General features: G+C 34.4%; 45 protein-coding genes and 1 tRNA gene (2 of these 46 cut by a window edge). 26 read left to right on the top strand and 20 right to left on the bottom strand.

Features of this window, described 5'->3' with window-relative positions; translation table 11 throughout:
* The 4 genes from purB to BMX64_RS04770 all read left to right on the top strand — a co-directional run.
* Positions 1-536, top strand: partial view of an adenylosuccinate lyase gene (purB, locus tag BMX64_RS04785; protein WP_091166696.1) — the 3' end only. 811 nt of this gene lie to the left of the window's left edge; the window shows 536 of its 1,347 coding nt (coding positions 812-1,347); its start codon lies off the left edge, out of view; the stop codon is at positions 534-536.
* Positions 537-722: 186 nt separating this feature from the next.
* Complete coding sequence (locus BMX64_RS04780; RefSeq protein ID WP_091166695.1) at positions 723-2,963, top strand: cation:proton antiporter; 2,241 nt, start codon at positions 723-725, stop codon at positions 2,961-2,963.
* Positions 2,964-3,256: 293 nt separating this feature from the next.
* Positions 3,257-3,862 (top strand): NAD(P)H-dependent oxidoreductase, encoded by a 606-nt coding sequence (locus BMX64_RS04775; RefSeq protein ID WP_091166693.1) that lies wholly within the window; start codon positions 3,257-3,259, stop codon positions 3,860-3,862.
* Between the two features lies 1 nt (position 3,863).
* Complete coding sequence (locus tag BMX64_RS04770; protein ID WP_091166692.1) at positions 3,864-5,753, top strand: monovalent cation:proton antiporter-2 (CPA2) family protein; 1,890 nt, start codon at positions 3,864-3,866, stop codon at positions 5,751-5,753.
* An 83-nt stretch (positions 5,754-5,836) separates the two neighbouring features.
* Here the strand turns inward: BMX64_RS04770 and guaB are convergent, their stop codons facing one another.
* Positions 5,837-7,309: an IMP dehydrogenase gene (gene guaB, locus BMX64_RS04765; protein ID WP_091166690.1), complete on the bottom strand. Its 1,473-nt coding sequence runs from the start codon at positions 7,307-7,309 to the stop codon at positions 5,837-5,839.
* A 164-nt stretch (positions 7,310-7,473) separates the two neighbouring features.
* On the opposite strand from guaB, the gene BMX64_RS04760 reads away from it, so the two are divergent.
* Entirely contained in the window at positions 7,474-9,999 is a 2,526-nt protein-coding gene (locus tag BMX64_RS04760) for a cation-translocating P-type ATPase (RefSeq protein WP_091166688.1), read from the top strand.
* 8 nt (positions 10,000-10,007) lie between these two features.
* On the opposite strand, the gene BMX64_RS04755 is transcribed toward BMX64_RS04760, so the two are convergent.
* The 5 genes from BMX64_RS04755 to rocD form a co-directional block, all read right to left on the bottom strand.
* Positions 10,008-11,402, bottom strand: a complete 1,395-nt coding sequence (locus BMX64_RS04755; RefSeq protein ID WP_091166686.1) for a DUF5723 family protein — start codon at positions 11,400-11,402, stop codon at positions 10,008-10,010.
* Positions 11,399-11,950, bottom strand: a complete 552-nt coding sequence (locus BMX64_RS04750) for a hypothetical protein (RefSeq protein WP_091166685.1) — start codon at positions 11,948-11,950, stop codon at positions 11,399-11,401. The genes BMX64_RS04755 and BMX64_RS04750 overlap by 4 nt, the downstream gene beginning before the upstream one ends.
* 109 nt (positions 11,951-12,059) lie before the next feature.
* Positions 12,060-12,923, bottom strand: coding sequence for a hydroxymethylglutaryl-CoA lyase (locus BMX64_RS04745; RefSeq protein WP_091166683.1), 864 nt, complete (start codon positions 12,921-12,923; stop codon positions 12,060-12,062).
* A 359-nt stretch (positions 12,924-13,282) separates the two neighbouring features.
* Positions 13,283-14,248 carry an arginase gene (locus tag BMX64_RS04740; RefSeq protein WP_244273229.1) on the bottom strand — a complete coding sequence of 322 codons (966 nt, stop codon included), beginning with the start codon at positions 14,246-14,248 and terminating at the stop codon, positions 13,283-13,285.
* Between the two features lie 8 nt (positions 14,249-14,256).
* Positions 14,257-15,540, bottom strand: coding sequence for an ornithine--oxo-acid transaminase (rocD, locus tag BMX64_RS04735; RefSeq protein WP_091166678.1), 1,284 nt, complete (start codon positions 15,538-15,540; stop codon positions 14,257-14,259).
* A 230-nt stretch (positions 15,541-15,770) separates the two neighbouring features.
* Here rocD and BMX64_RS04730 point away from each other — a divergent pair, with 230 nt between their 5' ends.
* From BMX64_RS04730 to BMX64_RS04710, 5 genes are all read left to right on the top strand, one after another.
* Positions 15,771-16,223: an Lrp/AsnC family transcriptional regulator gene (locus BMX64_RS04730; protein ID WP_091166676.1), complete on the top strand. Its 453-nt coding sequence runs from the start codon at positions 15,771-15,773 to the stop codon at positions 16,221-16,223.
* Positions 16,224-16,240: 17 nt separating this feature from the next.
* Positions 16,241-18,442 (top strand): penicillin acylase family protein, encoded by a 2,202-nt coding sequence (locus BMX64_RS04725; protein ID WP_244273227.1) that lies wholly within the window; start codon positions 16,241-16,243, stop codon positions 18,440-18,442.
* Positions 18,443-18,554: 112 nt separating this feature from the next.
* Positions 18,555-19,325, top strand: a complete 771-nt coding sequence (locus tag BMX64_RS04720; RefSeq protein WP_091166672.1) for a dienelactone hydrolase family protein — start codon at positions 18,555-18,557, stop codon at positions 19,323-19,325.
* A 103-nt stretch (positions 19,326-19,428) separates the two neighbouring features.
* Positions 19,429-20,496: a DUF3667 domain-containing protein gene (locus BMX64_RS04715; RefSeq protein ID WP_091166670.1), complete on the top strand. Its 1,068-nt coding sequence runs from the start codon at positions 19,429-19,431 to the stop codon at positions 20,494-20,496.
* 3 nt (positions 20,497-20,499) lie between these two features.
* Positions 20,500-21,513, top strand: a complete 1,014-nt coding sequence (locus BMX64_RS04710) for a M28 family metallopeptidase (protein ID WP_091166668.1) — start codon at positions 20,500-20,502, stop codon at positions 21,511-21,513.
* A 195-nt stretch (positions 21,514-21,708) separates the two neighbouring features.
* Here BMX64_RS04710 and BMX64_RS04705 read toward each other — a convergent pair whose 3' ends face one another.
* From BMX64_RS04705 to BMX64_RS04685, 5 genes are all read right to left on the bottom strand, one after another.
* On the bottom strand, positions 21,709-22,905 hold the full coding sequence (locus tag BMX64_RS04705; RefSeq protein ID WP_091166666.1) for a PAS domain-containing sensor histidine kinase: 1,197 nt from the start codon (positions 22,903-22,905) through the stop codon (positions 21,709-21,711).
* 279 nt (positions 22,906-23,184) lie between these two features.
* Positions 23,185-23,260 (bottom strand) — tRNA-His (locus BMX64_RS04700).
* 74 nt (positions 23,261-23,334) lie between these two features.
* Positions 23,335-24,051, bottom strand: a complete 717-nt coding sequence (gene bshB1 / locus BMX64_RS04695) for a bacillithiol biosynthesis deacetylase BshB1 (protein ID WP_091166664.1) — start codon at positions 24,049-24,051, stop codon at positions 23,335-23,337.
* 48 nt (positions 24,052-24,099) lie between these two features.
* Positions 24,100-25,170 (bottom strand): isochorismate synthase, encoded by a 1,071-nt coding sequence (locus tag BMX64_RS04690; RefSeq protein WP_091166662.1) that lies wholly within the window; start codon positions 25,168-25,170, stop codon positions 24,100-24,102.
* A gap of 132 nt (positions 25,171-25,302) precedes the next feature.
* Entirely contained in the window at positions 25,303-25,740 is a 438-nt protein-coding gene (locus BMX64_RS04685) for a PaaI family thioesterase (protein ID WP_091166660.1), read from the bottom strand.
* A gap of 115 nt (positions 25,741-25,855) precedes the next feature.
* Here BMX64_RS04685 and BMX64_RS04680 point away from each other — a divergent pair, with 115 nt between their 5' ends.
* The 9 genes from BMX64_RS04680 (at position 25,856) to BMX64_RS04640 (ending at position 43,850) form a co-directional block, all read left to right on the top strand.
* Positions 25,856-27,382 (top strand): hypothetical protein, encoded by a 1,527-nt coding sequence (locus BMX64_RS04680; RefSeq protein WP_091166658.1) that lies wholly within the window; start codon positions 25,856-25,858, stop codon positions 27,380-27,382.
* A gap of 158 nt (positions 27,383-27,540) precedes the next feature.
* Positions 27,541-29,391, top strand: a complete 1,851-nt coding sequence (locus tag BMX64_RS04675; RefSeq protein ID WP_091166657.1) for an endonuclease — start codon at positions 27,541-27,543, stop codon at positions 29,389-29,391.
* A gap of 315 nt (positions 29,392-29,706) precedes the next feature.
* A complete protein-coding gene (locus tag BMX64_RS04670; RefSeq protein ID WP_091166655.1) occupies positions 29,707-31,539 on the top strand; it encodes an endonuclease in 1,833 nt (610 codons plus the stop codon).
* Positions 31,540-31,631: 92 nt separating this feature from the next.
* On the top strand, positions 31,632-35,285 hold the full coding sequence (purL, locus tag BMX64_RS04665; protein WP_091166654.1) for a phosphoribosylformylglycinamidine synthase: 3,654 nt from the start codon (positions 31,632-31,634) through the stop codon (positions 35,283-35,285).
* Positions 35,286-35,490: 205 nt separating this feature from the next.
* Positions 35,491-37,263, top strand: a complete 1,773-nt coding sequence (locus BMX64_RS04660; RefSeq protein ID WP_091166652.1) for an AMP-dependent synthetase/ligase — start codon at positions 35,491-35,493, stop codon at positions 37,261-37,263.
* Positions 37,264-37,861: 598 nt separating this feature from the next.
* Entirely contained in the window at positions 37,862-38,329 is a 468-nt protein-coding gene (locus tag BMX64_RS04655) for a MarR family winged helix-turn-helix transcriptional regulator (RefSeq protein WP_091166651.1), read from the top strand.
* Complete coding sequence (locus BMX64_RS04650; RefSeq protein ID WP_091166649.1) at positions 38,313-40,703, top strand: 3-hydroxyacyl-CoA dehydrogenase/enoyl-CoA hydratase family protein; 2,391 nt, start codon at positions 38,313-38,315, stop codon at positions 40,701-40,703. Before BMX64_RS04655 ends, BMX64_RS04650 begins: the two co-directional genes overlap by 17 nt.
* Before the next feature lie 93 nt (positions 40,704-40,796).
* Entirely contained in the window at positions 40,797-41,978 is a 1,182-nt protein-coding gene (locus BMX64_RS04645; RefSeq protein WP_091166647.1) for an acetyl-CoA C-acyltransferase, read from the top strand.
* A 66-nt stretch (positions 41,979-42,044) separates the two neighbouring features.
* Positions 42,045-43,850, top strand: coding sequence for an acyl-CoA dehydrogenase family protein (locus BMX64_RS04640; RefSeq protein WP_091166645.1), 1,806 nt, complete (start codon positions 42,045-42,047; stop codon positions 43,848-43,850).
* A gap of 92 nt (positions 43,851-43,942) precedes the next feature.
* Here BMX64_RS04640 and BMX64_RS04635 read toward each other — a convergent pair whose 3' ends face one another.
* Together BMX64_RS04635 and BMX64_RS04630 are read right to left on the bottom strand one after the other, a co-directional pair.
* A complete protein-coding gene (locus BMX64_RS04635; protein WP_091166643.1) occupies positions 43,943-44,371 on the bottom strand; it encodes an META domain-containing protein in 429 nt (142 codons plus the stop codon).
* A 143-nt stretch (positions 44,372-44,514) separates the two neighbouring features.
* Positions 44,515-45,432, bottom strand: coding sequence for a YihY/virulence factor BrkB family protein (locus tag BMX64_RS04630; protein ID WP_091166641.1), 918 nt, complete (start codon positions 45,430-45,432; stop codon positions 44,515-44,517).
* A 288-nt stretch (positions 45,433-45,720) separates the two neighbouring features.
* On the opposite strand from BMX64_RS04630, the gene BMX64_RS04625 reads away from it, so the two are divergent.
* Positions 45,721-46,497 (top strand): superoxide dismutase, encoded by a 777-nt coding sequence (locus BMX64_RS04625; protein WP_091166639.1) that lies wholly within the window; start codon positions 45,721-45,723, stop codon positions 46,495-46,497.
* A gap of 277 nt (positions 46,498-46,774) precedes the next feature.
* Positions 46,775-47,974, top strand: a complete 1,200-nt coding sequence (locus BMX64_RS04620; protein WP_091166637.1) for an LETM1-related biofilm-associated protein — start codon at positions 46,775-46,777, stop codon at positions 47,972-47,974.
* Between the two features lie 30 nt (positions 47,975-48,004).
* Here the strand turns inward: BMX64_RS04620 and can are convergent, their stop codons facing one another.
* The 4 genes from can to BMX64_RS04600 all read right to left on the bottom strand — a co-directional run bounded on the left by can (position 48,005) and on the right by BMX64_RS04600 (position 51,372).
* Entirely contained in the window at positions 48,005-48,640 is a 636-nt protein-coding gene (can, locus tag BMX64_RS04615; protein WP_091166635.1) for a carbonate dehydratase, read from the bottom strand.
* Positions 48,641-48,727: 87 nt separating this feature from the next.
* The gene (locus BMX64_RS04610; RefSeq protein ID WP_091166632.1) at positions 48,728-50,398 is read right to left on the bottom strand and encodes a SulP family inorganic anion transporter; all 1,671 of its coding nucleotides are present in this window, start codon (positions 50,396-50,398) and stop codon (positions 48,728-48,730) included.
* 88 nt (positions 50,399-50,486) lie between these two features.
* On the bottom strand, positions 50,487-50,768 hold the full coding sequence (locus tag BMX64_RS04605; protein ID WP_091166629.1) for a hypothetical protein: 282 nt from the start codon (positions 50,766-50,768) through the stop codon (positions 50,487-50,489).
* A gap of 124 nt (positions 50,769-50,892) precedes the next feature.
* Positions 50,893-51,372, bottom strand: coding sequence for a Dps family protein (locus BMX64_RS04600; RefSeq protein ID WP_091166627.1), 480 nt, complete (start codon positions 51,370-51,372; stop codon positions 50,893-50,895).
* Positions 51,373-51,468: 96 nt separating this feature from the next.
* Between BMX64_RS04600 and BMX64_RS04595 the strand changes: the two genes are divergently transcribed.
* Positions 51,469-52,410, top strand: coding sequence for a LysR substrate-binding domain-containing protein (locus BMX64_RS04595; RefSeq protein ID WP_091166625.1), 942 nt, complete (start codon positions 51,469-51,471; stop codon positions 52,408-52,410).
* 32 nt (positions 52,411-52,442) lie between these two features.
* Here the strand turns inward: BMX64_RS04595 and BMX64_RS04590 are convergent, their stop codons facing one another.
* Together BMX64_RS04590 and mnmD are read right to left on the bottom strand one after the other, a co-directional pair.
* Complete coding sequence (locus tag BMX64_RS04590) at positions 52,443-52,640, bottom strand: hypothetical protein (RefSeq protein WP_091168980.1); 198 nt, start codon at positions 52,638-52,640, stop codon at positions 52,443-52,445.
* A 137-nt stretch (positions 52,641-52,777) separates the two neighbouring features.
* Positions 52,778-53,440, bottom strand: a complete 663-nt coding sequence (gene mnmD / locus BMX64_RS04585) for a tRNA (5-methylaminomethyl-2-thiouridine)(34)-methyltransferase MnmC2 (protein WP_091166623.1) — start codon at positions 53,438-53,440, stop codon at positions 52,778-52,780.
* A gap of 300 nt (positions 53,441-53,740) precedes the next feature.
* On the opposite strand from mnmD, the gene BMX64_RS04580 reads away from it, so the two are divergent.
* Positions 53,741-54,808, top strand: coding sequence for a branched-chain amino acid aminotransferase (locus BMX64_RS04580; protein ID WP_091166621.1), 1,068 nt, complete (start codon positions 53,741-53,743; stop codon positions 54,806-54,808).
* 92 nt (positions 54,809-54,900) lie between these two features.
* Here BMX64_RS04580 and BMX64_RS04575 read toward each other — a convergent pair whose 3' ends face one another.
* Entirely contained in the window at positions 54,901-55,290 is a 390-nt protein-coding gene (locus BMX64_RS04575; RefSeq protein ID WP_091166619.1) for a pyrophosphohydrolase domain-containing protein, read from the bottom strand.
* A 617-nt stretch (positions 55,291-55,907) separates the two neighbouring features.
* On the opposite strand from BMX64_RS04575, the gene BMX64_RS04565 reads away from it, so the two are divergent.
* The 3 genes from BMX64_RS04565 to BMX64_RS04555 form a co-directional block, all read left to right on the top strand.
* Entirely contained in the window at positions 55,908-57,029 is a 1,122-nt protein-coding gene (locus BMX64_RS04565) for an SRPBCC family protein (RefSeq protein ID WP_091166615.1), read from the top strand.
* Between the two features lie 62 nt (positions 57,030-57,091).
* On the top strand, positions 57,092-57,634 hold the full coding sequence (locus tag BMX64_RS04560) for an RNA polymerase sigma factor (protein ID WP_091166613.1): 543 nt from the start codon (positions 57,092-57,094) through the stop codon (positions 57,632-57,634).
* A gap of 32 nt (positions 57,635-57,666) precedes the next feature.
* On the top strand, positions 57,667-57,671 hold the 5' end (the start) of the coding sequence (locus BMX64_RS04555; RefSeq protein ID WP_091166611.1) for a hypothetical protein. It continues 409 nt past the right edge of the window; 5 of the gene's 414 nt are visible here — the first part of the coding sequence; the start codon lies at positions 57,667-57,669; the stop codon falls past the right edge of the window.

Below are 57,671 nucleotides of genomic sequence, written 5' to 3'. Positions count from 1 at the left end.
TAGACCGAGATATTTGGACGTACGTTTCAATGGAATATTTCAAACAAAAAATCAAGGCAGGAGAAATAGGTTCTTCGGCGATGCCACATAAAGTAAACCCAATTGATTTTGAAAATTCCGAAGGAAATTTAGGAATTGCCAATGCGATTTTTGAACATTTATCGGCTAAATTACCATTGTCAAGATTACAGCGTGATTTAACGGACAGTACTGTTTTGAGAAATATTGGTGTACCAATGGGACACACCTTAATCGCTTTTGAAGCTACTTTAAAAGGATTGAACAAATTGTTATTGAACGAACCAAAATTCCACGAAGATTTAGAGAAAAACTGGGCTGTTGTTGCCGAAGCGATTCAAACCATTTTACGTCGTGAAGGATATCCTAATCCGTATGAAGCGTTGAAAGGATTAACCAGAACCAATGAAGCAATTGATAAAAAAGCAATTCACGGTTTTATAACAACCTTAGAAGTTTCGGATGAAATTAAAGCAGAGTTGATGCAAATCACTCCAAGTAATTTCTTAGGAATATAAGTTTTAACAAATTAATCGATTTTATAAATTCCCGTTAAAAAAGAACATTAAATTCTTTTCAACGGGATTTTTGTTGCTAAAAAAATCATAAAAAGCTGTATTTAGCATTGATTATACTTTCAGAATTAAAGTTTTTTTATATCTTACCAAAATACACAAAAACCTCAAAAAAACAAGTAAACGCCTATGGATGCCGCAGAAACAGTAGCAAATGCATCACAACACTTACAACCCCTAATTAGTGATTTAGGATTAATCCTGATGACAGCTGCAGTAGCAGTTTTATTATTTAAAAAAATCAAACAACCTCTAGTTCTCGGTTATTTGATTGCCGGATTTTTGGCCGGAAATCATTTTGATTTTTTTCCATCAATAAAAGATATAAAAAGTGTAGAAGTCTGGGCAGAAATTGGAGTAATCTTTTTATTGTTCAGTTTAGGGCTGGAATTCAGTTTTAAGAAACTGATGAAAGTGGGCGGAACAGCATCAATTACCGCCGTAACCCAAATCCTTTCGATGATTGTAATCGGGTATTTGGTAGGCCAATGGATTGGCTGGAAACCAATGGACAGTATGTTTCTTGGAGTGATTCTTTCTATTTCATCGACTACTATTATCCTGAAAACCTTTGACGAACTGGGCGTAAAAACCCAAAAATTTGCGGGAATCGTTATCGGTTCACTTATTGTTCAAGATATCGTTGCCATTTTGATGATGGTATTACTTTCTACAATTGCGGTGAGCCAACAGTTTTCAGGAAGTGAATTGTTATTATCCGTTTTTAAACTACTTTTTTTCTTGACTATTTGGTTTGTAGGAGGCATCTTTTTTATCCCAACTTTACTTAAAAAAGCCAAAAATTTATTGACGGATGAAATGCTTTTAATCATCTCACTTGCTTTGTGCTTGATGATGGTTATTCTTGCTGCCAATGTTGGTTTTTCGCCTGCATTAGGTGCTTTTATCATGGGTTCCATCATTGCTGAAACAACTCAGGCAGAACATATCGAACATCTAGTTAAACCTGTAAAAGACCTTTTTGGAGCCGTTTTTTTCGTATCCGTTGGTATGTTAATTAATCCAGAGACGTTGTATGAATATGCTTTTCCTGTCGCTATTTTGACATTTGTGGTGATTTTGGGACAATCCGTAAGTTCAACAATTGGCGCTTTACTTTCCGGTCAACCACTGAAACAATCGGTACAAACTGGAATGAGTTTATCGCAAATTGGGGAATTCTCTTTTATCATCGCCACACTGGGAATGACATTAAATGTAACCAGTGATTTTCTATATCCTATTGTAGTAGCTGTGTCTGCGGTAACCACGTTTACGACTCCTTTTATGGTGAAATTCGCCACTCCGTTTTCTGAATATCTGGAAAAGAAATTGCCTCGAAAATGGATTAAAAAAATTGAACGGTACAGTGCCAACGCACAATCTATAAAACTGGTAAGCAACTGGCAAATTGTCGTACGCGCATTTCTGACACAAGTAATTATCCATTCCGTAATTATAGTAGCAGTTATTCTACTTTCATCTAAATTCATTTTACCTTTAGTGCAAAAATCACAATTTGGAAACATATTTGGCGCATTAATTACATTAGTGATAATATCTCCTTTTTTATGGGCACTTTCTTTACGACGCGTTGCTGTAAAAGAAGTAGCCATTTTAAGAGAGGAACGTAAATATCGTGGCCCTATTCTGATGATGATTTTATTAAGAATGGTTTTAACTCTTTTCTATATTGGATTTTTATTAAATATCTTTTTCTCTCCTATAATTGCATTTATAGCTTTGATAGCAGCGGTTGTTGTATACTTTGTTTTTCCAAAAAAATTAAACGCACAATACCAAAAAATAGAAGATCACTTTCTAAAAAATCTAAATGCTAGAGAAATCAAAAAAGCCATTAGAAGCCGAAGCGATTTAACGCCTTGGGACGGTCACATGACTACTTTTGATATTGCGCCAACTTCCAATATCGCAGGAAAAACATTAGAGGAGTTACGCATTCGGGAGCAATTAGGCATTAATATCGCTTTCATCAAACGTGGTGAGATCATGATTAATATCCCAAATAAAAATGAACGTTTATTTCCAGGAGATGAAATTTGCATCATTGGAACAGACAACCAAGTCAAGGAGTTTAAATCCTATTTGCACCAAAATGAAATAGAAATCCCAGAAAAAGTTACGGACACCGATATTATTTTAAAACAATTAGAACTTAAAGAAGAAGAGTTTATTGGTAAAAATATTAGGGATTCACAATTACGTGAAAAAACAAATGGTTTGATTGTAGGAATTGAAAGAAGCGGAAAAAGGATTTTAAACCCCGAGTCTAGCATGATTTTAGAAAAAAATGATATTCTTTGGGTGGTTGGAAGTAAAAAATTACTAACTACATTTTTCAAAAATTAGAAACTAAATGAAGTTTCTAAAAGTATACTTACAAATCCATTTTGGTTGAATTATTGCTAACCAAAATATCTCTTTAATTGAATCCTGTTGAAATAAAACTTACGATTTTGTTTTGACGGGATTTTCTGTTTATTAAGTATAAAAAATAAAAAAATAGCTTTTGAAGCACTTAATATGATTAAAATTAAGCAATATTTTATACCTTTCAATACGTTTAAAATTAATAATACCGTTATAAATTAATGAGATAACCTATTGTAATTTCTAAAAAAGGAACAGCTAAAATAAATTTCATGTCAAAAAACAAAATCTTAATTCTATTTTCCCATCCGCTATTCGAGAAATCACATGCGAATAAAGCTTTGGTTGAAAATATTCCCGATTCAGAAAACATTACTTTTCATGATCTATACGAGGAATATCCGGATTTTGATATTGATGTAAAACACGAACAAGTTTTGTTAAGCCAGCATGACATTATCATTTGGCATCATCCCATGTATTGGTACAGTTGTCCGCCACTGATGAAACAATGGATTGATATGGTCTTGGAGCACAATTGGGCGTATGGAAAAAAAGGGACTGCGTTACAGGATAAAATTATTTTTCAGGTAATTACAACTGGTGGCGACAAAGAAAATTATTGCGAAACAGGCAGTGATCGATACACTATTGTTGAATTATTGGAACCATTTAACCAAACTGCAAAAGTGTGTAATATGATTTATTTACCGCCTTTTGTGGTACATGGAACCCACAATATGACCAAAGAGGATTATGAAAAAAACGGATTGGTTTACGGTTATTTTCTGGACTATTTAGAGAATCATGATTTAGATACGGATGAAATTTTGCAACACCATTATTTGAATGAATGGTTTGCTACAATACTAACATAAGATGGATACCAATTTTTTACTACAAGCAATCATCTATTTAACAGCGGCGGTGATTTGTGTTCCTATTGCAAAAAAATTAGGATTGAGTTCCATTCTGGGCTATTTATTAGCGGGAATCGTAATTGGTCCTTATGTCCTTGGTTTTATTGGTCAGGAAGGTCAGGATATTATGCATTTTGCTGAATTTGGTGTAGTGATGATGCTTTTTCTAATTGGTTTAGAACTGGAACCCAGCAAGTTTTGGAAAATGCGAAAATTCATTCTTGGCATGGGTTCTGCACAAATAATAGGAACCACTCTACTTCTATTCCTAGGATGTGTTTTATTTATGGATTGGAGATGGGAAACCGCATTGGCTGTTGCACTGGCTCTGGCATTATCTTCTACAGCTATTGTATTGCAAACTTTAAAGGAAAAAGGATTGTCAAATACTTCTGTAGGACGTTCCTCTTTTGCCGTTTTACTTTTTCAGGATATTGCAGTTATCCCCATCTTAGCTTTTCTACCGCTTTTGTCAACAGTAAATATTGAAACAACAAATGATGCACCACAATCCTTAATTACTGGCTTTTCCAATTGGCTGCAAACATTAATTGTAATTGGAAGTATTTCGACCATTTATTTTGCAGGACGTTTTCTATTTGTTCCTTTATTACACATCATTGCAAAAACTCGTTTGCAGGAACTGTTTACCGCTTCGGCATTATTATTAGTAGTTGGCGTTTCCTATTCGATGCAATTGGTTGGTTTAAGCCCTGCTCTTGGCGCTTTTATGGCAGGAGTCGTATTGGCTAACTCCGAATTCCGCCATGAATTAGAAGGCGATATCGCACCGTTCAAAGGATTACTTTTAGGATTATTTTTTCTGGGCGTAGGCGCATCGATAAACTTTCAATTGATTCTTGAAAATCCACTTTTCATTTTTGCATTTGGAGCCATCCTGACCCTTGTAAAATTCGCTGTTTTATTTGTAATCAGTAGATTTCATAAAAAAAATACCGATCAAAATCTATTATTTGCTTTTGGCTTGAGCCAAGCAGGAGAATTTGGTTTTGTGATTATGAGTTTTTGCATGCAATTGAATATTATTCCCAATGTTTTAGCCAACCAAATAATGGCTGTCATTGCTATGAGTATGGTTGCAACTCCTTTTTTGTTATTAATAAATGAGCGGTTAATTTATCCCAATTCTAGAATCAAAGAAAAAGCAACCGAAATAAAAAAAGATAACGATTTTATAGACGAGGATAATCCCGTAATTATTGCTGGCTTTGGTCATTTTGGGAGTACGGTTGGCCGTTTATTAAAAGCTAATAAAGTGAAAGCAACCATTTTGGATTATGATTCCGATCGCATTGATGTATTACGGAAATTGGGATTTAAAGTGTATTATGGAGATGCTACGCGATTAGAGTTATTGAAAGCTGCCGGTTGTGAGAATGCAAAGTTATTTATTGCTGCCATAGATAATCCAACGGTAAATTTACAAGTGATTGAAACCTTAAAAAAACATTTTCCGAATTTAAAAATCTTAACCCGCGCTCGAAACCGAATTGATGCTTACGAATTAATAGATCATAAAGTTCAACATATATATCGGGAAACATTATACAGTGCGGTTAATATGGGTGTTGATGCGCTGGTAGAATTAGGGCATCGAAAATATACTGCTACCAGACAAGGCCAACAATTTATAAAATATGATGAAATTACCACCCGAAAATTAGCCGAAAAACGCCATGATAAAATGGCGTATATGATTACCATCAAAGAAGAAATTGAACTGCAGGAACAACTGCTGAAGAGCGATATTTATTCCCAAGTGGCAGCTACCAATCACAGTTGGGACAGCGAGCATCTGAAGAAAAACCTATCGGAATCCTCGGACTAAAAAATTTTACAAAAGTAAAAAGGCATAATTAAAACCGCTAACGGAATTAATTATGCCTTTTTTATTGTTTTAAAAACTAAAATTTATCTTGAATAATTTGGAGCTTCTTTCGTAATCGTAACATTATGCGGATGACTTTCGTTAATCCCACTAGCAGTTATGCGAACAAAACGCCCGGTTTCCTGTAAAGTTGGAACATCTTTTGAACCACAATATCCCATTCCGGCACGAAGACCACCAATGAATTGTTGCATACTTTCGTTCAATTCTCCTTTGTAAGGAACACGACCTACAATTCCTTCAGGTACCAATTTTTTCACATCATCTTCTACATCTTGGAAATAACGGTCTTTTGAACCTTCCTGCATGGCTTCAACAGAACCCATTCCGCGGTAGGATTTGAATTTTCTTCCTTCGAAAATGATAGTTTCACCAGGAGATTCCATTGTTCCGGCTAATAATGAACCTAACATTACACAGTCAGCACCAGCAGCAATTGCTTTTGGAATATCACCCGTGTAGCGAATTCCACCATCTGCAATTACTGGAACTCCAGTTCCTTTAATAGCCGCAGCCACTTCAAGAACAGCAGAGAACTGAGGAAAACCAACACCGGCAACAATACGAGTCGTACAAATAGAACCCGGACCAATTCCTACTTTCACACCATCTGCTCCATTTTCAACTAAAAATTTAGCAGCTTCAGGAGTTGCGATATTACCTACGATAACATCTATTTGAGGGAATTTACTTTTTACTTCTTTCAATACATTGACAACACCTTGCGTATGCCCGTGAGCAGTATCAATAATAATGGCATCAACACCAGCGTTCACTAATGCTTCTGCTCTTTGAACGGCGTCACCTGTAACACCTATCGCTGCAGCAACGCGCAAACGACCATAAACATCTTTATTGGCAATTGGTTTTTGGGTTAATTTAGTGATATCTCTAAAAGTAATCAAACCCACTAATTTGTAAGCAGCGTTTACAACAGGTAATTTTTCAATTTTATGACCTTGCAAAACTACTTCTGCTTGTTCCAGAGAAGTACCTTCAGCAACAGTAACCAAGTTTTCACTGGTCATTACCTCAACAATAGGTCTAGAACTATTTTTTTCGAAACGCAAATCTCTATTGGTAACGATTCCTTTTAATATTTGATTTTCATCTACAATTGGAATACCTCCAATACCAAATTCTTTCATCGCGTTTTTGGCATCGGCAACTGTCGAAGTTAATGGCAAAGTAACCGGATCGATAATCATTCCAGACTCTGCACGTTTCACTTTTCTAACTTTCGCAGCTTGTTGCTCGATAGTCATATTTTTATGCAAAACGCCTATCCCTCCTTCTTGAGCCATCGCAATTGCCATAGCACTTTCGGTTACGGTATCCATAGCAGCAGATACAATAGGAACATTTAGCGTTATATTTCTTGAAAATTTAGATTGAATACTCACTTCGCGAGGAAGCACATTTGAGTAGTTGGGAACTAATAGAACATCATCGTAAGTTAATCCTTCACCGATAATCTTAGAGTTGTGTGCGATCATTGCAATTGTAGTTGGAGTTTAATTGCGTGCAAATATAGATAATTTTAAGCAAAAAATCGCTATCATTTTCAAATAAATAATTAAATTGCAGTTAAAAGTCAATTCTTTGGTTCCAAATTACCCCTTGCTTTCCAACCCAGAAAATCCGTTTAATTTATTTTGCTATGACAGAAACCCAACAAGAATTAAAAGGACTTTCAAATGAGGCCGTTTTACTTTCGAGAACGAAAAATGGTTCAAACTCTATAGTGAATCAGGAAAAAAATCAGTTTTTGAAATCCCTGTTCGAAATGGTATTGGAACCTATGTTCCTATTATTACTAACTGCAACAAGCATTTATTTTATTACCGGTGATTATGGAAACGGAATTTTCATGATTGTCGCTATCGTATTGGTTTCCACAATTTCATTATATCAGGAATCCAAAAGCAGAACGGCAATTGAAGCGTTAAAAAAACTATCCCAACCCAAAAGCAAAGTCATTCGCAATGGAGAAATCACTGAAATTCTAAGCGAGGAAATTGTCGTAGGTGACCTCATCCAAACAGAAGAAGGAACCTTTATTCCTGCCGATGGTATAATCCTTCAATCCAATGATTTTTCCGTAAATGAATCTATTCTTACCGGGGAATCGATGGCTGTTTTTAAAAATGAAACTGCCGAAAATAACACCGTATTTCTTGGAACCATTGTGACTGGTGGTTTGGCAATTTGCGAAGTAACCGCTATTGGCAACAAAACCCAACTAGGAAAAATAGGCAAAAGTCTGGAAGCAATCGTCGAAGAAAAAACCCCGTTGCAAATCCAAATGGGGAATTTTGTCAAAAAAATGTCACTTGTTGGTTTAGTAATTTTTGTTTTTGTCTGGGTTATCAATTATTACAATTCAAATAATGTTTTAGACAGTCTGTTGAAAGCGCTTACTTTGGCCATGAGCATCATTCCTGAGGAAATTCCGGTAGCATTCACCACATTCATGGCGCTGGGTTCGTGGCGCTTATTGAAAATGGAAATCATCGTAAAACAGACAAAAACGGTCGAAACCTTAGGAAGCGCAAACGTAATTTGTACGGACAAAACGGGAACAATCACCGAGAACAAAATGAGTCTGGCGCAATGGTACACATTATCTGATGATACTATTAAAGGAAGCAACAGTGATGAAACTGATAATAATAATAATAATAATAATAGTGACATCGAATTATTGAGTCTCGCCATGTGGGCCAGCGAACCCATTCCCTTTGATGCGATGGAAATTGCATTGCACGAAGCGTATTCGAAGTTAAAAATCACAGATGAACGCCCTGATTTTAAATTGGTTCACGAATATCCATTGGATGGAAAACCACCGATGATGACTCATGTTTTCGAAAATGAAAATGGAACGAGATATATTGCTGCAAAAGGGGCTCCCGAAGCATTGATTGCCACTTCAAATGTATCCGAAAACGAAAAACAACAAATTCTATCCGCAATGACCAAAATGGCCTTGCAAGGATATCGCGTATTGGGTGTTGGTTTAGCTGAATTTTCAGGAACGGATTATCCTAAAAAACAACAAGAATTTTCTTTTACGTTTAAAGGATTGGTTGCGTTCTATGATCCTCCAAAAGCGAATATCAAAGCAGTATTCGAAACTTTTTATAAAGCCGGAATTCAAGTCAAAATAGTTACAGGCGATAATGCCGAAACAACTGCTACAATTGCCAAACAAATTGGCTTCAGAAATGCCGATAAAACGCTAAATGGAGACGAATTAATGGCCATGGACGATGCTACACTTCGAGAAAAAGTAATGGAAACTTCCATTTTTACGAGAATGTTTCCCGAGGCAAAGCTCAAAATTATAAAAGCATTAAAAGACAACAATCAAATTGTAGCCATGACGGGTGACGGTGTCAATGACGGACCTGCTTTGAAATCAGCGCACATTGGAATTGCCATGGGAAAAAAGGGAACCGAAATTGCCAAAGAAGCCGCTAACCTGATTCTAATTGATGATGATTTTTCTAAAATGATAGATGCCATCGCCATGGGCAGAAAAATATACAACAATCTAAAAAAAGCGATACAGTACATTATTTCCATTCACATTCCAATTATCTTGATTGTCTTTATACCATTGGCATTGGGCTGGATTTATCCCAATATTTTTTCCCCGGTTCATGTCATCTTTTTGGAGATTATCATGGGACCAACCTGCTCTATAATTTATGAAAATGAACCTATGGAACGCAACTTAATGCTGTTGCAACCCAGACCTTTTACTAATACTTTTTTCAAACTTAAAGAAGTTACCATCAGTATAATTCAAGGACTTGTCATCACCGCGGGGCTTTTGTTTGTGTACCAATATTGTGTAACTACAGGTCGTTCCGAAAGCGCAACGAGAACGGTAGTTTTTCTAACATTAATTTCGTCTAACATTTTTCTGACGCTGACGAATCGTTCTTTTTATTACTCGATATTTACAACATTAAAATACAAAAACAATTTGGTATTGATGATCATTAGCGTAACAATTCTAATTACAGCTTCGTTATTATTTGCACCATTATTTGCTGCTTTTTTCCAATTCGAAAGGGTTTCAGGATTCCAAATAGGGTTAAGTATTTTAGTGGGTCTTGTTTCGGTACTTTGGATCGAAATTTACAAAGGATTTAAACGAAGAAAAGTCCAATTTTAATCAGAAATTTACTTTTTACTATTCTTAAAAATAACATTCAGTCCAAGTTGAAAAGAAAGACTATTTGCCTTGGTAACATCGCTATATTCTAAAAGATTATCGGCAAGAACATAGAAATTCACAGGTCCAAAATGACTGGATAATCCCAATCCTACGTTCTTGTATGAATACGAATCCAGCGTGTAGGTGGCTTTCATTTGCAATGCCTTGAATATTTTTCTTCGGTAATAGGTGGTAAAAGCGACTAGCGGCGTTCGTGGTGTAGACATTACGAATAACTGGGCACCAACCGCACTTTTATAAGTCGTTTCCGAATCATAATTGAGGCAATCGCAATCTTCAGGTCGTACTTCATCAAAAGAATACTGAACCGAAGTATTGAACTTTGCCGGGCGCCAAGTCGTGTAATCCGCATACAACGTATCCAAAGGAATAGCATCTTTGAATTCTTGGTATCCGTTTTCGGCTGAATTTCCAGAACTAAAATTTGGAATCACACCTTCGTATTTATAGGTTCCTTTATAGGTTAAACTCTCCACTTCTTTGCTGTGTTTAATAAAACCTACGTCAATAACACTGGCGGTAAGTTGTATGTTTTTCTTTGGATAATAGGTAAAACCGGCATCAAATCCCAAACCTAAATTACCTCCTAAAAGAGTTCTTTTTGTAATGTCTTTGACCACATTTGGCTCATAATCTTCATCATCATATTTAGCAATTCCGGATGTATTGAGTTGCAATTGCGAATAAATCATCTGTTCATAGACTCCTGTAGAAGAAGGAATCGTATAGATGTAACCGGAGTTATTCGTAGAATTAGCATTGTAAATACTCGAATAAATTTTTCCACGTACTCCTAAAATAAACTTTTCGGTGATGTTTTTATGAAATCCAAGGTGAAATACGGATAACATTTCTGCTTTGACACTCAAATCGACCAAATTAAAAACTTTACCCAAATAGTCTCTGTTTCCATCCAAAGCTAAAATGGCAATGTCTTTAGGAACATAACTCAGCATATCGAATTCCTGATACATTCCAAACGAAATATAGGAATCACTTTCCTCTCCTGCTATTTTAAAACCTCCGTTAAAAATTTCTATTTGTTCGTTGATTGCTACTTTGTCTTTTCGTGTGGTAGAAAATACCGCATTGCGTAATTTCACATTAAAATCGACTCCATTATCCGCAAATAAATCATATGCAGAAAACCCGCTTGAGCCTACGCTTGCAGAAATCCCAGACAATAAAGGAACTCCAGCATACCAATTGTACTTGAAATCGGCACCCGGATTAGTCATCAAAGACTGAGGAACTGAAGTAAAATTATATAAAATTTGTTTGTTTTGTGAAAAGCAATCTATCGCCAGGAATAGAACAAAAATCAAGATTATTTTTCTCATTCTACTAATAAATAAGCGGTTACACCTGAACGCAATTTTAATCTACCTGAACTATTCTCATTCAATGGAGCACCCGGCAACATCGTCAGTGTAAAAACAATTTTTGTAGTTCTTTTTAATAAGTCAAGTTGGGTATTTTCGAATATTTCAGTCTTGGTCACTTTATTTTCTGCGCCCGCGTATTCCGGAACAGTAAAATTAGTAGCATGAACCCGTTGATTATTATTGTCTAAAAATACTAAATCTACTGAATAAGCTCTATTTATGGTGTTTTCCATTTCAAAGAAAAACTCTACTTTTTTCAAATTATCTCTAAAAAAATCATCATTGAACACATCAACGGTTGGCGTGTCAAAAATGACGCTTTGCTCTACTCCATCAGTAACAAATTCATTTGCTGGAACATCAAAATACGCTAAATTAGCGACGAAAACAGGCTCCAGTTTTAAATCATTCGCCTGATCATAATCTAAATCACTTGCACATGAAAAAGAAAATAACAGAAGAATGAATAGGCCTACAACTCTATTTAAAGCAGGTAGTTTCATGATTTTATAAATTAAAAGTAATTTTAGTGGATATTATACTCAACGCATCAATACTACACTTAGTATCAACAATGTAATGAGTTCAATTATATTTTCGTTTAATTAATTTCTAATGAAACTCCCCAAACAACATAGAAGCCTCATTGTAAGCACTTTCAAAACTCATTGGACTCATATTTGTAAATTCCTTTTGTGCCGTAAAATAGGATAATAATTTCTCTGTAGGCATGTTACCAGTAAGATCATCTGTAGCCATTGGACAACCACCAAAACCTTGGATGGCACCATCAAAACGACGGCAACCTGCTTTGTAAGCAGCATCAATTTTCTCAAACCATTTATCAGGTGTGGTATGAAGGTGTGCACCAAATTCTATTTCGGGATATTTTGGAATCAAATTCGAAAACAAATACGAGATTACATCAGGAGTCGAACTTCCCACCGTATCCGAAAGTGACAGGATTTTCACTCCCATAATGGCCAATTTTTCAGTCCACTCTCCTACTATTTCAACGCTCCAAGGATCGCCGTATGGATTTCCAAAACCCATTGATAAATACGCCACCACTTCTTTGTTGCTTTTAGCTGCAATTTCCAGAATTTCCTGTAAGGTGATTAATGATTCGGCTATGGTTTTGTGGGTATTCCGCATTTGGAAATTCTCAGAAATCGAAAATGGAAAACCTAAATAACGTATTTCAGGATGAACTGCTGCCAGAGTTGCCCCTTGTGTATTAGCAATAATCGCTAAGAGTTTGCTTCGGGTTTGAGACAAATCAAGTCGTGCCAAAACTTCGGCCGTATCCTGCATTTGTGGAATTGCTTTGGGCGAAACAAAACTCCCAAAATCAATACTATCAAAACCTACACGCAATAATGATTGAATATAAGCTACTTTTCTTTCCGTAGGAATAAATAGTTTAATGCCTTGCATAGCATCGCGTGGACATTCTATAATTTTTATTGGCTCCATAGGAAGCCAAAGATACTAAAACTTGTAAAGTTGCAAAATTTCTAACTTACTAAATTTTCAAAAACAACAACAATCTTATGATAAAAAACACCTTGTTTTGACAAGAAACGGTTAATTTTTTTAAAACTGAATTACTTTTTTGAAACCATTTGAAAACCAATCATAATGTGAGCTGATAAATGAAGTAGAAACAACAATAAATCGAATTATATTGATTTTAAAAGCCTAACGATTCTATTATTTTTCATTCATCAAAATATTTAACTATTTCTAAAAGCATTGCTTATTATTTGCATCTAGTAAATAAAAAGCCCGGAATCTAAAATTGATTTCGGGCTTTTACAAAATTTTCACAGGAACTATTCGATAGGCAAAATAAGTTCTGACGTTATGGCTTCTAAAACCTCAAAAGCAGTTTCTGCCATCTTATTTCCTTTGGTATCCAATAATGGATTTACTTCCACAAATTCAATGCAAACAACTTTTTTGGTTTGAATAATTTGATTGATAATCGCTATGATTTCATATTGATCAAAACCTTTTGGAACTGGTGTTCCTGTACCATAGGAAATCATATCACAATCCATGGAATCCACATCAAAAGAAATATACAAGACTTCACAATGCGTCAGTTTTGATAAAGCTTCGGCGACACACATTTGCAATCCTCTGAAACGTACCTCATCAACTTTATAATTTTTGATATGCAATTTTTCAATTTGCTTGTCTTCTTCTTCTTCGGTATCACGAACTCCAAAATAAATCAGATTATCAGCCAAAACTTTCGGTCCTTTATAGCCTATATTCTTCATATCTTCCCAATGCCGTTGGGTTTCAGCTGGGACTTCATTATTCTGGCAACTCAAATTATCATCCCCAAGAGCCGCTGACAATGGCATTCCGTGAATATTTCCAGATGGCGAAGTGTAAGGCGAATGCAAATCGGCATGGGCATCAATCCAAAAGACTCCGATATTTTGCTCAGGATATGCCGCTTTTATGCCACTTAAAGTTCCTAATGCCGATGAATGATCTCCTGATAATACAATTGGAAAATAATTTCCCTCTAAATTTTTCTTTACCGCATTACAAACTCTGGTGCATTGCTCCACAACGTGCTCAATCCTTTTAGCAGAAGAACTTCGATTTTTATCATATATGGATTCGTTATGCGTTTTTACATCTTCAAATTCAAATTGATTAAAATAATCGCTGTTTTTATTAATTGCAGCAATTTCGATAGCATCAATTCCTAAATCGGAACCTCGTGTACCAGCTCCTATATCGGATCTGTTCTTTATTAATTTTATCGCTTTTCCCATCATAATTACAATTATCTAAAATCGTTTAATGCTCTTTCGATAATAGCAAGACATTCCTGAATCTGAGATTCTGTGATTACCAATGGTGGCGCTAAACGAATTTTATTACCATGTGTAGGTTTTGCCAATAATCCGTATTCGCTGAATTTCATACAAATATTCCAAGCCAGATCAGATTCTTCATCACAATCGATAACAATAGCATTCAATAATCCTTTACCTCTAACCAATGTAATTAATGAATTTCTAGATGCAATGGCATTCAGTCCAGTTCTTAAAACTTCACCCAAGTGAGCTGCATTTTGTGCCAAATTTTCTTCTTTTACTACTTCAAGTGCTGCAATAGCAACAGCAGCTGCAATTGGGTTTCCTCCAAAAGTAGAACCGTGTTGCCCTGGTTTAATCACATTCATAATAGGATCATTGGCTAAAACTGCCGAAACAGGATAAACACCTCCAGAAATCGCTTTCCCTAAAATAAGGATGTCTGGTTTCACTTCTGGTTTGCCTTCACATCCTTTTTCACAGTCACAATTTCCACAAGTGGCCAATAATCTTCCGGTACGGGCAATTCCTGTTTGCACTTCATCAGCAATGAATAAAACATTATGTGCTGCACAAAGCGCTTTCGTTCTTGCTAAATATCCTTCAGAAGGAACATAAACTCCAGCTTCACCTTGTATAGGTTCCACTAAAAATCCTGCAATATTTTTGGTTGATTTCAATACATTTTCCAATGCTTCAACATCATCGTAAGGGATTTTTATAAATCCGGCAGTAAAAGGTCCAAAACTTTTACGAGCACTCTCATCATTTGAAAATGAAATGATTGTTGTTGTTCTTCCGTGAAAATTGTTTTCACAAACGATGATTTGTGCTTGATTTTCAGGAATTCCTTTTACCTCATACGCCCATTTTCTACATAATTTCAAAGCGGTTTCCACTGCTTCGGCACCTGTATTCATAGGCAACACTTTATCAAAACCAAAATACTTGGTTACATATTCTTCGTACGGCCCCAATTGATCATTATGAAAAGCACGTGAAGTCAAAGTCAATGTTTGTGCTTGATGTATCATAGCACCAACAATTTTTGGATGACAGTGTCCTTGATTTACGGCAGAATATGCCGATAAAAAATCATAATATTTTTTTCCGTCCACATCCCAGACATAAACACCTTCGCCTTTTTCTAAAACTACAGGTAAAGGATGGTAATTGTGAGCGCCGTATTGATTCTCTTTTGCTATCAACGCTTCCGCTTTTGAAGAAAGGTTTTGTGCTGTATGTGTCATAATATTTCAGATTTATTATTTAAAAGAACAAAATTACTATTTTTTTTTAATTTACCAATAAAAATAAATATTTTGACTTTTAAAAAGATGTTATTTAAAAATATTTCTTTAATTTAGATTAAAAATAAGTCATTTTTAAATTTACAATTCAATTTACAGATGTATTTCGAAATAAATAAAAATAAGTACTTTTATACCAATACAAAAGCATCATTTATAATTAAAAGAACATGGATATAGTAGACGAATTCGATATCAATATTATTAAGGAATTAGAAAAAGACGGAAGAATGGCCTATTCTGCCATTGCAACCAATTTAAAAATATCAAACACCATGGTGCATCAACGCATCAACAGATTAATGGAACAAGGAATACTTACTGGAATAAAACCTGTAATCAATGAAAAAAAAGTAGGGTATGATTGGGGATCTTTTACTGGAATTACCTTGAATAAAGATCAAGATTCTGATAGGATTATTGAGGAACTAAAAAACATTCCAGAAATAACAGAATGCTATTACATCACCGGATCTTTTACCCTTTACATAAAAATCATTGCCAAAGATCATGAGCACATGCGTAAAGTTCTTTATGAAAAAATAGATAACATTCCCGGTATTGCCAAAACGGATTCTATAATTGAACTGGGTTGCGCATTTAAACGAAATGTAAGTCTCTAACATAATATTCCATAAAAATGAAGCATTTCAAGTACCATTTGCCACTGATAGTTTTAGTTTTTTGTTTTGGTTTCCCCATGTTTTCACAAAAAACATCAAATCAAGAAATAGAAAGACTAAAAAAACTCTCGCAACAAGTCACCATCATCAGAGATAATTGGGGAATTGCGCACGTTTATGGCAAAACGGATGGTGATGCCGTTTTTGGAATGTTGTACGCACAATGTGAAGACGATTTCAAAAGGGTAGAAATGAATTACATTGAAAAACTGGGAAGACTTTCGGAAATCAAAGGACAATCAGTTTTATACAATGATCTAGAAATTAAACTTTTGATGGACACCGAAGAAGCCAAAGCAGATTATAAAAAAGCGGCACCTTGGTTGAAAAAATTATTAAACAGTTATGCGGACGGAATCAACTTTTACCTGCACAATCACCCCGAAGTAAAACCCGCTTTACTAACTCATTTTGAGCCTTGGTTTCCGTTACTTTGGACAGACGGAAGCATTGGAGCCATAAGTACCGCAAATCTTACTACTGGAGAATTGAAAGCTTTTTATTCTGGAAACACCGATAAAGTGGCCTACATAGAACGGGAAAAAGACGTGCAAACCGGATCTAACGGATTTGCAATTGCTCCTTCAAAAACAGCATCAGGAAACTCCATTTTATACATTAATCCACATACTACTTTTTATTTCAGGCCAGAAATACAAATGAGCAGCGAGGAAGGATTGAACGCTTACGGAGCAGTGACTTGGGGACAATTCTTTATTTACCAAGGATTTAACGAAAACTGCGGTTGGATGCATACCTCATCAAATGTGGATGTAGCGGATATGTATGCCGAGAAAATCGTGACTAAAAACAATAACCTATTTTATGAATATGATAATAAATTAGTTCCGGTTATCGAAAAAAAAATAACTATCAAGTACCTGGAAAACGGAAAACTCATCCCTAAAACATTCAATACGTATTACACCAATCACGGCCCAATCATGGCCAAAAGAGACGGGAAATGGATTAGCTTAAAATCAAACAATCGTTCGATGAAAAGTCTGGAACAAAGTTGGATACGAACAAAATCAAAAAGCTTTGCAGACTATAAATCAGCAATGGATTTGAAAGCAAACACCTCAAATAATACTGTTTACGCTGACAAAGAAGGAAATATTGCGTATTGGCACGGAAATTTTGTTCCTATTCGGGACAAAAAACTGAATTGGTCAAAAGTGATGGACGGCACAACGCCGACAACGCAATGGAAAGGATTACACGAAGTTTCAGAAACAGTTCATTCCTATAATCCAATAAACGGCTGGCTGCAAAACTGCAACTCTACACCTTACACAGTAGCAGGTGAGAACAGTCCAAAAGAAGAAAATTACGTGCCGTACATGGCTCCTGACGGAGAAAGTTTTAGAGGATTAAATGCCGTTCGATTATTGAGCAAAGGTGATAAATATACCTTAGACAAAGTAATTGCTGACGGTTATGACACGAAACTGACGGCTTTCGAATTTCTGATTCCAGCGTTAATTTCTAGTTTCGAGAAAAATATCAGTACCGAAGATCCACTTTACACAGAACTTTTAGAACCGATAACACTATTGAAAAATTGGAATTATTATGCCAAAGAAAATTCTGTGGCTACAACCTTAGCAGTGGAATGGGCTTATAAATTAGATCCTATTATTCAAAAAGTATATACTAATGAAGGAGAATTGGACCAAATAGAAAACACCAGTAATTTTGCAAAAAATGCTTTTCCGGACCAACTGATTCCGCAGTTGCAAATGGTGGTGAACGATTTGAAAATTAAATTTGGAACCTGGCAAATTCCTTGGGGAGAAATCAATCGTTTCCAGAGAACTTCCGGTGACATAAATCTGATTTATAATGATGCCTTGGAAAGTTTGCCTATTGGTTACGGACCGGCACTTTGGGGAAGTTTACCCGCTTATAAAAGCAATTACCAAAAAGATACTAAAAAACGCTATGGAACAAACGGCAACAGTTTTGTGTGCGCAGTCGAATTTGGACCAAAGATAAAAGCCAAATCAATACTTGCAGGCGGAAATAGCGGTGATCCAAAATCGAAACATTTTTACGACCAAGCCGAAATGTATCGAAAAGGACAGTTCAAAGACGTTTTGTTCTACAAAGATGATGTCCAAAAAAATGCCGAAAAAACCTATCATCCGGGAGAATAATAACTCCTCGGTTCATTATAAGAATTAAAAATACTGTTATCAATTAAAAAAATCACAGTTATAATTTCAGAATAAATTAATTGAGATATTTGTAAAAATAAAAACAATCAATATGAAAAATATTTTCTTTGCCTTATTAGGATTTCTTTTGTTTTCCAATGGCGCTATTGCACAATTGAAAGCAGTAAAATACACAGACGGAAATCAAAAACTAAACGGGCTATCAATTGCGCCAAAAAAAGGAAGCAAAACTAAACCTGGAATTTTGATTCTTCCTGCTTGGAAAGGTATTGATAACCACTCCAAACAATCAGCAGAAAAACTATCAAAAATGGGTTATTATGCATTTGTAGCTGATATTTATGGTGAAGGAAACTACCCAACAAACACTCAAGAAGCCGGAAAACAAGCTGGTTTTTACAAAACCAATATTGCTGATTATCAAAGACGTATTCAATTAGCTTGGGATCAATTAGTGAAAGCCGGCGCAAATCCTGATAATATTGTAGTAATTGGATATTGTTTTGGAGGAACAGGAGCACTTGAAGCAGCGAGAGCAGGAATGAAAATTCAAGGAGCAGTTTCTTTTCACGGTGGTTTAGGTCGTAATGCTTCCAGAGTAAACAATCCAATAACTGTCGAAATTTTAGTTTTACACGGCGCAGATGACACGTATGTTCCAGCTGCAGAAGTAGCCGCATTTCAACAAGAAATGAGAGATACGAAAGCAGAATGGGAAATGATTTATTACGCAAATTCAGTACATGCCTTCACTGAAATTGAAGCTGGAAACGATAATTCAAAAGGTGCTGCTTACAACGAGAAAGCTGCAAAACGTTCTTGGGAGCGCATGAATTCTTTCTTAAAAGAAGTTTTGAAATAATCTAGGAAATATAATTTTTTCAAAAACAGTATAAGTTCCATTTTTTTGTTAGTTTTATAAATTAAAATGTAGCAAAAATTCTATAATTTATACTGTTTTTTTTATGTCTAAAAGTAAAATCCGAAACGACAAAACCTGCCTTAATTGCAGATACGTGGTAGAAAATAAATTCTGTCCTAATTGTGGACAAGAAAATACCGATACCAGAAAGACGTTTCACCACCTTTTTATCCATTTTTTTGAGGATTTAACACATTATGAAAACGCTTTTTGGCGCACTATAAAAAATCTTTTATTCAAACCTGCTGCGCTAACTAAAGAATACCTTTCCGGAAAAAGATTGTCTTATTTGGCTCCAGTTCGACTTTATATTTTTATAAGTTTTATTACTTTTCTATTGATTGCCATTTTCCCCGGTGAAATCAATTCTTCAGAAAAAACTATCGAAAAGAAATCCACCATTACCACCAAAAACAAATCGTTTCAGAATACCATAACCAAAAATGATTCGGTTAAAAAGAACCAAACTGGTTCAAATGAGGAAGAAGAGGGAGTTCAAGATTTTGGATACAACTCCGTGGAACAATTGGACTCTATCCAAACATTTCAAGATTTTGGATACGATTCCGTGGAACAACTGGACTCTATCCAAAAAAATGCTCCGGAATCAAAAAAGCTGTCCGATTTTAGTTATTGGATGAATAAAAAATTCCAAATCGTTAAAGAGAACAACACACAAAGCGAAATCATTGAAAAATTCATAAGCTCCTTTACCCATAATTTACCCAAAGTTCTATTTGTATTCATGCCTATTTTTGCTCTTTCCCTCTGGCTTTTCCACAATAAGAAACGCTGGTATTACTTTGATCATGGTATTTTTACCTTACATTACTTTTCCTTTTTGTTGTTACTATTTTTGTTATTGTTTCTAATTAACAAAGGATTGACACCATTTTCAGAATCGAATCTCGTTTCTTTCATACAAATAGTAATTAATTTTATTGGTATTGGATGGATGATTTATTATTTCTATCCGGCACATCATCGTTTTTATGGTGAAACCCGCTTGATATCCTTTATAAAAAGCAGTCTACTATTTTTTATTAACTTCGTGCTAATTATTATCATATTATCAATCTTTGCTATTTACACCTTTATTAATTTACATTAAAAAATGAAAAAAATCCCTTTATTAGGTTTAATGGTTGCTTTAACCATAAGCTGTACAACTCAAAAGGCGAGTGTCACTCATGTCGACCCAACAAAATACATGAATACAATTACCTCGGATGAACTAAAAACGCACTTGTACATTGTAGCTTCAGACGAAATGGAAGGTAGAGAAACCGGGTCTGCAGGTCAGAAAAAAGCAGGTGTTTACCTCATCGATCAATACAAGAAAAACGACATCAGCTTCCCAACTGGTGCTTCAGACTTTTACCAAAAAATTCCTGCTGCTTTCCTGAATGACAAGCGAAATAAAAATTTACCAGATTCCGAAAACGTTTGGGCCTATATTGAAGGATCTGAGAAACCAAATGAAGTCTTGGTAATTTCAGCACATTACGATCACGTAGGTACAAAAAACGGAGAAATTTATAACGGTGCCGATGATGATGGTTCCGGAACTGTTGCTTTACTTGAAATTGCACAAGCGTTCCAAATTGCTAAAAAAGCAGGACACGGCCCAAAACGTTCTATCCTGTTTCTTCATGTAACCGGCGAGGAACACGGATTGCACGGAAGCCGCTATTACTCAGAAAATCCTTTGTTCCCGTTAGCGAACACCATTACCGATATCAATATTGACATGATAGGCCGTCGTGACGAAGCACATGCTGACAGTAATAATTACGTATATGTGATTGGCGCAAACCGATTATCAACTGATTTAGATAACATTTGTACCATTGCAAACGCTAAATACACCCAATTAAATTTAGACTACAAATACAACGACCCAAAAGATCCAAACCATTTCTATGAGCGTTCGGATCACTACAACTTTGCTAAACACGGTATTCCATCCGTTTTTCTTTTCAACGGAGTGCATGCTGATTACCACAAACCGACGGATAGTCCTGACAAAATTGAATACGATGCGTTGACCAAAAGAGCAAAATTTGCATTTGTAACCGCTTGGGAACTGGCAAACCGTACCGAAAGACCTATCGTAGATAAAAAATAGATTAAATATTTGGGTACATCCACGCTTTCACTAGCGTTACAGAGTGGTCGGGCTATACGCTAAAATCTTTTATACTTTGTCAGGGTTAAAAAACCCTGACAAAGTATAAAGGATTTCCACTGTTATCCCTTGTGCAAACCCCATAAAAAAAGAGCTTTGAATCACTTCAAAGCTCTTTTTTTTATCATTTATTTATTAAACCCTTTCGTCAAATTCTATTTTATCTGAACTATCAATTTTATACAAAGGCTCCTCAATAGGCAATGTAAAATAAAATGAAGAACCAATTCCTTCAATACTTTCAACCCATATTTCACCATCATTTTTTTCTAAAAATCCTTTCACCAATAACAACCCAATTCCGGCACCTTTGTTATCTTTTCTTGCTTTAGAAAGCGTACTCATTTGTGGGGTAAAAAGCTTACTTTGCACCTCTTTTGACATTCCAATTCCGGAATCCTTTATCTGAATTATTACTTTTTCCGCTTCAATTTTCGCCAAAACGGTAATTTCCCCTCCAGGTAAAGAATGCTTGATGGCATTAGAAATTATGTTTTGAAAAACAGAAAGCAACATTTTTCCATCTGCAAAAACACTGATGTTGGGTTCGATTTCATTAAGGAGATTTATGGAATTTAAAGAAGCCGATTCCTTCAATGATTCAAAAACCTTTTGTACAAAATCAAAAAGCTCAATTTTTGCAGGAGAAAACACCTCCGAGGCATATTTTATTCTTGCCCATTCCACTAAATTATCCAACATGTTTAACTCATCTACTGCAGTTTTTTGAAGCAAATCAAGCATTTCTTTTGCCTTACTGGATTCTAATCTGTCAAAATTTGTTTTCAAATACTCAGCCGTTCCGATAATTCCAGATAACGGACTTCTTAAATCATGGGAAACAATTGCAAGAACATTCTCTTTGTGCGTATTAAGGTCTTCCAGTTCTTTTACATATTTTTTTATGGCATCCTCCGATTTCTTTCTCTCCGTCAAATCTCGCAGAATTTTTACGTAACCTAACATGTCACCATCAATTCCAATAAGCGGAAAAACCAAACCATAAGCATAAAATTCATTCCTGTCTTTACAAATATGCCATCTGTTATCCGTAGCTCTCCCCTCTTTTAATGCAGCTTGAATTTCTGATTGCGGAATACCATTTTGTATATCTTCTTCAGTAAAAATAACATCAAAATGCTGTCCTATAATTTCGTCAGCTTCATATCCAAATATTTTGGTTGAACCTGAACTCCAGCTATTAATTATAAATTCATTGTCAAGAGTAAAAATCGAATAATCTTGTAAACTATCTATTATTTGGCTATAAAACTCGGCTGTTGGAATGTAATTACTTTTAAGAATTTTAGAATTGATTTTCTCTTTTTCCATTAAATTATGTAAATAATATTTAAAATTTTGAAAGCTTATTTTCGATTGATTTAACTATGCAATGCGTTCAAAGATACACAAAAGAAAATACGATTTCTGTAAAACACAGAATATAACCCCTAACAGAAGAATGTATGTCCGAAATCCTACATGACTTCTTTAATACCACTCTGATACTATTTCCCTTTTACAATTTTCAAGCCAAAAAACAGCACCTATAATCCACGAAACTTTATCCCACAAAAAAAGCCTCGAATTTCTTCGAAGCTTTTGCTTTCTGGGTGGGAGACGGGGCTCGAACCCGCGACCCTCGGTACCACAAACCGATGCTCTAACCAACTGAGCTACAACCACCATTTGCTTAGCGGTGGCAAATATACGACATAAGTTTACTTCTGCAAATATTTTTTTCAAAAAATTACACGAAATTTATATCAAATCTCCTAAGCTATTGACTGCCAAATATCTTTCTACAGTAAAACCTTCTGCATGATCGACCCCAGTGAGCCTTCCTAAATCTCTAGAACGGTAATTCAGGCTCTCCAAGAAGTTTTTACTTGAAATTGGCGACTCTGGTTCCTTAGAATTTGCATCATAAAACTGCGAACTGTAAGCCAAAATAGATTCGATTTTTTTATCGGTGAAACCCGTAATGTCAACCACAAAATCCGGTTCTATATTTTTCCACTGTATATAATGATACACTAACTTTGGTCGCCAAGCTGTTTGTTGCTCTCCATCCAATTCAGTTTCGATTTTCATTAATCCAGATAAAAAACAAGCGTCTGACACTAATTGACTTCCTTTTGCATGATCAATATGACGGTCATCAATCGCATTACACAAAACAATTTCCGGTTGATACTTGCGAATCATTTTTATGATTTCTAATTGATGCTTTTCGTCATTGACAAAAAACCCATCACGCATCTCTAAATTTTCACGAGCTGAAACTCCCAGAATTTTTGCAGCAGCATTCGCTTCCTGATCCCTGATTTGAGCTGACCCACGAGTTCCTAATTCACCACGGGTCAAATCAATAATCCCAACTGTTTTTCCTAAAGAGATTTCTTTTAAAATGGTTCCTGCACAACCCAATTCCACATCATCTGGATGCGCACCAAAAGCAAGTATATCTAATTTCATTTAAAATTCGTTTAATGTTTTTTTGTTTAATGTTTAAAGTTGCGAATACTACTTCAAATCCAATATTTTCTTCATAGTCATTGATTTATTGACACTTTCCCTCCATTCTTTTTCAGGAATACTATCCTTTGTAATACCACATCCCACATATAAATGCGCTTGATTATCTTTGATTTGCATGCATCGTAAATTCACATACAAATCTGATTTAATCTCTCCTTTATTAAATCCTTCTTTGTTTAATTCGCCTAAAAAACCGGTATAATATTCACGGTCATAGCCTTCATGTTCCAAAATAAAATTTTTAGCAACCTCTTTTGGTAATCCACACACAGCGGGTGTTGGATGCAAAACAGAAACAACTTCTTTCAAACTTGAATTGTCATTAATAACCCCTTCAATATCGGTTTTAATGTGTGCTAAAGTCCCAGCTTGTGCAGTGTAAGGGCTAGAAACGGACACTTCTGAAGTCAATTCCTTTAGATTATCCAAAATAAAATCAGTAACAAACTGTTGCTCTTCTATTTCCTTTTTCTCCCAGACAACTTCTTTATTACCTTGAAGCTTTTGCGTTCCGGCTAATGACATCGTATAAAAAGTATTCGTATTAGCCTTTAGTAATCGTTCCGGTGTGGCGCCCATCCATAAACCTATTTTTGGGTGAAACCAGCAATAGCAAAAAGCGGTGGGATAATTTTGAATTAATTTTTCGAAAATTGAAACTAAATCAAAATTTGACAAACCAACAATTTCTTTTCGTGACAAGACCACTTTTTTCAAAGTCCCTTTTGCAATAGCATCAATTCCTTTTTGGACAAGCATTTCAAAATCTTCTTTCGCTTGAATGTCTTCTGAATCTATGAAATCCGAATCCTCATTTTCCTTAGAAGAAGTAATCAGGGTTTCCCATTTTACCGATTGATTTCTAGGAATCAATATCATCTGACTGCCGTCAAAAGGAGCAAAAACAAATCCCGTTTCTTCAAAATTCTCGGCAAAATATAAGTGGTCGTTATTTTGAAAAAAACCTATTAATTTGATGTTATTTGGTTTTCGGTATAATACAAAAGGTAGATTTTTAGCTTTTTGTTGCTTTACTTTTATAAAAAAATCGATCATATATAATGTATTAAAATATAAATTCCACTAAACCTAAAGGCATTATGATTTGCTTAATCGTATCGAAACCATCTTGGTCAATTTGACCGAAACTGATTTTTAACTTTAGCTACAGTTAAATCCAATTATTGATTATTGATTTTCGCTTTTTCTTTTTGGCAAAACCATATTCGTCAGCTTGCAAAGTGAAATTAAGTTATTGTTTTCATCCTTAATTCGTATTTCCCAAAGATGAATGCTTCGGCCCTTGTGGACAATCTTAGCGGTTGCTGTTACAATTCCATCTCGTTTTGCTTTCAAGTGATTGGCTGAGATTTCAATTCCGCGCACCTCGCTTAGTTCTGAATTTACATAAATCATAGAGGCGGCGCTGCCCACACTTTCTGCTAAAGCCACCGATGCTCCGCCATGCAATAATCCCATTGGCTGATGCACGGAAGGATTCACAGGCATTGTAGCAACCAGAAAATCTTCTCCTGCGTCCGTATATTTAATATTCAACGTTTCCATTAAGGTATTTTTAGAAACGTGATTGCAATAATGAAGTATTTTTTCTTTGTCGAATGTCATATTTTTATCTTTAAAAATGTAAAAATAATTAAAAGATAAGTCACATAACAGTAAATACAATTGTTATTCTGATTTCGAAATAGATTTTTCCTATTTTTACAAAAAATATAACCAAATGCGCCCCAAAATAGTATTGTTTTTTATTGGAATCATAATGACTATCTGTTCCTGCCGTTCTGATTTTGAGACCTTAGCCAGCACAGGAGATTTAGAATTTTCCAAGGACACGATTTATCTTGACACTGTGTTCTCCAACATCGGTTCCAGCACATACCGACTCAAAGTTTACAACAAAAGTAAAAATGACATTACGATTCCAAGCATTAAATTAGGGAAAGGTTTGAGTTCAAAATATCGAATCTCCGTTGACGGAATGCAGGGAATAGAAGGGAAAATTTTTAACAATGTGGACCTTTTAGCAAAAGACAGTTTGTATATTTTCATAGAAACAACCGCAAATAGTACTGACGCCAATGCTTCTGATTTTTTGTACACCGATCAAATTCAGTTTGACAGTGGCGAAAATCTTCAAAATGTAGAACTGGTAACACTTATACAAGACGCTGTTTTCCTGTATCAACAGCGTTTTGCTGACGGAACAACTGAAACACTTCCAATAGGAAACGAAAAAATTGATGGCTTTTATCTGGATGAAAATGATCCTGTCAATGGGAACGAATTGCAGTTTACGAATGACAAACCGTATGTAATTTATGGCTACGCAGCGGTACCTTCAAATAAAACGGCTACTTTTGAAGCAGGAACTAGAGTACATTTCCACGCTAATTCTGGACTTATTGTAGCCAACAATGCCTCTGTAAATATTAATGGAACTCGCTCAACAACAGATAAATTAGAAAACGAAGTCATTTTTGAAGGAGACCGTTTAGAACCTGATTTTTCTGATGTTCCTGGACAATGGGGAACCATTTGGCTGACTGATGGAAGTACCAATAATACTTTAAATCACCTCACGATTAAAAATGCAACAATTGGTTTGTTAATTCAAAACAATGATGGCACGACCGTTTCTGTAAAAAATACCCAAATCTACAACAGCAGCAACTACGGTATTTTAGCGCAGACCGCAAAAATAAACGGAGAAAATGTAGTCATCAACAATGCCGGATTAGCCAGTTTAGCCTGCACTTATGGAGGAAATTATACGTTCACCCATTCCACTTTTAATAATAATTGGAACAGCTCGCAACAGGTTGCCGTTTTAGTAAGTAATTATATTTTGGGAGAAATTCCGGAAGCGAAAGATTTAACCGCAGCCACGTTTAACAACTGCATTATTTATGGTTCTTATTCAAACGAAATGAGTTTGACCAAAAAAACGGGAGCCGCTTTTGAATACCAATTCAACAATTGCTTGATAAAATTTGATAACATATCCAATCAGTTTACGACGAATCCCGATTATCAATTCAATACGGATACCGCACATTACAATGCTATACTTTTGAATAAGGATCCAAAATTCTTCAATATTTCACAAAACAAATTTAATATCGATGAAACTTCGGCCGCTTTCGCAAAAGGGAATTCGGCGTATCTGATTCCACTTGATATTATAGAAAAAACTAGAACTTTACCACCTGATTTAGGTGCGTATCAGAACAAAGCTTTTCCAAAATAAACCGCTCTGAATTAGCGCATTCTAACTATTTAAAAATTAAAAAGGACCTTTCTCGAATTAAACATTTAGTAACCTCCAATATCAATTTAAATAGTAGTTTTGTCAAAATTTTAATCCATAAATCAAATTAATTTTAAACCAAGTAATCCACTTAAAGTATGAAACAAATCTACTCGCTACTCTTTTTATTCCTTTTCACAGCAGGTTTTGCACAAGCGCCAGATGGCTATTATGCCAATGCCACAGGAACCGGCTACACGTTGAAAACTCAATTGTACAATATTATCAAAGACCATACAGTTCTTAGCTATGGAGATCTATATGTTACCTATGAAACGTCAGATATTGATAATTTCTTTGAAAAAGATGGTTCGGTTTTAGACATGTATTCCGAGAATCCTGCAGGAACAGATCCTTACATTTATAGTATTGCAAATACGCAAAGATGCGGAAGCAGCGGTTACGCAAAAGAAGGAGATTGTTACAACAGAGAACACATTATACCACAATCTGTGTTCGGTGAACAATCACCTATGGTTTCTGATGCACATTTCATCACACCTACAGATGGAAAAGTAAATGGAATAAGGAATAATTACCCACATTCTGTAGTAGCAACTGCTACTCAAACTACTCTTAATGGGAGTAAACTTGGTGAAAGCACAACAACTGGTTACACAGGTCCAGTTTTTGAACCAATTGATGAATTCAAAGGTGATATTGCCAGAATGTATTTCTATTTTGCCACTCGTTATGAAAATACCGTAGCCGGATATAATTACCCAATGTTTAATAATTCAACCAATAAAGTATTTACACCTGCATTTTTAAATCAATTACTGGCTTGGCACAATCAAGATCCGGTAAGTGCTAGGGAAATTGCGCGTAATAACGCCATTTATGCACGTCAAAATAATAGAAATCCTTTTATTGATCATCCAGAATATGCAGTGTCGGTATGGACTACAGAACCTGCAGATACTGAAGCTCCAACGGCAGCAACAAATTTGGCGGTAACCACTACTACTTCAAACTCGGCTACTTTAACATGGACGGCAGGGACAGATAATATTGCCGTTACCGGTTATGATGTGTATGTAAACGGTACTTTCAAATCAACAGAAACTGGTCTAACAGCCACTGTATTAGGTCTTATACCGTCTACTACTTATTCCTTTTATCTAATAACAAGAGATGCTGAAAGAAATTCTTCACTTGCCAGTATTCCTGCGGAAGGAACTACAATAGCTGCACCTACTGGCGGAACTACTGCATCAGGAATATTCTTCTCAGAATACGTTGAAGGTGGCGGTAATAATAAATTATTAGAAATTGCTAACTTTACTGGAGCTACAGTTGATCTAACAGTATATTCTATAAAAAAACAATCAAATGGTGCTGGAGCTTGGGGTTCAGGATTAGCCTTAACAGGATCCATAAATACTGGTTCAGCGTATGTAATTGCATACAATTTAGCAGCTACAACTTGTTACAATCCTGCAAGTGCTAATTTATCAACTGCATCTACTGAGGTACAGTATAATGGAAACGATCCTATTGGTTTATTCAAGAATGATGTTTTAATAGATATCATTGGAACATTTAACGGAGGATCGGCAAATTTTGCAGTTGACGAGACTTTGAGAAGAAAAGCAAGTATTTCAGCCCCAAATACAACTTTCAAAAAAACTGCTGAATGGGATCTATATGCTAAAGACATTTGTAACGGTTTAGGAAGTCATTCATTGGCAACCCTTTCTAACGTTGATTTTGATTCTAATGAATTCAATATCTATCCAAATCCATCAAACGGAAATATCAAAATAAATTTCGAAAATTCGAATGAAAAATATTCTGTTCAAGTATTTTCAATATTGGGACAAAAAGTTTTTGAAAAAGAATACACCAACAGTTCTTCTGCTGCGGTAAACAATCTTCAAAAAGGAGTTTACTTAGTTAAAATAAAAAACGATAATAAATCGGTTACTAAAAAACTAATTGTAAACTAGTTTAAAAAACGAACTATTTATTCAAAGCGGCAACTATTGCCGCTTTTTTTGTTCTCATTTAAAAAAAGGATGCCTTACCTCTTTATTTCAGCATAGCTTTTTGGTTTCCTTTCTTTTACTGTAATCTAAAATAAGACTAAGATTACAATATCTCAAATGTTAATAATTATGTTAAGAAAATCATAATTATCTTCATAATTCCTTAACATAAACCATCGGAAAAGTTATAAATTTGCGCATATTCAGTATTTTAAGATTTAAATTCAAGTTTTTGAAAACTGAAACTAACCCCAAAAACCAAAACAACTTTGAATTATGAAAAAAATCTACTCTGCCTTATTATTGTTATTCGTCACAGCTGGTATCGCCCAAATACCGAGTAATTATTACACCACCGCCACAGGAACTGGCTTCACATTAAAAACACAACTCTATAACATCATAAAAGGCCACACAGATAAAGGATATTCTGGATTGTACACAACTTACCAAACATCAGACAGGGATTATTACTTTGAAAATGACGGTACAATATTAGATATGTATTCGGAAAAGCCTACAGGAACAGATCCTTACTCCTATTCTGCAGGAACAACACAAAGATGCGGTACCTATAGCGTAGAAGGCGATTGCTACAACAGAGAACACATTATTCCACAATCAACTTTCAATTCTGCCGCACCAATGGTATCCGATGCACATTTTATCACACCTACAGATGGAAAAGTAAACGGACAGCGTTCTAATTACCCACACGGACCGGTAACTTCTGCAACTTGGACCTCCTTAAACGGAAGTAAACTTGGAGCAAGTACAACTTCGGGTTATTCCGGGCCTATTTTTGAGCCTATCAACGAGTTCAAAGGTGACATTGCACGCATGTACTTTTATTTTGCAACACGTTACGAGAATACTGTTGCCGGCTATTCCTATGCAATGTTCAATGGCACAAGTAATCAGGTTTTCACTACAGCTTTTTTAAACTTATTGATAACATGGCACAATCAAGACCCTGTGAGTTCCAGAGAAATTGCTCGTAACAATGCTATTTATACGTCTCAAAACAATAGGAATCCATATATTGATCATCCTGAATATGTACAAGCAATATGGAATCCAACTGCTGATGCACAAGCTCCTACCGCTCCCGCAAATTTAGTGTCATCTACAAAAACAACTACTACAATTTCGCTTAGTTGGACAGGTTCCACTGACAATACAGCTGTAACTGGCTATAATGTATATATGAACAGCGCTTTAAAAACAACAGTAACTGGACTTACCACTACTATTACGGGATTAACGGCTTCAACAGCCTATTCTTTCACTGTAAAAGCTAAAGATGCCGCAGGGAATATTTCTGCAACGAGTAATACCCTGAATGTCACAACGGCTGCAACTGGTTCAACTGCAACCGATTTATTATTTTCTGAATATATTGAAGGTTCTTCAAATAATAAAGCGTTAGAAATTTCAAATGCAACTAGCGCAGCGATTAATTTATCGATTTACAGCATCAAAAAACAAACCAATGGAGCCGGTGCCTGGAGTACAGGACTATCCTTAACCGGAACGTTGAATAACGGAAGTAAATTTACCATCGTAAATAGTTTAATGGCATCCAGTTGCTATCCAATAAGTTCTGCAAACATTTCTACATCGGCAACAGAAATGGCTTTTAACGGAAACGATGCTGTAGGTTTATTCAAAAATGGCGTCTTAATTGACATCATTGGAACTTTTAACGGCGGAACAGCTAACTTTGCAGCGGATCAAACCATCCGAAGAAAAGCAACTGTTACTTCTCCTACGACTACTTTCAATAAAACGACCCAATGGGATTCTTATACATCTGATACGTGTAACAATTTAGGAAGCCGCATCGTTGCAAAAGAGTCGAAAACAGAAACTGTTTTAGATATCGATGCAATTGTTATTTATCCAAATCCATCCCATGGAACTTTCTCTATCAATAATTCGAATAAAATGTATTCTATCGAAATTTATTCTATTATCGGTCAGAAAATTTACAGTGAAGAAAACAGCACCAAATCAGAAATTACGCTACCAAACATTGCGAAAGGAACGTACTTAGTTCGCGTTAGCATCGATTCGGATTCGGTCATAAAAAAATTAATAATCAACTAATTCTAAAAGCGGCAAATTTGCCGCTTTTTTTATAGCCAAAATTTAATCTTAATTGTCTAAATTTGCACCGCAATACAACAAACTACATAACAATGATCCATTTCTTTGAAAACCAAAGCAAAACTGTTTTTGCCGTACACACGCAAAACGAAATTTCGGCTCAAGACATTTCAAAACTTAACTGGCTTTTTGCCGATTCAAATAAAATAGAAAAATCCGTACTGACGGATTTTTTTGTTGGTCCTCGCGCCACAATGATAACGCCGTGGAGCACTAATGCTGTAGAAATCACCCAAAACATGGGAATATCTGGCATCATTAGAATTGAAGAATTTCACAAAGCAACAGCTGATTTTTCTGATTTCGACCCGATGCTTTCGCAAAAATATGCCGAGTTAAATCAAGATATTTTTACTATCAACGTACTTCCGGAAGCCATTTTGGACATCGATGATATTGCTGCTTACAACCAAAAAGAAGGATTGTCTTTGAGTCCGGATGAAGTAGAGTATTTAGACAATTTAGCGATTAAATTAGGACGAAAACTAACCGATTCTGAAATTTTTGGTTTCTCGCAAGCCAATTCAGAACACTGTCGTCATAAGATTTTCAACGGAAAATTCATCATTGACGGTGAAGAAAAAGAATCTTCTTTATTCAAATTAATCAAAAAAACATCTCAGGAAAACCCTAACGATATTGTTTCGGCTTACAAGGACAACGTTGCTTTTGTAAAAGGGCCACGTGTGCAACAATTTGCCCCAAAAAGTGCTGACAAACCTGATTTTTATGAAGTGAAAGAATTTGATTCGGTTATTTCTTTAAAAGCAGAAACACATAATTTCCCAACAACTGTAGAGCCTTTTAACGGAGCTGCAACGGGTTCTGGAGGAGAAATCCGTGACCGTTTAGCAGGTGGACAAGGTTCTTTGCCAATGGCTGGAACGGCAGTTTACATGACTTCATATTCTCGTTTAGAAGAAAACAGACCGTGGGAAAACGGTATGAGCGAAAGAAAATGGTTGTATCAAACCCCAATGGATATTTTGATCAAAGCGTCAAACGGAGCTTCTGATTTTGGAAATAAATTTGGACAACCTTTAATTACAGGCTCAATCCTGACTTTCGAACACGAAGAAGATGCTCGCAAATTAGGTTTCGACAAAGTGATTATGCAAGCGGGTGGAATTGGTTACGGAAAATTAGATCAAGCGATTAAGAAAAAACCACAAACAGGCGATAAAATTGTTATCCTTGGTGGTGAAAATTATAGAATTGGAATGGGTGGAGCTGCAGTTTCTTCTGCCGATACAGGCGCTTTCAGTTCAGGAATTGAATTGAATGCGATTCAACGTTCGAACCCAGAAATGCAAAAACGTGCTGCCAACGCCATTCGTGGTTTGGTAGAAAGTGATATTAATCCAATTGTCTCGATTCACGATCACGGCGCTGGTGGACACCTAAACTGTCTTTCGGAATTAGTGGAAGATACCGGTGGATTAATTGATTTAGACAAATTGCCTGTGGGAGACCCTACCCTTTCGGCAAAAGAAATAATTGGTAACGAATCTCAAGAAAGAATGGGATTGGTTATCGCCAAAGAAAACATTGATTTATTGCAAAAAATTGCTGACCGTGAGCGTTCTCCAATGTACCAAGTAGGTGACGTAACCGGAGATCACCGCTTTACTTTCGAATCAAAATCAACTGGTGTTAAACCAATGGAGTTTGCTTTGGAAGACTTTTTTGGAAGTTCTCCAAAAGTGGTTATGACAGACAAAACTATCGAAAGAAACTATACTGATTTAGACTATTCTGTAAAAAATATTTCTACCTATTTAGAGCAAGTACTTCAACTGGAAGCAGTGGCTTGCAAAGACTGGTTGACAAACAAAGTAGACCGTTGTGTGGGTGGTAAAGTTGCCAAACAACAATGTGCGGGTCCATTGCAATTGCCATTGAATAATTGCGGTGTGATGGCTTTGGATTACCAAGGAATAGAAGGAATTGCAACTTCGATTGGTCACTCTCCAGTTGCAGCATTGATTGATCCTGTTGCAGGAAGCAGAACGGCTATTGCAGAAGCATTGTCTAACATTGTTTGGGCTCCAATAAAAGATGGTTTAGATGGACTTTCACTTTCTGCCAACTGGATGTGGGCTTGTAAAAACGAAGGGGAAGACGCTCGTTTATATGCAGCTGTACAAGGTTGTTCTGATTTTGCAATCGAATTGGGAATCAATATTCCAACAGGAAAAGATTCACTTTCAATGAAACAAAAATATCCAAATGAAGAAGTAATCGCACCAGGAACGGTAATTATTTCAGCAGGTGGAAATTGTACGGATATTAGAAAAGTAGTGGAACCCGTTTTACAAAAAGATGGCGGTTCTATTTATTATATCAATTTATCGCAAGATGATTTCAAATTAGGTGGTTCTTCGTTTGCACAAACATTGAATACTATTGGAAAAGAAGTACCAACGATTAAAGACGCTGCTTTTTTCAAAAGAGCGTTCAATACCATTCAAGAATTAATTTTAGAAAACAATATCCTTGCAGGACACGATATTGGAAGTGGTGGTTTGATTACTACTTTATTAGAAATGTGTTTTGCCGATGTGAATTTAGGAGCTAAAATAGATTTCTCTGTTTTTGAAGAAAAAGACATCATCAAATATCTTTTTGCTGAAAATATCGGAATCGTTTTCCAAGCAAAATCAGATGCTGAAGTGGAATTTAAATTAAACGCCAATACCGTTTCTTTCTATAAATTAGGAACTGCTACAAATGAAGCGACTTTAGATTTTGGTCCTTGCAAATTAGACATTGCTAAATACAGAGATGTTTGGTTCAAAACTTCGTTTTTATTAGACCAAAAACAATCTAAGAACGGAACGGCTCAAGCGCGTTTTGATAATTACAAAAATCAAGCCTTACACTATACTTTCCCTGCACATTTTACAGGAAAAAAACCAGTTATCAACAATTCTAAACCGCGTCCAAAAGCAGCTATTATCCGTGAAAAAGGAAGTAACTCGGAGCGTGAAATGGCAAATGCCATGTATTTAGCCGGATTTGATGTAAAAGACGTTCACATGACCGATTTGATTTCAGGGCGTGAAACTTTGGAAGACATTCAGTTCATTGGAGCTGTTGGTGGATTCTCCAATTCTGATGTTTTAGGTTCTGCCAAAGGTTGGGCTGGAGCATTTTTATACAATGAAAAAGCAAAAACAGCTTTAGACAATTTCTTTAAAAGAGAAGACACGTTGTCTGTTGGAATCTGCAATGGTTGCCAATTATTCATGGAATTGGAAGTCATTAATCCGGAGCATGAAGTACACGGAAAAATGCTGCATAACGAAAGTAACAAACACGAAAGTATTTTTACATCGGTTACGGTACAAGAAAACAATTCGGTTATGCTTTCTTCATTAGCGGGAAGCACACTTGGAGTTTGGGTTTCGCATGGAGAAGGAAAATTTAACTTGCCAATGGGCGAAGAAAATTATAATATTGTTTCTAAATATGCCTATGAAGGCTATCCTGCTAATCCAAACGGCTCTCATTTTGATGTGGCGATGCTTTGCGACAAAACAGGACGTCACTTGGTCATGATGCCACACATTGAACGTTCTACGTTCCAATGGAACTGGGCACATTATCCAAAAGATAGAGATGATGAAGTTTCGCCTTGGCATGAAGCTTTTGTCAATGCCAGAAAATGGATGGATAAAAAATAATTTAACCTGTTTTTTTTAAATTTATAAAAGCGTTCACCTAACAGTGAACGCTTTTTTACTAAAATTCATTCAATAAATCCAATTCAAAGAAATCGATTTCGCTGAATACCAATAATTTAATTAAAAATTAAATATTTAATTTAAATAAACCAAAATTTATTGTTAATTTTTATTTAATTTGCGATAAATTACAATATTCTAGATAATGATAAATATCACTCGCCTTTTTGATTTTCCATATTATCAACAAGAAAATTTCAATATTCCAGATGCTTTGGTCACTAAGTATAATGGAGTTTGGGAAAAAACATCGACAACCGAATATATCGACAAAGCCAATACGATTTCAAGGGCATTGATTCGGATGGAGATTCAAAAGAATGATAAAATTGCCGTAATTTCAACTAATAATAGAACCGAATGGAATATTATGGATATTGGTATCTTGCAAACAGGTGCACAAAACGTTCCTATTTATCCAACTATTTCGGAAGATGATTATGAATATATTTTAAATCATTCTGGCGCTATTTATTGTTTTGTGTCTGATGAGGAAGTCCTTAGAAAAGTAAATTTAATTAAAGATAGAGTGCCTTCGCTAAAAGAAGTGTATTCATTCAATACAATTGAAGGTACTAAAAACTGGACTGAATTACTTGTACTGGGCAAAGATCAAAGCAATCAAGATGTTGTTGAAGACCGTAAAAACAACGTAAAACCTGAAGATTTAGCAACGATAATTTATACCTCCGGAACAACTGGAAAACCAAAAGGAGTTATGCTTTCTCATCACAATATTGTTTCTGATGTGTTAAGCAGCGCCTCCAGAATCCCATTTGAAGCAGGTAGCAGTAAAGCGTTGAGCTTCCTACCTATATGCCATATTTTTGAGAGAATGATTTTGTATTTATACCAATATTATGGTGTTTCGATATATTTTGGAGAATCAATTGATAAAGTTAGTGACAATATCAAAGAAGTAAAACCAACCGTAATCACTGCTGTACCAAGACTTCTAGAAAAAGTCTATGATAAGATTTATGCAAAAGGAAGTGAATTAACGGGGATTAAAAAGAAATTATTCTTCTGGGCAATTGATTTGGGATTAATCTATGAGCCTTATGGAAAAAATGGTTTGTGGTATGAGTTTCAACTTAAAATTGCACGAAAACTTATTTTTAGTAAATGGAAAGAAGGTTTGGGTGGAAATCTAGATTTAATGGTTTCCGGAAGTGCGGCTTTACAGCCAAGATTAGCCCGTGTTTTTGCAGCCGCAGAAATCCCAGTTATGGAAGGATATGGTTTGACAGAAACATCTCCTGTAATCTCTGTTAACGATATGAGAAATCGCGGTTTCAAAGTAGGGACTGTTGGAAAAGTCATTGACAATGTTGAAGTCATTATAGCCGAAGATGGAGAAATCCTTTGTAAAGGACCTAACGTGATGATGGGATATTACAAAGATGAAAAACTTACAAATGAGGTAATTACTGATGGTTATTTTCATACCGGTGATATTGGAATATTTGACGAAGAAGGATTTTTAAAAATCACAGATCGTAAAAAAGAAATGTTCAAAACATCGGGAGGTAAATATATTGCACCACAATTAATTGAAAACACGATGAAGCAGTCCCGTTTCATTGAACAAATCATGGTCATTGGTGATGGACAAAAAATGCCTGCAGCATTTATACAACCCAGTTTTGATTTTATAAAAGAATGGGCGGTTATTCACGGAATCGACATCGGAAAAAGCAATGAAGAAATAGTCGCTAACGAAAAAGTAATCGAAAGGATTCAAGTTGAAATTGATAGCCTAAATGAAAAATTTGGTAATTGGGAAAAAATAAAACGTTTTGAACTTACTCCAGATTTATGGTCGGTTGAAGGTGGACATCTTACTCCAACCTTAAAATTAAAACGAAAAATAATAATGGATAAGTATATCGATTTATTTCATAAAATCTACATCTAGATTTAAGAAAAAACCTAGTTAATACTCTTCATTCAACTTTTGAAAGTAAGGGAAAAACAATTAAAATAAAAAACCACGAATTGATATTCGTGGTTTTTTCGTTTTATCATCAACTAATTTCCTACTTTATTGTTACGATTATATTTAAATCGTGAATACAATAGACCCGCATCATTCATAATCACAAATTACATCTAAAATTTATAAGACTTGATTCTTCCAACAGAGAAATAAATTAGTTTTTTTTCTACGTTCTATCAGTTATCCTTAAATTATAAAAAACTACTTATAATTACGAAAACTCGTAGTCTCACTAATTAAGTTATAAATCTCAATTATTGTCCAGCACCCGTTTTGTGTGAGGGATGGAAGTGGCATCCTTTTATATAGTCCCGATGCGTCGGGACTATATAAAAGATACAACGTACAGCCCGACCCGAAGGGACACACCCCAAAAAATAATTAGTATAAAAAACAATATAATCTTCTCTATTTCAGCGGAGTTTTTTTATATTTAATACTTTTTAACAAAAAAATGTTTTAATATATTATGCGTGCATAGTATTTTTTATTATATTTGAAATCGATATAGTTATTTATGAAAGACAAAACAATAGATTACATTTTACGTGCAACGTGGCAAGCAGTATCACGAATGTATAATGAAGAAGCATCTAAATACGGTGCAACCATGGCAACAGGTTTTGCTTTGTTAAGTATGGATAAGGATAAAGGAACGCCTTCTACATCTTTAGGACCAAAAATGGGAATGGAGGCCACCAGCCTTACTAGAACCTTGAAATCTATGGAAGAAAAAGGGCTGATTATTAGAAAGAAAAATCCTGTGGACGGCCGAGGTGTCTTGATTTACCTCACTGAATTTGGTAAAGAAAAAAGAGAGTTATCTAAGAATACAGTTTTAAAATTCAATGAAACTGTAAAACAACATATTTCAGATGAAAAACTCCAGCATTTTATAGAAGTCGCGGAAACAATCAACGAATTAATTTTAGACAAAAATATATTTAATCAAACCGAAAAAATAGAAAATGAAACGCACAATTAAAAAAGTTGCAGTGATTGGATCCGGAATTATGGGATCAGGAATTGCCTGTCATTTTGCCAACATTGGAGTTGAAGTCTTACTTTTGGATATCGTTCCAAGAGAGCTCACCGAAGCCGAAGCCAAAAAAGGACTTACTTTAGACAGCAAAATTGTAAGAAACCGATTGGTGAATGAACATTTATCCAATTCGTTGAAATCGAAACCATCCCCTATTTACAATCAGAAATTTGCCAGCAGAATTACTACTGGAAATACAACTGATGATATGGCGAAAATCGCAGCAGTCGATTGGATCATTGAGGTTGTAGTGGAGCGTTTGGACATCAAAAAAATGGTTTTTGAACAAATTGAAAAATTCAGAAAACCGGGAACTTTGGTAACTTCAAATACTTCTGGAATTCCAATTCATTTTATGAGTGAAGGGCGAAGCGAGGATTTTCAAAAGCATTTCTGTGGGACTCACTTTTTTAACCCTGCGCGTTATTTAAAATTATTCGAAATCATTCCTGGCCCACAAACTTCATCAGAAGTTTTAGATTTTCTAACTGATTATGGTTCAAAATTCTTAGGAAAAACTTCGGTCGTTGCCAAAGATACTCCGGCATTTATTGGGAACCGAATCGGGATTTACGGAATCCAGAGTTTGTTTCATTTGGTAAAAGAAATGGGACTTACAATTGAAGAAGTAGATAAATTGACCGGTCCAGTTATTGGAAGACCAAAATCAGCTACTTTCAGAACCGTTGACGTAGTTGGACTGGATACTTTGGTACATGTTGCCAACGGAATCTATGAAAATTGCCCGAATGACGAACAACACGAATTGTTCAAATTACCAGATTTCGTCAACAAAATGATGGAAAACAAATGGTTGGGCAGCAAAACGGGTCAAGGTTTTTACAAAAAAGAAGGAAAAGAAATTTTGTCTCTTGATTTAGATACTTTAGAGTACCGTGCTGCTAAAAAAGCTTCTTTTGCTACTTTAGAATTGACCAAAACAATTGACAAAACAATTGACCGTTTCAAAGTTCTGGTAAAAGGTAAAGACAAAGCAGGAGAATTCTACAGAAAAAGTTTTGCAGGAATGTTTGCCTATGTTTCAAACAGAATTCCTGAAATTTCAGATGAGTTATACAAAATTGACGATGCGATGAAAGCCGGTTTTGGATGGGAAAATGGTCCTTTCGAAATTTGGGATGCTATTGGTGTTGAAAAAGGAATCGAAATAATGAAAGCAGAAGGTCTTGAACCTGCTGCTTGGGTAACTGATATGTTAGCTTCAGGAAGTTCTAGTTTTTATACTATTAAAGAAGGTGCTACCTATTTCTACAATATCCCAACAAAATCACAAACTAAAGTTCCAGGTCAGGATGCATTTATCATACTGAACAATATACGCGAAAGCAAAAAAGTGTGGAGCAATAGTGGAGCAATTATACAAGATTTAGGAGATGGAATTTTGAATTTAGAATTCCAATCTAAAATGAATACGATTGGTGGTGATGTTTTAGTCGCTATCAATAAAGCTATTGATTTATCTGAAAAAGAATATCAAGGTTTGGTTATTGGAAATCAAGCAGCGAATTTCTCTGTTGGAGCTAATATCGGAATGATATTCATGATGGCAGTCGAGCAAGAATACGATGAATTGAATATGGCAATCAAAATGTTCCAGGACACCATGATGCGCGTACGCTACTCTGGAATTCCAGTTGTGGTTGCACCACACGGAATGACTTTTGGCGGGGGTTGCGAAATGAGCTTACATGCTGATAAAGTTGTTGCTGCAGCGGAAACGTATATGGGGTTAGTAGAATTTGGTGTTGGAGTAATTCCTGGCGGCGGTGGATCTAAAGAAATGGCTTTAAGAGCCTCTGATTTATTCCATAAAAATGATGTAGAATTGAATGTTTTACAAGAATATTTCATGACCGTTGCAATGGCAAAAGTATCAACATCTGCTTACGAGGCTTTTGATTCTGGACTATTACAGCACGGAAAAGACATCGTTGTAGTGAACAAAGACCGTCAAATTGCCGAGGCGAAGAAACATGCTTTAATAATGGCAGAAGCAGGTTACACACAACCGATTCGTAGAAATGACGTAAAAGTTCTTGGGAAACAAGCCTTGGGAATGTTCTTAGTAGGAACAGACCAAATGCAAGCCGGAAAATACATTTCAGAACATGACAGAAAAATAGCTAACAAACTAGCTTACGTAATGGCTGGTGGAGATTTGTCAGAACCAACATTAGTAACAGAGCAATATATTTTGGATTTAGAACGTGAAGCTTTCTTGTCACTTTGTACAGAAAGAAAAACATTAGAAAGAATTCAATTTATGCTAACCAAAGGGAAACCGCTTCGTAATTAATTATTTTAAATTATAAATGTTGATTTTTAAAATGTTTCGTACAATTTAAGTCAACTGTAATTTAAAATTTATAATTCAAAATTTAAAACAAATATGAAAACAGCCTATATAGTTAAAGCATACAGAACAGCCGTGGGGAAAGCCCCAAAAGGCGTGTTTAGATTTAAACGTCCTGATGAATTGGCCGCTGAAACGATTCAGTTCATGATGAATGAGTTGCCACATTTCGACAAAACTCGTATTGATGACGTCATGGTAGGAAATGCGATGCCAGAGGCAGAACAAGGATTAAACATGGGACGACTAATCTCTCTAATGGGATTAAAAGTGGAAGATGTACCTGGTGTTACCGTAAACAGATATTGTGCATCTGGTTTAGAAACAATTGGAATGGCAACTGCCAAAATTCAGTCCGGAATGGCTAACTGCATTATTGCAGGTGGTGCAGAAAGCATGAGTTTTATTCCAATGGGAGGTTACAAACCATCTCCGGATTATGCTGTAGCAAAAGAAGGAAACGAAGATTACTATTGGGGAATGGGACTAACTGCAGAAGCAGTTGCCAACAAATATAATGTTTCTAGAGCTGACCAAGATGAGTTTGCCTTTAACTCTCACATGAAAGCCTTAAAAGCACAAGCTGAAGGCAAATTTGACAAGCAAATTGTTCCAATTACAGTAGAACAAACTTTTGTCAATGAAAACGGAAAAAAAGAAACTAAATCTTATGTTGTAAATAAAGACGAAGGACCTAGAGCAGGAACATCTGTCGAGGCTTTAGCAGGATTAAGACCTGTATTTGCTGCCGATGGAAGTGTAACTGCTGGTAACTCTTCTCAAATGAGTGATGGTGCTGCTTTCGTTTTAATTATGAGTGAAGAAATGGTAAAAGAGCTAAATTTAGAACCAATTGCTCGTTTGGTAAACTTTGCTTCGGCTGGAGTTGAACCAAGACTTATGGGAATTGGTCCTGTGAAAGCGATTCCAAAAGCATTGAAGCAAGCCGGATTAACGTTAAATGACATTGATTTAGTAGAATTGAACGAAGCTTTTGCATCACAATCATTAGCGGTAATTCGCGAATTGGGACTAAATCCAGATATTGTAAATGTAAACGGTGGAGCAATTGCATTAGGTCATCCACTAGGTTGTACAGGCGCAAAACTATCGGTTCAATTATTTGACGAGATGAAACGCAGAGGCAGCAAATACGGTATCGTAAGTATGTGTGTTGGAACTGGACAAGGTTCAGCAGGTATTTACGAACTTTTGTAGTCATAGATTTCCATCCGTTTATTGAGGATTTAGATTATAAATAAAAACATATAAAAAAATAAAAAAATGGCAGATACAATTGAAAAAAACGTAACCCGTGGTGGTCAGTTTTTGGTTAAAGAAACAAAGTGCGAAGATATCTTTACTCCAGAAGATTTTTCAGAAGAGCAATTAATGATGCGTGACTCTGTAAAAGAGTTTGTAGACAAAGAATTGTGGGCACACAAAGATCGTTTTGAGAAAAAAGATTATGCATATACACAAGAGTGTATGAAAAAAGCTGGAGATTTAGGACTTTTAGGAGTTGCTGTTCCTGAAGCCTATGGAGGACTAGGGATGGGATTTGTTTCTACGATGTTAGTTTGTGATTATATCTCAGGAGCTACAGGATCATTTTCTACCGCTTTTGGAGCACACACTGGAATTGGAACTATGCCAATTACTTTATATGGAACTGAAGAACAAAAACAAAAATATGTTCCTAAATTAGCTTCTGGCGAATGGTTTGGTGCTTATTGCTTGACAGAACCGGGTGCTGGATCTGATGCAAATTCTGGAAAAACAAAAGCTGTTTTATCAGAAGATGGAACTCATTACAAAATTACAGGACAAAAAATGTGGATTTCGAATGCAGGTTTTTGTTCCTTGTTTATCGTTTTTGCACGTATAGGAGATGATAAAAACATTACTGGTTTTATCGTTGAAAACACCACTGATAATGGGATTTCTATGGGTGAAGAAGAGCATAAGTTAGGTATTCGTGCTTCTTCTACGCGTCAGGTTTTCTTCAGCGAAACGAAAGTTCCTGTTGAAAATATGCTGTCAGAAAGAGGAAATGGTTTCAAAATCGCCATGAATGCTTTGAATGTAGGACGTATCAAATTAGCAGCTGCTTGTTTGGATGCGCAAAGAAGAGTCATTTCAGGTTCTGTACAATATGCTAACGAAAGAATTCAGTTCAATACTGCGATTTCTCAATTTGGTGCTATTCGTGCAAAATTAGCGGAGATGGCAACAAGTTGTTATGCTGGAGAAAGTGCTTCATACAGAGCTGCAAAAGACGTTGAAGATCGTATCATAGCTCGTGAAGCCGAAGGAGTTTCTCATCAAGAAGCAGAATTAAAAGGTGTTGAAGAGTATGCTATTGAATGTTCAATTTTAAAAGTAGCTGTTTCTGAAGATGTTCAAAATTGTTCCGATGAAGGAATCCAAATCTTTGGTGGAATGGGATTTTCTGAAGATACTCCAATGGAAAGTGCCTGGAGAGACGCACGTATTGCACGTATTTACGAAGGAACTAACGAAATTAACAGAATGCTTTCTGTAGGAATGTTAATCAAAAAAGCAATGAAAGGTCATGTTGACTTGCTTGGACCTGCCATGAAAGTTTCTGAAGAATTAATGGGAATACCATCTTTTGATACACCAGATTATTCTGAATTGTTTGCTGAAGAAAAAGAAATCGTTAAAAATTTGAAGAAATCATTCTTGATGGTTGCGGGAAGCGCCGTTCAAAAATTTGGTGCAGACCTAGACGCTCACCAACAATTATTGATGGCAGCTTCAGATATGCTAATCGAAGTTTACATGGCTGAAAGTACCATTCTACGAACTGAAAAACTAGCTAAAAAAGAAGGTGAAGCTAAAGTGCAAGAGCAAATTGCAATGGCAAAATTATACTTATACAAAGCAGTAGATATTGTTAATCAAAAAGGAAAAGAAAGTATTATTTCTTTTGCTGAAGGAGATGAACAACGTATGATGTTAATGGGATTACGTCGTTTTACAAAATACGCCAACATGCCAAACGTTGTTGCATTAAGAGAAACAATTACAGCAAAATTAGTAGCTGAAAATGGATATTGTTTCTAAAAGATAAGATTTTTTAATAGAATTATTTGTTTAAAAAACCGTCCTGTTCTAAAGAGCAAGACGGTTTTTTTATTTCTTCAAAAAAATATTATTTATTTCTTTTCAAAACGCATTACTGCGATGTCACCCATAATAAAATTTAAAGTTTTACCATCTTCTGAAATAGAGTAAGAATCTATCTTTTCGAGTGTTGCCATGTAAATATTCTCACCTCCGCCTGGACAAAACATTTTAGTAACCGCCATTGGTCCTTTGAAATTAATTTTATTACCATCAGCGTTCAATGTTCCGGAATAACTGTTACAACTATTTTTCCCAGATACTCTGTTCTCTTTCAAATCAAAAGTAATAGTTGGCTTACTATTAGGATACAATCCATCAAAGGCTATGCGCGGTCCTGATATATAATTCAATTCCCAAGAACCCTCAAGTGAAGTCGTTTTACTGTTAGAAGTTTTTAAGGAATTACAAGAAATAAGTACCGAACAAAAAATGGTCAGTGACAAAATTAGTTTTTTCATGAGATCTATTTTTATTTTTTAAAGTAAATTCTAAAGCAATAACATTGCCAATGTTATTACTATTTTAAATTATTAGAAAAGAAAAAATATTTTGAAAATTCAATAGCAATCATATCAATCCTAAAGAACTTAAAACCAGATATCTATTTCTTTTTAAGCTCAATAACTTCTACTTTTATCCCAACAGCATAAGCATTGGGAATAATTTTTTTTCCATGTGCATTGGCATACACTTTAGTAAATTCAGCTCCAAAATATAAAATTATCGCCGAGTAATATACCCAAATTAAAATTATAATTATCGATCCTGCGGCACCATAAACGGTTGCAACGGTAGAACTTCCTAAATAAAACCCGATAGCAAATTTCCCAAACATAAAGAAAAATGAAGTAAAACTAGACCCAATTAAAGCATCTTTCCAAGCAATATTCCCATCAGGCAAGGTCTTAAAGATAATTGAAAACAACATAGTTGTGGTTGCAAATAATATTAAGATATTAAAAACATAAAATATGTAAACCGTTGTATCAGGAAAATAAACCAGCAATCGGGTATTGACTATATCCATTACGGTATTTACCATCAAACTGACCATTAACAAGAAACCAACTGAAGCAATCATAGAAAAAGACATTAATCTGTTTTTAACGAATTTCATAATTCCTTTATTCGGTTTTGCCTTTAATCCCCAAATAGAATTGATGGAACTTTGTATTTCGGCAAATACACCCGAAGCGCCTATTAGTAGCATTATTCCCCCAAATATTGCTGCAAAAGCATTACTGTTTGACAATTCAATATTCTTGATGGTTTCCTGAATCTGAATAGCAGCTTCGTTCCCAACCATCCCATTAATTTGTCCAAAAAATCTTCCGGTAACGGCTTCTCTTCCGAAGAAAAAACTAAAAATAGACAAGATAATAATCAATAATGGAGGCAATGAAAAGATGGTATAATACGATAGTGAAGCACTTAACTTAAACCCGTTATCATCATCAAATTCATTATAGGTTCGCTTTAATAACCCCCAACTTAAAGCTGCTAATTCTTTATGTTTCATTTTATATTTTTATGTTCTTCCAAAAGAAAGAATTCAGATATTATGATTTTCATTTATTTACAAAAATCACATTTAAGGTTTCAGCATTTAGAGGCGTTTTCAAAATTACAAAGATTTTTTTAACAAATTTGAAATGAAATTTATATAATTCCTATTCGCTTTGTACTTCTTAAACATATTAGAAACAAAAAACTAACCAAATTTTAAGTCTTTATTAACCCATCCCTGTCATTTAATGTCTAAATTTATATAAATATTCAATTCCCTTTCAGGATAAATTCACAACTTATGGAAAATAACAATACGCGAAGAAATTTTTTAAAACAAACAGCTATTCTTTCGACAGGAACTATTATTGGCTCTAGTTTATTTAATAGCGCCTTTGCTTCGGAAACTGCTTTAAACATTGGCAATCAAAATCTGGAATTGGACAATGTAAATGCACAAGGACTCTATACTCTTCCTAAATTAGAGTACAATTATGATGGCTTAGAGCCTCATATTGACAAAGCTACGATGGAAATTCATCATGGCAAGCATCATCAAGCCTATGTAACGAATTTGAAAAAAGCAATAGAAACTTTGGATAAAAACCTAGTTGAACATTCTAAATCATTGGAAAATATCTTTGAAAAAATGTCAAAATTTCCAGAAGCTATTCGTAATAATGGTGGCGGACATTACAATCACAGTTTGTTCTGGAGTTTAATGAAACCAAATGGCGGTGGCACTCCAAAAGGAAAATTGGGGGAGGCTATAACGACAACTTTTGGTTCCTTTGATGAATTCAAAAAACAATTTAGTGATGCTTCGATGAAACGATTTGGTTCCGGTTGGGCTTGGTTAGTGGTTCAAGATGGAAAATTAGTTATCGGTTCAACAGCAAATCAAGACAATCCATTGATGCGCTTACGAGGCAAAGGATTAAAAGGAAAACCTGTTTTAGCCCTAGACGTTTGGGAACATGCTTATTATTTGAAAAATCAGAACCGCAGAGCCGATTATATTGCTTCTTTTTGGAATGTAGTCAATTGGGAAGCCGCAGAAGCTTTATTCAATTCTTAAATACTTATAAAAGCCCTGTTTTATTTATAATTCAGGGCTTCAAATTTTATTGCACATCATGCATCCAAATATCATTTTTATCACAGCAAATTCTCATTAATTACATTGAAAATAGTTTCTGATTGTGGGTATTTTTTATCAAAAATTATAACAATTAAATTTATCTTGTTTAAAACCAAAAAACTATACTAATTAATTGCAGTATCTGTGTTAAACTAAAAAACACCAGTTAAAACTACCGCAAAAAAGTATAGCTTTGTACCTTCAAATTAAAGCAATGATTAACCCTTCGGCATCAGGTTGGATAGATAAATTTTTTATTGAACAAAAAATTTTAGAGAAAACAGTTTCTAAAACTACTGATACATTTTATCAAAAAGTTAGAGAAACAGGATTTATTTATGGGCATATAATCACATTTGATACCGTAAATACAATAGAAACCAAAGGTTGGTTTAAAGAAGAGATTTCTAAAGTAGCGCTATTAAATACATTATATAATATTTTTTGTTTAACCAACAATGATATTAGTTCTGAGAATTTCATTAAACAAGCCGTTGCTTTTTACAATGAAATGCACCCACAAGGATTTAATATATTTAAAAAAATTCTACCAAAAAATTCTATCTCATTAACCTTAGAAAAAATTATTGACGAGCGCGTTCAAACTAACGAAAGCATCATCAGTAAAAATTTCTCCCATTTGGTAACCAATGCATTACTATTTATTGATGTATTAGCCTTTCGCCAATATTTAGTCCATGATGCGATTCCAGAAAAATACCTAAAAAGAATTGAAGAAACTATTGTAAATATAGTAACACTTGCCTTAAAGACTAAGTCAAAAAAATCGCAATATGATGATCTGTTAATTAAACTGTTTGAAGCTTCTATTCGATACAGCAAATTCTCGAAAGTTGCTGTTCAGAGTTTGGAAACACTTCAATTAGAGTATTTCACAAATGAATTAGAGAAATATTATTTGATAGATATTGCCGGTATGGCTTTGTGGAGTGATGGTGAAATTGAAAACAACGAGGCTTATTTTTTACATTCTTTAGCCGAAAATTTATTGGTTCCGGATATTTTTGTCATACAAAGCATCAACAGCACGAATGAATTTATAACGAAACACAAAAAAGATATTCCTTATTTCAATTATTCCAATCCTGTCAAACATTTTTATGATCAAACGACTCAAAGTGTTGTTACACTAATAAGTCGTAATAAAAACAGATTAATTAAGGAAATAGTTCAGAGTAAAGAGTTAATGGTCTTATTAGCACATTCGACTCGCAGAGATTTAGATGAAAAAGAAAAGAAAAAAGTAAAAAAACAATTACTGGAAATTTGTAAAACCATTCCATCATTGACAATATTCTTACTTCCTGGAGGAAGTTTACTATTGCCTATCTTGATCAAATTTATCCCTACCCTTTTACCTTCTGCGTTTAATGAGAATTTAGATCTGGAATAAAAACAAAAAAATCGCCCTAAGGCGATTTTATTAAAATTTCAATTGGTACACTGCATCCAAATCTTTTTCGGAACTGATATTAACATCTAAATCCGTTACAAAACCGGAATTAAGTCCGTAAGCCCATCCGTGTAAGGTTAAATCCTGTCCATTTCTCCAAGCCGCCTGTACAATTGATGTTTTAGCTAAATCAAAAACCTGTTCTTTTACATTCAATTCTACAAAAGTATTAAAACGCTCTGTTTCATCTTTGATAGAATCTAAATATGCACTGTGCAAACGATACACATCTTTTATATGTCGAATCCAGTTATCAATAATACCTATAGAATCATTTCCCATTGCTGCCTTGACACCTCCACAACCATAATGTCCACAAACCAGTACATGTTTTACTTTCAAAACATTTACGGCATAATCCAGTACACTCAACATATTCATATCACTATGTACTACCATGTTGGCAATGTTCCTATGCACAAAAACTTCTCCGGGTTTTGCCCCGACAATTTCGTTTGCAGGAACCCTACTGTCTGAACAACCAATCCATAATAATGGTGGCGTTTGACCTTTAGCAAGATCTTGGAAATAATTTGGGTCACTTGCTAAAGAGCTTTCAACCCATTTTTTATTATTCTCTAATATTTTTTTATAAAAATCGCTCATAATCTTTGTGTAATTATTTTATTAAAATAAACGTTTAGTAACTCTAATGCAACGTAAAGGAACTGTTTTTCAACTTAAATTCTTTAATTAGTTCCTGTTTTCTTGTTTAAGAAATTCTTCATCCGTAACTTCTTTTTTAACCATAACTCTTTTAGCAGCATCATAATAATGCTCAATAGTTACATGATTTTGTGTATCAATACTATTCTCCAGATGATAGGCTTTTTTAAATCCTTTCAGCTTCACTTTAATATTATTGTCTAAAGCTCTTGTAGTTTTAAACTCATTGATTAAATCCAAAATATCATGCGCAATGTAAACCGTATCTTTTGCATCAATGATCACTTTAGAATTTTCCGGAAGATGGTTTAAGGTTTGTTTGATTGCAGCTTTATTCAAGAAAGAAACTTCTTGAGCCAAATCAATATGAATTACATCACCATCTGCATATTGTTCTTTTCTAAAAAAGTAAGCTCTCTTAAGATTCCCTTTTAAAACAAAAATAATACTGATGATAATTCCCAAAGTTACTCCTTTCAATAAATCCAAAAATACAACGGCTAATAATGTGGCAATAAAAGGTACAAACTGATATTTCCCTTTTTCCCAAAAATGTTTGAATGTTGCAGGTTTAGCCAATTTGTAACCTACTAGAATTAAGATAGCCGCTAAAGTAGCCAGAGGAATTTTATTCAGAATCACTGGAATGGCAAGTACACTAACTAACAACAATGATCCATGAATAATGGTAGACATTTTAGATTTAGCTCCCGAATTACTGTTTGCAGACGAACGCACAATTACAGATGTTAATGGTAAACCACCTAAAAGTGAACTCACCATATTACCAATTCCTTGGGCTTTTAGTTCCTTATTAGTGTCAGTATAGCGTTTTTGAACATCCATTCTATCAGCCGCTTCTATACTTAATAATGTCTCAATAGAAGCTACAATTGCTATGGTCAAGGCAACAACCCACACCTTAGGATTCATAACTCCGGAAAAATTTGGAGTTACAATAATTGCTTTAAATTCTTCGAAAGAGGATGGAACCGGTAAAGAAACCAAATGCTCTTTTCCAATCGCTAATGCACTTCCGCTAGCAATAAAAATCTCATTCAAAATAACACCCAGAGCAACCGCGATTAAAGCTCCGGGAACTAATTTTAATTTTTTCAAAAAAGGAACTTTGTCCCAAGATATCAAAATCACCATGGAAACCAATGTAATAACTATTGAGCCAATTTGGATGTAATCAAAAATACTAAACAGGGTAGAAAAGGTATTACTCCCATCCATTTGTGAAAATGCTTGATCTCCCTCAAAATCATTGTCATATCCAAAGGCGTGTGGCAATTGCTTCAGAATAATAATAATTCCGATACCTGCCAGCATACCCTCAATAACATTCGTTGGAAAATAATTAGAAATACTTCCTGCTTTGACAAATCCTAATATTAATTGTACCAGACCTGCTATGAAAACTGCAGTTAAAAAAATATCAAAAGCGCCTAAATCCGTGATTGCCGTAAGAACAATAGCGGTTAAACCAGCAGCTGGACCGGAGACACTTATGTGTGAAGTACTTAAATAACCTACTACTATTCCTCCTATAATTCCTGAAATAATTCCTGAAAATAAAGGAGCACCTGAAGCCATTGCAATACCTAAACACAATGGTAGCGCCACCAAAAAAACCACTAAACCAGACGCAAAATCGGATTTAAGGTTAGCAAAAAGATTAATTTTTTTTGACATAATACCTAACTAAAATTGAATACAAAGATTTTTTCGCACAAAGAAATGCGAGAGGAGATTTTAAAAAAATTTAAAATCATAGTTTGTATTAAACTTCGTTGGGTGGTGGAATGAATATAGAAGAGGTAATTTTATCGTGCTTTGACAAATTCTCTGAAAGAATAACACTTGAAGGCAATTCTGATGGCATAATTATATCCGAAGAATTATCTAAATAAAAAAAAGTCTTAATCTCTTTATGCGCATGTTCTTCTTCAGATAAACTGTAGAAAATAGAAATATCAGAACTTTTCTCAATCACAGTAACTATTGTTGGAGTGACAAGAAATGCAATAAATATAATTAAAAATATTTTAGAGATTATTTTCATTGTCGCAAAAATAGAATATAAGTTTATTAAAAAGCATTAGTCATGATAAATTTTAAAAAAAAATTAACATTCAAAAAAACCAGAATAAAATCCTATGATTTCATCTGGTTTCCTAATGCTAAATTTATAAAGTTTCTTCCAACCAAGCCTGCATCATCCAAATGGTTTTTTCTTGTTCTGATATAAAATCACTCATCATTGAATTAGTCCCTTCATCATTTATTTCGTCAGATTTGGAAAGAATTTGTCTTTCAATTTTCAACAAGTGTGAAAGAGAGGTAACAATCAAATGCACTGCTTTCTCATCATTGGAAATATTTTTACCAACTAGCAATTGATTATTTTTAATGTAATCTTCAAAAGTATGAAGTGGTGTTCCGCCAAGAGTGAGTACCCGTTCTGCAATCATATCAATTTTTAATTGTGAATCATTGTACAATTCTTCAAATTTTACATGCAAATCAAAGAAACGCTTGCCTCTAATATTCCAGTGAATCCCTCTTAAATTTTGATAATAGACTTGAAAATTGGATAGTAAAACATTTAATTCATTTATAATCAATTCCGATTCTTTAACGGGCAATCCTAAAATATTTGTTTTCATAATTTTTTATTTATTACAAATTTAATCAATAAAATAGCGCTTAATACTATAACTTAAATTGATTGTTTTTATATTTGTATCAGAAATTACTATAAAATGACAATTACTCAATTAAAATATGTTTTGGCTGTAGCCGAATATAAAAATTTCACACTTGCTGCAGAGAAATGTTTTGTTACTCAGCCAACGTTGAGCATGCAGATTCAAAAAATAGAAGAAGAATTAAGTATTCAAATATTTGACAGAACCAAAAAACCAATCCAGCTCACTGATATTGGTCAAAAAATTGTGAATCAGGCAAAAAATATAGTCAACGAAGCAGATCGAATCCATGATATTGTAGAGCAACAAAAAGGATTTATTGGTGGTGAATTTAGATTGGGAATTATCCCTACTATTATGCCTACATTATTGCCTATGTTTTTGAATAATTTTATAAAAAAATATCCAAAAGTCAAGCTCATTATCGAGGAGTTAAACACCGAAGAAATCATAACTAAACTCAACAATGGTCATCTTGATGCTGCCATAGCTGCCACCCCTTTGATGGAAGAAAAAATCAAAGAAATTGTTTTATATTTTGAACCTTTCGTAGCTTATATTCCTGAAAGCCACCATAATTTTCAAAAAGAGGAAATCGAAGTTTCTGATTTAAATTTAGACGAAATTCTATTATTACAGGACGGACATTGTTTTCGTGAGGGAATTTTGAACTTATGCAAAAGTGCCGGTAAAAATGAAATTAATCATTTTCAAATACAAAGCGGAAGTTTTGAAACTTTAATAAAATTAGCCGATGAAGGCTTAGGAACAACATTACTTCCTTTTTTACATACATTAGATTTGAAAGAATCTGACAAAATAAAATTACGCCATTTCAAAGAACCTAAACCAGCACGAGAAGTCAGCTTGATATTTCCAAAAAGCGAATTGAAAATTCATATAATCGATGCCCTTCGAAATACAATTGCGGGAGTTATAAAAGGAGCAATCGTTTTTCAAAATGTCCAAATCATCAGCCCAATCCAGAAAAAATAAAAAAAGGAACCTATTACAGGTTCCTTTTTTATTTATGAATTTACGATTAGTAAACATTGTTTTAATTCTGGTTTTCCAATTGTGAAATTTAATAACCATTCTCGCAATTGCTCCATCTCGTATGGTAATAATGTTTTAATTGCTTTTTCTAATTCTTTACAAAAAAGCAGTGGATCAAAACTTACTCTTTCTAAAACTGATTTTGTATAATCATACATGATTTTCGACATAATAAATGAAGATATTAAGTTAGCTTTTGATTCTAAATTGATGTAAAAATACATTTTTTACACATACTGAATAATTATTTAACGAAGTTTTTAGTTTTTTATTTCATTGTTATTTTGATGCATATAAACGCAAAAAACTAGACCTTTCTGGCTCGAAACATTTCTCTTTTGCCTGGTGGACCTGCCAGTTTTTCGACAGTAAAACCTACTTCTATCATACTTCTTTTCACCACTCCCCGAGCGGCATAAGTAACCAGTACTCCATTTTTTTTCAGCGACTTATACATTTTTTCAAAAATTGCTGTACTCCACAATTCCGGTTGTACTCTGTAGCCAAAAGCATCGAAATAAATCAAATCAAATTTGTTTTCATCATCAATTTCTTCAAAGAATTGTTTCCGTTTAGTCAATATAAAATCATTATTCAGAACAATTTGTTCGTCCCAATTACTCTCATGCATTCTATCGAAAAGCACGCTTTCCTCAGTCGCATTTAATTCAGATACATAATTCATCAGCAAAACTTCATCTACTGAAATGGGGTATGCTTCTACTCCAACATAATCAATCGTTTGGTGCATTTTTTTGGCCTCTAATAAAGTAATAAAAGCATTTAAGCCAGTACCAAATCCTATTTCCAGAATAGAAATTTTTTGGTTTTCAAATAATGAAAGACCATTTTTAATAAAAACATGCTTTGCCTCTTGAATAGCACCATGTTTTGAATGATAGCATTCGTCCCATTCTTTTATTTGTATGGTTGTTGAACCATCAAGCGTTTGGATTATTTCTCTTTTCAAAATTATATTTTCAGGTTGTATTACTTACACTATTTACTAGCCAAGCCAAATTTAATCAAAACTAATACGTTTGACTCTTAAAACACATATTTATTATAGATATCCTATAATTGGGCTTATTTATTTTTGATTTCCTAAATCATAAACAAATCTTAGTTAAACACTATAATTAATATTATTTTGACAAGTAATTTGCCGATTTTTATTTAATTTTGCAAACATTATACGTCATTTTTTGGAAATCAAATTCTTTTAAGCACAAGCTTATCCATTTAAAAAAATTAAAAACAATACTTTACTATGAGTGCAACTCAAACTAACAAAATTGAAATTATAAAAGCTCCTACTTCAAAAATAAATGAAGTAGATTTTGAAAACTTAAGCTTTGGTTCCGTTTTTACGGATCATTTATTTGAATGCGATTTTAAAAATGGGGAATGGCAAAAACCAGTCATTAAACCTTATGCTCCCTTTCTATTAGATCCGTCAACAAGAGTTTTTCATTATGGACAAGCTATTTTTGAAGGAATGAAAGCATATAAAGATGACAAAGATGACGTTTGGCTTTTTAGACCTGATGAAAATTACAAACGTTTCAATAAATCTGCTGTAAGAATGGCTATGCCAGAAGTTCCAGAAGAAATATTCATGAATGGCCTAAACCAATTGTTGAAATTAGATGAAACTTGGATCAAAAAAGGAAAAGGAAATGCCATGTATATCAGACCATTTATGATTGCTACTGGTACTGGAGTGATTGCTAATCCATCTAATGATTACAAATTCATGATTATTTTATCTCCGGTAACCTCTTACTATTCAGGTGATGTTAAGGTGCTTATTGCGGAACATTTCAGTAGAGCTGCAAATGGAGGAATTGGAGCTGCAAAAGCTGCCGGAAATTATGCTGCGCAGTTTTACCCAACTACTTTAGCAAATAAAGAAGGTTTTCAACAAGTAATTTGGACTGATGATGCAACGCATACCAAATTAGAAGAAGCCGGTACCATGAATGTATTTTTCAGAATTGGCAACACTTTATTTACGGCTCCTACAAGCGAAAGAATTCTTGATGGTGTGACTAGAAAAACACTGATTGATTTAGCAAAAAGTGAAGGTATAAATGTAGAAATTCGTTCGGTTTTAGTCTCTGAACTTGTTGAGGCTGCTAAAAACGAAACCTTGAAAGAAATTTTTGGAGCCGGAACAGCTGCTGTAGTAAGTCCAATTTCTGGATTTTCCTATCAAGAAGTTTTTTATGAATTACCAAAAATTGAGAACTCAATGGCTTTACAACTAAAAACTAAATTAGAAAATATCCAAAATAAATTAGAAGAAGATACTTTTGGATGGACTATAAAAATATAGATTTTAAATATTAAACAAAAAAGCGATTTTCATTCTGAGAATCGCTTTTTTATTAACTCAATATTTATTGCCCCAATGCTATTTCAAATCTATTATTTAATCTCTAATATTTTTGAAAAATCTGGTTTGAAATAATTAGGCCCTTTCATGACTTTTCCATCTTCCCGATAAATTGGTTGTCCGTCTTCGCCAAGCTTACTCATATTACTGCGTTGAATCTCGTCGAAAACTTCTTCAATTTTGTGTTGTAAACCGTGCTCTATAATGGTTCCACAAAGAATATACATCATATCACCCAATGCATCGGCAATTTCTGTTAAGTCATTATTTTGTACCGCTTCGAGGTATTCTTCATTCTCCTCTTTCATCAAATTATAACGAAGTATATTTTTACTTTCGCCCAAACAGGCTTTAGGGGTTTCACTATGTCCAATTTTGAAGGCAGTATGAAATTCCTTAACGGATTCTATTTGTTTACGCATTTTTTTATTTTAATAAATGAAAAGGCAAATTAGCAACTATTATTAAACAAATAACTAAATTTGTAAAAAATTATTTAAATTATGTTTAGTCAAGGACAATTAGTGTTTGCAGGCTTTTTTTTTGTTGCTTTTGTTATTGCAATGATATTTGCCTATCGAAAAGATTCAAATTTACACAGAATATTTTACAAAGGAAATTATAAAATTTTAATTGGTTTTATTCTTTTTATCGTAATGCTCTTTATAATAAAAATATTTTTCAAACGTTAGTTTGCATTAAAACAAACACAAAATGTCTACTGAAAAGTAGATTTTTTTGTTTGGAAACTATTTATAATTATCCATTTGGTACGTAAAAAAATAGCTGGTTGTTTTCAAAGTAGATACCCTATTTTTATGTACAACCTTGTCCATCATTTTAATTTAGATTTCACTTCGCGGCTTGTTTATTTACAGCACCATTTTTTTGTGCCATTAATATAAAAAGGCTACAAATTGTTAGCAAACAAAATTCAATAAAATCAATTAACTTAAAAAATCTGTCATATTTATTTAACACTTAAAGCTAGTTATGAATTAAATTTTTAACTTTACCAAATCAACAAACCTAATATATTATGAGGATTTTAAAATATTTATTTCTTTTACTACTGCTAAGTTTTGTGGCTTTATCCATTTTTGTAGCAACCCAAAAAGGGGATTTTACCGTTGAAAGAAGTAAAATAATAAATTCTCCAAAATCCACTGTATATAATTACGTCAATGATTACAGGAATTGGGAAGATTTTAGTTCATGGATTACAGAAGATCCAGAAATAAAAATAACTTATCCTAAAAAAACAATTGGTCCTGGAGCTTCCTACTCTTGGGAAGGAAAAGAAGGAATAGGTGAGGTAAAAACTCTTTTTGTAAAAGAAAATGACAGCATTTCACAAATAATGAATTATGATGGAACAGAATCTTCTGTGTTTTGGAGTTTTAAAGACACATTAGGCGGAACAAAAGTAACTTGGAAAACAATCGGAAAAATGAGTTTTTCCATGAAAGTACTTACTACTTTCAATGGTGGTATAGACAGAATCATAGGAAAAATATATGAAAAGAGTCTGACAAATCTTGACAAAACACTTGATTTTGAAATAAATACTCATTCAGTGAAAGTAAATGGATTGGCAAAAAAACTTGGCACCTTCTATTTGAAACAGACCTTTACCAGTAAAATTTCGAGTGTTACAAAAAATTCACGAATTGTATTTCCTAAAATAATTACTTTTTGCAAACAAAATAATATTGAATTGAACGGAAAACCATTTATAATATACCATACCTACGATTTAGTAAACGGACTTACAAAAGTATCCTTTTGCGTACCTATAAAAAGTGAAATTTTAACAAGTTCCGGAAGCGATATATTAGCAGGAAAACTAGAACCATTTGATGCTGTTAAAACCACTTTGACTGGAGATTATTCGCATACTAAAAAAGCATTAGATAAAGCAAAAGAATATATAAATACTAATAAAATCATAACTGATCCTACATTTTCACATCTGGAAAGTTATAATATCAGCAGGACAGAAATTAAAAACCCATCGAAATGGGTAACTGAAATTTACTTTCCAATAAAACCAAAAGTAATTCCTGTAAATAACTACATTCCAGCTGCCATCCAGAAAGCAGAAGCTGTAAAAGCACCTGAACCTGTTATAAATAATACAGAAGAAGAATCTGAATTTTAAAATTATTCCCAAACGAATTAAACCTTTTTGATAAATTCCATTCTAACTCATAAATAATAATTTTGCAAGAAGAACAGGAATTTATAAAACAATTATTAAACACTAAAACGCAAAACCAAGCGTTTCAGCGGTTGATATTGGATTATCAAAGACCCCTTTACAATCACATCCGTACTATCGTTTTGAATCACGATGATACAGATGATGTTTTGCAAAATACTTTTATTAAAATATTTCAGCATCTTAAGAACTTTAAAGGGGACAGCAAACTCTTTTCCTGGATGTACCGCATTGCTACCAATGAAGCCTTAACTTTTTTGAAACAAAAATCAAAAATAAGTAGTATTTCATCTGAAACTTTACAAAACAAAACTATTGACAATCTGGAAGCTGATGTCTTTTTTGATGGAAATGAGATTCAACTAAAATTACAAAAAGCAATCGCATTACTACCTGAAAAGCAACAATTAGTTTTTAAAATGAAATATTTTGAAGAACTGAAATACGAAACAATTTCTGAAATTTTAGGAACTTCCGTTGGAGGATTAAAAGCCTCTTATCACATTGCAGTCAAAAAAATAGAAGCATTTGTATCCACTAATTAAACCTTTTTGCAAGAACAACGTCTAAAGAAAGTATGAA

This window comes from Flavobacterium sinopsychrotolerans, from assembly GCF_900110375.1.
Taxonomy (GTDB): domain Bacteria; phylum Bacteroidota; class Bacteroidia; order Flavobacteriales; family Flavobacteriaceae; genus Flavobacterium; species Flavobacterium sinopsychrotolerans.
Note: the sequence above shows the minus strand (reverse complement) of the source record. Positions and strands in the feature narration are given on the sequence as shown.

What these genes read in the sequence shown, in the direction of transcription:
- BMX64_RS04780 (WP_091166695.1), top strand. Translation starts at nt 723, where the DNA reads ATGGATGCCGCAGAAACAGTAGCAAATGCATCACAACACTTACAACCC.
- BMX64_RS04775 (WP_091166693.1), top strand. Translation starts at nt 3,257, where the DNA reads ATGTCAAAAAACAAAATCTTAATTCTATTTTCCCATCCGCTATTCGAG.
- BMX64_RS04770 (WP_091166692.1), top strand. Translation starts at nt 3,864, where the DNA reads ATGGATACCAATTTTTTACTACAAGCAATCATCTATTTAACAGCGGCG.
- guaB (WP_091166690.1), bottom strand. Translation starts at nt 7,309, where the DNA reads ATGATCGCACACAACTCTAAGATTATCGGTGAAGGATTAACTTACGAT.
- BMX64_RS04760 (WP_091166688.1), top strand. Translation starts at nt 7,474, where the DNA reads ATGACAGAAACCCAACAAGAATTAAAAGGACTTTCAAATGAGGCCGTT.
- BMX64_RS04755 (WP_091166686.1), bottom strand. Translation starts at nt 11,402, where the DNA reads ATGAGAAAAATAATCTTGATTTTTGTTCTATTCCTGGCGATAGATTGC.
- BMX64_RS04750 (WP_091166685.1), bottom strand. Translation starts at nt 11,950, where the DNA reads ATGAAACTACCTGCTTTAAATAGAGTTGTAGGCCTATTCATTCTTCTG.
- BMX64_RS04745 (WP_091166683.1), bottom strand. Translation starts at nt 12,923, where the DNA reads ATGGAGCCAATAAAAATTATAGAATGTCCACGCGATGCTATGCAAGGC.
- BMX64_RS04740 (WP_244273229.1), bottom strand. Translation starts at nt 14,248, where the DNA reads ATGATGGGAAAAGCGATAAAATTAATAAAGAACAGATCCGATATAGGA.
- rocD (WP_091166678.1), bottom strand. Translation starts at nt 15,540, where the DNA reads ATGACACATACAGCACAAAACCTTTCTTCAAAAGCGGAAGCGTTGATA.
- BMX64_RS04730 (WP_091166676.1), top strand. Translation starts at nt 15,771, where the DNA reads ATGGATATAGTAGACGAATTCGATATCAATATTATTAAGGAATTAGAA.
- BMX64_RS04725 (WP_244273227.1), top strand. Translation starts at nt 16,241, where the DNA reads ATGAAGCATTTCAAGTACCATTTGCCACTGATAGTTTTAGTTTTTTGT.
- BMX64_RS04720 (WP_091166672.1), top strand. Translation starts at nt 18,555, where the DNA reads ATGAAAAATATTTTCTTTGCCTTATTAGGATTTCTTTTGTTTTCCAAT.
- BMX64_RS04715 (WP_091166670.1), top strand. Translation starts at nt 19,429, where the DNA reads ATGTCTAAAAGTAAAATCCGAAACGACAAAACCTGCCTTAATTGCAGA.
- BMX64_RS04710 (WP_091166668.1), top strand. Translation starts at nt 20,500, where the DNA reads ATGAAAAAAATCCCTTTATTAGGTTTAATGGTTGCTTTAACCATAAGC.
- BMX64_RS04705 (WP_091166666.1), bottom strand. Translation starts at nt 22,905, where the DNA reads ATGGAAAAAGAGAAAATCAATTCTAAAATTCTTAAAAGTAATTACATT.
- bshB1 (WP_091166664.1), bottom strand. Translation starts at nt 24,051, where the DNA reads ATGAAATTAGATATACTTGCTTTTGGTGCGCATCCAGATGATGTGGAA.
- BMX64_RS04690 (WP_091166662.1), bottom strand. Translation starts at nt 25,170, where the DNA reads ATGATCGATTTTTTTATAAAAGTAAAGCAACAAAAAGCTAAAAATCTA.
- BMX64_RS04685 (WP_091166660.1), bottom strand. Translation starts at nt 25,740, where the DNA reads ATGACATTCGACAAAGAAAAAATACTTCATTATTGCAATCACGTTTCT.
- BMX64_RS04680 (WP_091166658.1), top strand. Translation starts at nt 25,856, where the DNA reads ATGCGCCCCAAAATAGTATTGTTTTTTATTGGAATCATAATGACTATC.
- BMX64_RS04675 (WP_091166657.1), top strand. Translation starts at nt 27,541, where the DNA reads ATGAAACAAATCTACTCGCTACTCTTTTTATTCCTTTTCACAGCAGGT.
- BMX64_RS04670 (WP_091166655.1), top strand. Translation starts at nt 29,707, where the DNA reads ATGAAAAAAATCTACTCTGCCTTATTATTGTTATTCGTCACAGCTGGT.
- purL (WP_091166654.1), top strand. Translation starts at nt 31,632, where the DNA reads ATGATCCATTTCTTTGAAAACCAAAGCAAAACTGTTTTTGCCGTACAC.
- BMX64_RS04660 (WP_091166652.1), top strand. Translation starts at nt 35,491, where the DNA reads ATGATAAATATCACTCGCCTTTTTGATTTTCCATATTATCAACAAGAA.
- BMX64_RS04655 (WP_091166651.1), top strand. Translation starts at nt 37,862, where the DNA reads ATGAAAGACAAAACAATAGATTACATTTTACGTGCAACGTGGCAAGCA.
- BMX64_RS04650 (WP_091166649.1), top strand. Translation starts at nt 38,313, where the DNA reads ATGAAACGCACAATTAAAAAAGTTGCAGTGATTGGATCCGGAATTATG.
- BMX64_RS04645 (WP_091166647.1), top strand. Translation starts at nt 40,797, where the DNA reads ATGAAAACAGCCTATATAGTTAAAGCATACAGAACAGCCGTGGGGAAA.
- BMX64_RS04640 (WP_091166645.1), top strand. Translation starts at nt 42,045, where the DNA reads ATGGCAGATACAATTGAAAAAAACGTAACCCGTGGTGGTCAGTTTTTG.
- BMX64_RS04635 (WP_091166643.1), bottom strand. Translation starts at nt 44,371, where the DNA reads ATGAAAAAACTAATTTTGTCACTGACCATTTTTTGTTCGGTACTTATT.
- BMX64_RS04630 (WP_091166641.1), bottom strand. Translation starts at nt 45,432, where the DNA reads ATGAAACATAAAGAATTAGCAGCTTTAAGTTGGGGGTTATTAAAGCGA.
- BMX64_RS04625 (WP_091166639.1), top strand. Translation starts at nt 45,721, where the DNA reads ATGGAAAATAACAATACGCGAAGAAATTTTTTAAAACAAACAGCTATT.
- BMX64_RS04620 (WP_091166637.1), top strand. Translation starts at nt 46,775, where the DNA reads ATGATTAACCCTTCGGCATCAGGTTGGATAGATAAATTTTTTATTGAA.
- can (WP_091166635.1), bottom strand. Translation starts at nt 48,640, where the DNA reads ATGAGCGATTTTTATAAAAAAATATTAGAGAATAATAAAAAATGGGTT.
- BMX64_RS04610 (WP_091166632.1), bottom strand. Translation starts at nt 50,398, where the DNA reads ATGTCAAAAAAAATTAATCTTTTTGCTAACCTTAAATCCGATTTTGCG.
- BMX64_RS04605 (WP_091166629.1), bottom strand. Translation starts at nt 50,768, where the DNA reads ATGAAAATAATCTCTAAAATATTTTTAATTATATTTATTGCATTTCTT.
- BMX64_RS04600 (WP_091166627.1), bottom strand. Translation starts at nt 51,372, where the DNA reads ATGAAAACAAATATTTTAGGATTGCCCGTTAAAGAATCGGAATTGATT.
- BMX64_RS04595 (WP_091166625.1), top strand. Translation starts at nt 51,469, where the DNA reads ATGACAATTACTCAATTAAAATATGTTTTGGCTGTAGCCGAATATAAA.
- BMX64_RS04590 (WP_091168980.1), bottom strand. Translation starts at nt 52,640, where the DNA reads ATGTCGAAAATCATGTATGATTATACAAAATCAGTTTTAGAAAGAGTA.
- BMX64_RS04580 (WP_091166621.1), top strand. Translation starts at nt 53,741, where the DNA reads ATGAGTGCAACTCAAACTAACAAAATTGAAATTATAAAAGCTCCTACT.
- BMX64_RS04575 (WP_091166619.1), bottom strand. Translation starts at nt 55,290, where the DNA reads ATGCGTAAACAAATAGAATCCGTTAAGGAATTTCATACTGCCTTCAAA.
- BMX64_RS04565 (WP_091166615.1), top strand. Translation starts at nt 55,908, where the DNA reads ATGAGGATTTTAAAATATTTATTTCTTTTACTACTGCTAAGTTTTGTG.